Raw genomic sequence first — 56,078 nt, forward strand, 5'->3', positions numbered from 1 at the left:
TGATATTTACTTCGGGTCTGACTCTTTGTCTAGTAATTTGAATTAATCCAAATTTGCTAGGAGGCAAGATCTTATGTTTCGCCTTGTCATCGCTCATTTCCTCTTTCAGAAAATCGTATAATTTTTTACGATTGTCCGGATTCTGCATGTCTATAAAATCGACCACAATAATCCCGCCCATATCGCGAAGTCGTAATTGTCGTGCAATTTCTGCGGCGGCAATCATGTTTACTTCCAGTGCGGTGTCTTCCTGGTTGGTAGCTTTGTTAGATCGGTTACCGCTGTTAACATCGATAACGTGCAAAGCTTCGGTGTGTTCTATAATCAGATAAGCTCCTTTGCTCATAGAAACCGTTTTTCCGAAAGACGTCTTTATTTGTCGTTCTATATTGTACTTTTCAAAAAGAGGTAAATCCCTTGATTGATAATGCTTGACAATCGAGACTTTTGAAGGAGCTATTTCTTGCAAATAGTCCTTAGTTTGATAATACAAATCTTCATCATCTACATAAATTCCCGTGAAAGTATCATTAAATACATCTCGTAAAATGGATGAAGCTTTGTTTACTTCGCCCAAAATTCGGGAAGGATGATGCGCTGTTGGAATTCGTTTGCACGTTGCTGACCATTTGTCCAGCAAGTTTTGCAAGTCTTTGTCCAGTTCGGCCACTTTTTTGCCTTCTGCTACTGTACGAACAATAACACCAAATCCTTTTGGCTTGATAGATTGAACCAATCGTTTTAATCGGTCTTTTTCTTCTTTGGATTCGATTTTTTGCGAAACCGAAACCCGATCCGAAAAAGGGACTAAAACCACATATCTGCCGGCCAGTGAAAGCTCGGAGCTTATACGCGGACCTTTGGTAGATATCGGCTCTTTAACTACCTGAACGAGAATAGACTGATTAGCGCTCAGCACATCGCCGATGGCGCCATCCTTGTTTATTTCCGGCTCAAAAGGAAAGTTTTTTAGGGAGAAATCTTTTATTTTACCTGCGCTTACAAGTTTGATGAATTTCATCATGGAAGATAGGTTCGGACCTAAATCGTGATAATGCAGGAAAGCATCTTTCTCGAAGCCAACGTTCACAAACGCGGCATTAAGTCCCGGAACCGGTTTTCGGATCTTGGCGATAAAAATATCACCTACCTGAAAGCCGCTTCTTTCTTCGCCACCTTCTTCCTTGTGTAATTCAACTAGTTTTCCATCTTTTAATAAGGCAAAATCTACGGCATCTGAACTGGTTCGAATAATTAATTCTTTGTTCAAAATGTGTACATTTTTATCTGTTTTTTCAGAAAATAGAAAATAGAGAATAGAAAATAGATTGAAAAATCTAAAATCTAAAATTCAAAATCTAAAATCTTATTTACAGATGGATTAAACAATTTTTTACAGGTATTGTACCCGGAGAAAAAGAGATAAGTAGAGAATAGATTAAAGAAAATAGATTTTTTGAATCTAGGTTCTATTTTCTTTTCTCTTTCATCTTTTTTCAATTTCAATGAACTTTTTAATTCTAAAAAAAGAAAAAGTAGTTTTAAACTACTTTTTCTTTTTGTGACGGTTAGCTCTCGCTCTTTTTTTACGTTTGTGAGTAGCTACCTTATGTCTTTTTCTTTTTTTACCACTTGGCATAACTTGTAGTGTTTAGTGATTAATAAATTAGTTAATTTTTCGCTTCCGTATTTGTTTTTACTCCATCAACAAATATTTTTGCCGGTTTGAATGCCGGAATGTTGTGAGCAGGGATTTTAATTGTAGTGTTTTTAGAGATGTTTCTTCCGGTTTTCTCAGCTCTAGTTTTGATGATAAAGCTTCCGAAACCTCTTAAATATACATTGTCTCCAGTCTCCAGTGAGTTTTTAACCTCGTCCATAAAAGACTCAACTGTTGCTTGAACGTCTCCTTTTTCAAGACCCAATTTCTCAGAAATTTTCGCTACGATGTCTGCTTTCGTCATTTTCTTTCGTTTTATATTGATGTGTAATTTTTTGAGTGTGCAAATATAACAATTAAAAAAACAATTTTTCAACCTTAATCGATTAAAATTTAATTACATAAAGTTTTATTTTTGTTTTCCAATTTTTAAAGATGGATTTTACTAACTTGCTAATTCAATGGTATTTACGTGAAAAGCGTGATTTGCCGTGGCGAAAAACTCCTCATCCATACCCGGTTTGGCTTTCCGAAATCATGCTTCAGCAAACGCGAGTTGCTCAGGGATTGCCTTATTTTTTGCGTTTTACGGAAGCGTTTCCGACCGTTTTTGATCTGGCTTCCGCCGAGGAAGAACAGGTGTTGAAACTCTGGCAGGGACTAGGATATTATTCCAGGGCCAGAAATCTGCATGCCACGGCCAAACATATTGCCTTTGATCTGAATGGGGAATTCCCAAAGACTTATAAAGAGTTGCTTACCTTAAAAGGAGTTGGGGAATATACTGCTGCTGCCATTGCGTCGATTGCTTATGGAGAAGCCGTTCCTGTTGTTGATGGGAATGTATATCGTGTCCTTTCAAGATATTTTGATGTGGAAACCGATATCGCGTCGGCATCTGCAAAAAAAGAATTCTTTGATTTGGCGGGTTCTTTATTGCCTGCTGATCGGGCTTCCGAGTTCAATCAGGCGCTGATGGAATTTGGTGCCCTGCAATGCGTGCCTAAAAATCCGGATTGCGGGATTTGTGTTTTGAACGAAAGTTGTCTTGCCCTGCAGCAGGATAAAGTGGCGATGCTTCCGGTGAAGCTGAAGAAAACGAAAGTTACCGACCGTTATTTTAACTACCTTATTATAAAGGATGTTAATGGTAATTCGATGATACAAAAAAGGACGGGAAAAGGGATTTGGCATAATTTGTATGAATTTCCGTTGTTGGAGACCGTTGCCGAAGATGATTTTGACACGACCTTTCGCCTGATTGAAGATTTTTCTTTTGGTTTTAAGCCAGTGCATATTAAGCCGTTACATCATTCGCCCATAATCCATAAGCTTTCGCATCAGCATTTACAGATTCGTTTCTGGGAAGTGGAAGTGGATACCATGGTTGAAAATAGTATGCCGCCTGATAGGATTATGGCGTTTCCGTTTCCGATAGTCATTCATAATTTTCTTGAACAGCATTGGCAAAAATGAGCAGAAAAGTATTATATTTGATTAATACAGTAGAGTTATGAAAAAAATAGTGTTGTTTCTTTTTTTGGTGTGCGGTTTACAGATGTATTCTCAAAAGGCTCAGGGCAGAGATCCTTTATATAAGAGCGATATGGAAGCTTTTCTCGTGCAGCCTGCGTATTCAGTTGTGGTTTCCACTTATAAAAGCCCGAGTGAATTTGAAAAGACACTTTATTTGAAAGCTGTTCTGGGTAACTGTCAAGCATCAAAGGGAGCTAAATTGACTTTGAGTAACGGGGAAACTATTGATTTGCCAAATGCTGTCGTGAATTGTGAGCAAAAAGACGGCATTACCTATACAGTTGTAAAAATTGATCTCACCAATAATGGGCTTCTTGGGAAATTGAAATCTACTGATATTGTAAAATATCAAATTGGGAAGACTGAAATTCCTTTCATGTTCAAAGAGAAGGGTGAGGATTTAAAATTAATAATCAAATTTTCAGAAGAAAATAATTAAACATACAAGCCATGAACGGTACATTGAACAAGGTGATTTTGATCGGACATTTAGGAGATGACGTCAAGATGCACTATTTTGAAGGAGGAAATTGTATTGGACGATTTCCGCTAGCGACAAACGAAGTATATATTAATAAGACTACCGGTGAAAAAATTACCTCCACTGAATGGCATAATTTAGTAGTACGCAACAAAGCCGCCGAAATTTGCGAAAAGTACCTTTCCAAGGGAGATAAAATCTATGTGGAAGGTCGTATCAAATCCCGTCAATGGCAGGCGGAAGACGGAACCACTAAGTACACTACCGAAATACAGGTGACCGAATTCACGTTCCTGAATGTGAAAAAGGAGACCGAACAAAGGCAGGGTGGCGGTTATTCATCACAAACGAATGAGCCTCCAATCGCACCGTCCGGCGGTGATGATATGCCGTTTTAAGCGGAACATCAAATAAACTTTCCAAAACTGCGTTTCACATTGTATCTTTACGCCCTAAATTAGCGTAAGGATTTCTGTTATGATAAAAAATAAGAGTATCGTTCTGTTGGCAGGATTTTTTATTTCGCTGGCATTCGTTGGTTGTCAGGATGAAAGCGTTCCTAAACCAAAAAGCCATTTGAGCTTGGAATACCCTGTGGCAAAATACAAGACGTATGACTTTCCGGGTGGTTGCGGTTACGGATTTGAAGTGAATGAAATCTCCCAGATCAAGACCAAGAGTGATTGTTCGCTGGAGATCCAGTATCCTAAAATGAAGGCGACTGTCTACCTGAACTACAAAACGGTAAACAATAATATCGATCAACTGCTTCGCGATGCGCAGAAATTAACTTACGAGCACGTAATCAAAGCCGATGACATTGCAGAACAGCCTTTCGTGAATCCGGAGCATAAAGCCTACGGAATGTTTTATCAGGTGGGTGGAAATGCGGCAACCAATGCACAGTTTTATGTGACCGACAGTACGCGTCATTTCTTAGTGGGTTCGGTATATTTTTATGCAAAACCTAATTATGATTCCATACTTCCGGCGGCGGCGTATATCAAAAATGATATGCGAAAGATCATGGAAACGGTCAATTGGAAATAAGATGAAAATAGCAATAAGGAACTCGGAGGGGTTCCTTTTTTATTTGTCTTTAATGGACTGTTATTTTTTAAATTATTGGTTTTAAGTTTTTTAAATCCCTAAACGACTTTTGATTGCTTTGGCGTAGCTAAATTCAAAAGTAATAAAAAAATTGTGTTTAAAATTATTTTTTTACAAACTTAGCACGTATTTGGTGTTAATATTTTATTTTTATTATAAATAAACACAAGTGGCGTGTTAAATAGATATATTATTTTAATTTGACACGAATTATGTGTCAGGTTATTTAAAAATTATAAATCAACACAAATCCTTTGAGTGTAATTATCGCCAACAAAAGTCTTACTTTTACTCAGGATTTCTTACGGTGTAGTTCGAATTCTTTTGCAGGGAACACAACAGGATTCCGATGCATTCACACAGTTTTTATAATTTGTCAACATGAAAAATAAAATTGCAATCCTGATGGTATTTGCCTGCTTTCAACTATTTGGGCAGAGTTATTCGGCAAAATACTATGAGGAAAGTTTAACTTTTGAAGCAAAGAAGGACATTGATCAGTCTTTGGCTTCCATTAATAAAGCCCTGGAGATTGAAGAAGAAAAAAGGGAGTATTTGCTGCAAAAAACCAAGCTTCTTTATTTTAAATCCCAATGTAGGGAAGCGCTTGATGTTTTGGAACAGGTCGTTACAGCGGATAAAAAATTTGATGATCTTACCGTAACTTATTATGCAGAATTGGCGGATTGTTTAGGCAATAGCCAGCAAGCGATGAATGTACTCCTGGATTATATTTCAAACAATAATTCCCCGGAAATTATGACTGTGGTGGCGCAGCGCTATTTTAAGTTGCAAAAATATGATGAATCAATATCTTATTATCGCAGGGTAGTTGAGCTGAACCCTAGAGATACCGACGCAATAATTGACTTATCCCGAATTTTATTCACGGTTAAGAGTCGTGAAGAGGCTTTGAACGAATTGACGAAGGGATTAGAAGTCAATGAAGACAATTTGGACTTGTTGGGTTTCTTGGTCAGTTATTAATGAAATAAAAGAGTATGATAAAGCGATAGCCGTTGAAAATAAAATTATTGGTTTGGAATATAAACGGAAACATCTGGCCAACAGAGCCCTGTTATACGAATTGCTTGGGAACAGGAAAGAAGCGTACGAAGATTATAAACGAATCGTAGCCTTGGAAAAATGTGATTTAGAGTATTACAAAAGAATATTGCAGTATGAGTTTGACAACAGGTTGTATGACAATATTATCAGGAATAGTCAAAAACTAATCAGTTGTAATAAAGAGTATGAAAGTATAGTATTGGACGGCTTATGTATGGCATCGTTTTTTCAAAAGGATTTTTTCAACGGAAATAAGTATCTTGAAAAACGACTTAAGCAGAATCCGGACAATTTTAATCCCTACTATTTAAAAGTCCTCACGTTATTTGAGCAGAAGAATTATGGCGAAATTATAAAATATACTGAAAAAGCCCTTAGCGCAACAGATTTAGAAGAAGAGGGCCGAAATATTATTGCAGTGCTGAAGGTTGGCTATTATATCTTAAGCGAAGACTACGACGGACTAATTGCGTTTTATAAATTGCGTGAGATTAAAACATTAGGCAATAATAATGCGACGGTTACTGTTCTTACGGTCCCAAACGGGAAATCTGAGATAAAAACGAACTTTAATAAAGAAACCGGTGTAATAAATACGTCTTTGTCAATTTCAAATAAAACATTGCAATTATTAAAAGACAAATACGGGTTTCAATTTGATTTTTATTGATTTTTGCTAATGATCCATCTAGGTTTGTGGATGAGTATATAAGATGAAGTTAATCCGATTTTTATTTTTTTTAATGCTGTTCTCCTGCGGAAACCCGGCCAAGGAGTATACGCTTCCAAACCGAGTGGAAAAACTGAGCAACAAACAGATTGAGGTGCTCTCGAACAACAGCTATTATGTATTTAAGAGTTATTATTCAGACCGGACACGTTGCCCTCTGAACGATGAAAGAATCACTTTTTCTAGGAAAGGGCAGATAATATGCAAAGGGGAAATAATAGGAACGTGGGATGCAAACAGAAGTATTTATTTTTCAGGATTCGATGAGAAATACGTCATGTCTTATATTAGTGATTACCTGATAAAATTACAAACCTATTATGTTCTGGAAATGAACGGGATAAGCCCTTTACTCGGGTGGTCTATTTGGAAAGCCATAATGCTGGCCATTCGATTAAACGCGATACTTCGACCGTTGATTTTTAGAAAAGAATTACATCAGCAAGACAAAACCGATTATGAAACAAATGCCAACATCTGGGACAGTATTTCTGAAAACACTTTTTCTTTTAGTAATTGCGGTTTTCAGTCTAAACTTCATTCAAATAGAAAAAGAAGCTTTTACCGCTTTTATTAAAGAATTTGATCAAAATTCCAAGTTTCAAATGAGTCGGATTTCCTTTCCGTTGAAAGTGGCGCATACCGAAATCGGAGAAACCAAAGAGCGTTTTTACCTGGTCAGCAAAAAGGAATGGAAACATGAAAAAATGCTGGACAATAAGGACAGGAAAGTTATAACTAAGATCCTAAAGAATGCAGATGGAAGCATCGGCGTGCAAAAGGCGATCTATGATACGGGCGTGCAGGTTGTGTACATTTTCAGGATGACGAAAGGGAAATGGTATCTTGTGAAGATAATTGATGAATCTACTTAATTGTTTTAAATACGGAAGTCGCTAATAGATTATGAAAGGAAATAAGTTTTTTTGGTTATCAGTAGCAAGCCTGCTGGTTTTTGTTCCTTTATCTTTTTATTTGGATGAAGTGCTCCATTGCCTTGCGAACTTTTTTTATTCAGATGACAGTATTCCATTAGAATACAAGAAAGACGTCTATTATTTTTACGATGAGAAAAGGCGGTTTAAAATGATGGCAACGATTGCATATCTGTTTTTACTCACTTATTCGTTCCTGTATTTATGGATTAATTCAAGTCATGTATCGGCAAAGGCTATTTTGGTCTTGAAGTGTGTATTGGTTGTTATTGCATTTTTGTTATCCATTAAAATCGGAGTATTTGTTACATAATAGAAAAATTGGAAAATGGTGAGAAATAGGAGCTTGAAAAGGGATTTAAAAAACAAATTTTAGATGGTAGACGGAATTACGCTACACTTATTTAAAACATTGTTTTTAATCGGGAATTTCTGCATCGGAATTTTTGCGGATCAGCTTCCTGTGTCAAATAAAAATAAGGAAGGAATCTGTAAAACAATCGCCTTTCCCAGTGAGAAAAAACTTCAGAAAGAAAGCATTAAGCTCACGCTACAAAAAGTGCTTGTAGATGCAGAAACGGTAACCTTTTGTCTGAGATTCTCCAATCTAAGCGACGAAGCGGTGGTCTTTTATAAACCGGCAAGTGAGGATTTTTTTAATACGATTCTCAGTGTTGAAATAGCGAATGTAAAGAATAATGCTGCGAGCAATCTGGTTATCACTAAGATTCTTGATTTGGATTCGGTAACGTTATCCTGCACGAATTCGATTGTTTTGGAAGCAGGCGAATCGTTTGAGAAAAATGTGATTTTGAAAAGGTCTGAGTTAGCGCCAAAACTAAAGCATGGGAAGTATAAAATGAAGGTGATGCTGAATTATAAAGACGTGAATTTTTATCATTCGAGTTGTTCGAAGTCGATATATAAAGAGGATGTGAGCAGTCAATCCGTTTTGGTTTTGGTTCCTTAAAAAATACAAAGAATGCAAATGACCGCAAAAAAGGCAGGACCACGAGGAAGTAAACCGCTGCAATTTATAAAAGAAAACAGGAATCTGCTTTTATTCCTGACGGCATTGGTGTTTTTCATACTTTACAGAAGTTCCAAAGCCATTTGTTTAAACATAGTCGGTATCACAAAAGAAGCCGTGATTGTTGATGAGCGGAATTACTACGGTAACAGTCCGGTATCCCACGGATTTTCTTACTCCTATAGGTTTCAGATACAGGGAAAGAATTTTTATGGGGATTCCCAGGATTCGGATTACCGGATAGGGGAGAAAGTGCTCATACGGTATGTGCCCTTTTATCCGAACTTCAACGAAATTGAAGACGCTGAATCACCGGATAATTCATCCGACTAGTGTAAAAGGGGTGCCGAAATTTTCTTTGTGACTAAAGTTGTTTTCAAAATGATGGGAAATATAGCTCCATAAATACACAGGTATTCAAGATTTCCGCTTTAGAGAAGTCGCCCTTTGTAAATGGCTTTTGTTTTTTTACGGAAGAGGACGAAGTTTTTATTTATTTGTATACAACATAGATTCTGCTTTAGAAGATTCCTCCTGCGTCGGAATGACAATGTTGTGGGAAAAGATTCGATAGTATAGATTTGTACTGGGACAAATCGGCATATCTTCAGATTGGCGGCCGACCGCTGAGTTATTGTGACAAAAAACAAGTACATTACAGCGTATTCAATATAAAACCAGAAAACAGCAAATAAATGACCAAGACGGCTTTCGCTTTTTTAAAAAACAAGTGGGTTCAGAACTTCTTTTATCTGATGATCGTTGCATCGGTATGTGCTTGGATCTATATGTGTTGGAAGGAAAGAAAAGAAGCTTTGAAGGATACTGTGTTTGTACGGGTCAAAATTAAAGAAGTTATAGTTAGTCAAAAGGGCGGTCCTTACTTTATTTTCGAATATCAAATAAATGACACTACATACGAAGGTGATTATACTATTGTGAGTGGTAATGAATTGGAAGAATACAAAAAATTGAGAGCGTATAAAGACGATTTTTTTTACGTTAAAGTAGCAAGAAAAAAACCTGAATACAATCAATTATTAATCGATAAGGAGGTTGTTGATACGACTTTGAAGCAACCTGTGAGCGGATGGAAGGAACTGCCTGAAAAAGTAAAGTCAAAATATAAACATCAAGATGGGAATGATTTTTTTTCGGGGACTTAGAAATGTATACCAATTGCCTACAGTTAGTGCCTGCAAGAAAACCAAACAAAAAATCCTAACCGTGAATGTTAGGATTTTGATTTATAATATAGTCTGTTACTTATGCTTTCTTAAAGTTCGCCACTTTATAAGTCTTACCGTCCGCTACAGCTTCCACCAATTTAGTTAGTGATTCCTGGTTGTTAACGGTTTTGTCAAACGATACGGTAGCCGTTTTGGTATCGAAATCCACTTTCGCTTCTTTCACGCCTTCTGTTTCGGTTAGTTTTTTCTCAATAGTCGCAGCACAGCCCATCGCACAAGTCATACCTTCGATCTGAAAACTGGCGGTTTCTAAATTTTCAGCAGCGATTTCTTTTTTAGGTGTTGCAGCTACGGCTTCTGTTGTATTGTTTTCTGCTGTTGCCTGTTCTTTTTTGCAGCTTGCAAAACTTAAAGCGGCAAGTGTTACTACCAAGGTGGATTTTAAAAATTTCATATGGGTTAATTTTTTGATTTTGAATCGAATAAATAATCGGAAGCAAAATTACCCAAAAAAAGAACTGATTTTCATTTAAATAACAGAATTTTGACATTTCAAATGCACTTTATGGAATCGAAACAACTCAAATGGATTTTACTTGCAGCGCTTTCCCTGATTTGGGGAAGTTCTTTTATTCTGATAAAAAGAGGTTTGGTGGGGTTGACGCCGCTTCAGCTGGGTTCACTCCGCATGGTGTTTGCCGCTTCGTTCCTGATTATCGTAGGATTTAGAAAGATTACTGCAATTCCTTCAAATAAATGGAAATTCATTGCGTTGACGGCTTTAACAGGTACGTTCATTCCGGCTTTTTTGTTTGCCCTGGCGCAAAGTGAAATTGATAGTTCCATCAGTGCGGTTCTGAATTCATTAACGCCACTTAACACGTTGATTCTCGGGATACTGTTTTTCGGAATGGCGTTTCAGCGCAGCCAGTTGATGGGGGTTTTGATCGGTTTACTAGGGAGTTCGGTCCTGATTTTAAGCGGTGCCGCAGATCATCCGGAGCAGAATTATTTTTATGCGCTGTTTGTTGTGGTTGCCACATTTTGTTATGCTACCAATGTAAATCTGATAAAAAAGTACTTGGCAGACGTTCACCCGATCAGTATTACCGTTGGTAATTTTGTAGTCTTGTTGATTCCGGCGTTGATCATTTTGTATGCCACGGGATTCTTCAGCATTATTCATCAGCCGGAAGTAAAACATTCGGTTATGTTCATTGCAATTTTAGGGATTGTCGGTACTGGGATTGCCAACATACTCTTCTTTAAGCTGATTCAGATGACGTCACCGGTCTTCGCATCGTCTTCAGCGTATTTGTTTCCTATTGTGGCAATTTTTTGGGGTTTATTGGATGGGGAAACCTTATCGTTTATTCAGATAATAGGTGCAGCCGTTATTTTGTTCGGAATTTATCTTTCTTCTAAAAAATAAAAAGTGTGCTTATTCCTTTGTTTAATCGTTGAAGCCCGCAATAAAAGACCCGAAAGTTAAACTATAACTTTCGGGTCTTTTGTTTTTCGGTCAATCAGTGATTATTCTTTAATAAACTTCACCCGGTATTGCTCTTTGTCAGTGTTCTGCAAAGAAAGGACGTAAATTCCAACTTGTAGCTGCGCCAAGTGTTGGTTGATGGCAGATTCAATTTCCTTAATCGTTCCATCGGCAGTAAAGACTGACCGTCCATCAAAACCATAAATTTGTGCAGCATACTTACCTGAAGCATTGTTAATCGTTAAATGAATAGGTTTGATATCGCTGACCGGATTGGGATAAATTGTCAATTCTGAGTGCATTGAAACTTCATTTGCTGAAAGATTTGCCGGATAAACCAAAATGCGCTGTCCGTCGAAACCCACAGCATACACTGCAAGGGCATTGGCGGGGTAATAGACTTTAGTGGTTTGGTTACTTGGGTCACCCGAACCTGAAATGGAAACGTAGATTAATTGATTGCTCGTATTGTATGTTTCATAAGCCACAGCATTGTGCCATTGACTATGTTGTACCGTCAGGTAATTAGTGTTTAACGCGACACCAACTCCTGTTGTTCCGCTTAACGGTAATTGGTTTTTGAACATATTGATACTGTGAGCAGAAGCGTAATGAATAACCGGAGAGACTGGCTGCTGATAACCTTTACTTTGAATATAAGCTATCGTTGCGTTGATCTGTTGCTGGGTAATCGTCAATTGGCCGGTTCCGTAATCGTCGATTGTAATGTCTATCGGTTTCAGAAAGCCTGTTTTCTGGAAAAAAACAGTCAAGTCTTCTTTCACCGCATCACAGGTGTTTTTTACAAAATTCAGAAGCAATTCGCCATTTGTTAATCCTGCGGAATTAGATGTTCTGGCCATTTCCGAGACTATCCCATACCAATGTGCGTAATCGGTTCCTGTGTATGCTGTTGGGTAATCGAATGACAGAATTGGGGCATTTCGGGCCGCACCTGCCAATTGATAGTAGGTTTGCAATTGCCAGAAGGGTACCAGTACCTTAAATACATCAGAATTAGCATTACCCTGCAGGGCTTCACCATTAACCACCGTATTGTAAATGGATCCGTTAATGCGTCCGCCTTCGATGGAGGGTATGCCTGTTGCGGGAACAACATTTTCTTCTTCCAGACGGGTATAAGGGTGATTTGCATGATTCATATTGTAATCCACCCAGACGGTATGGATATTATTGGTCACTTCCGTTGTTCCAATCCACTTCAGATCCGGTCGCACCTGATTAATGTGACCATATTCATGTGCAATGCCCCAAAGGCCTAATTGATCGGGATTGGTTAGGTTTTCCGCTCCCCAATCGATGTCCAGATGAACGCCTAATCCTCCGGCATAATAACCGTTACCATGTTCGTTATAAGTTAGCTGGCGGTTTTTTGGAGATTTGTTGTACTTAAATAGCCCCATCATCATGCGCTCGTGTTGTACAATAGTATCGTATTGACCAATCAGGCTCAGCCCGTCAAATGGAGTTCCGTTTTTTAGCGATGCTCTTTCGTATACCAGATGTGTGTATTTTCCACGGATGTCTATGTACGGATAAGTGGTTTTTGTCATTAAGCTGGGCCATTCGTTGTTAGAAGACGTCTGTGCATCGAAGTAGCCGTTGATTTTTCCCGAGACGATATTGATGTCAACATTGCTTAACGTGCCATTGTTGTTGAAATAATTGATATAGGCCATTCCTCCATTTGTCAACTGAAATACATTCAGGCCGTTTCTCAAAATATAGTGGGAAACTGCTCCACCAAAACCTTGTTGAAAATTTTTAACCGTTAAAGAAACAGTAGTATTTATATTTCGTGCAAACAAAGCGACCTTTTCACCGTCTGCGAATACGATGCCTGTTGCATTTTCGAAGTTATCGTAGGTTCCAATCTTCAGGCTCTGACTGACAGAAGCAAGTGTTGGGTATACTTGGTAAGATTGTACACGGTACTTAGAGACGTACGTTTGGTTGAAAAGACATTGCGCAAGGTCTTTGTAAAATGGTGAGGAAATGGCATCAATGTCGCCTTGTGTGACATTGGGCAATAAAGCTGAATAGATGTTATTGGCAAAAACGTTCGTATAAGGGGTAGCAGAACTGGCGGCATTGGCTGTGTAAAACTCCATTTCGGCGCAACTTGCAAAACCACCGCTTCCGTCTGCTATACTCATTCGGATATTTAACGGTGTTATTTGAGATGGAAACTGTACAATTGAGGGTGTTCCGGACTGCGCAAAATCAAAAGTCATCAAATCTTGGAAGGTGCTGTTGCTTGTTGTGTTGTAACTGATCGTTACATTGCCGAAATTTCCATTGGAGCCACCATCGGCTCTTGGAATGTATTTAAGATAATCAATTGCTGTAGTTCCATTCAATCTGAAGTTCAATACTACCGGAAAAACAGTATTGCTCCAGGAGGAATGATAAAGTGTGTTTACATCATTGTCAAAGGAAGCATTAATGTTTTCTCCCGAATGGAAAGAAGAAGCGGTTGAACCGGAAGCTTGTATTGTGGCTTTTACGTCATTTGCCCCGTTGATACTTAAGGTTGTCGTCGGAATGGTACAATCGACTCCATTATCAGCGGCACCGATCGGACTACTGGAGTAGAATTTCATTTCAGCACAACTTGAAAAATTGCCGGTACCCTGATTGACTACAAATTTGATCGCATACGGGTTCTGAACAGCAGTTGCCAAATTAATTGTTTTGTCGGTATTATTATTTTGCCAGGCTAAATTGGCAGCGATCAAAATGAAATTGGTTGGGTTACTTTGAGTGCTGTAATAAACACTCACATTGGTCCATATTCCATTAGTTCCCGATTGACGAGGGGAGTAGACAATTTTATTGATATTGCTTACTTGTGACGTAAAATAAAAATGTAACGCATCCGGAATACCGTTCTGAGACCATTTTGAGTGATAGATGGTGTTGAGGTCATTGTCGATTGTTTTGGAGACTTCACTTCCGGATTGAGCCGGTTGCTGTGAAGTTACGGCATAAACGGGAACCGCATAGGATTGTGAAAAAGCGTAAAACCCAGTGAGCAGACTAATAAGGATAAGTAGGTTTTTTGTCATTTTTTAAGAAATTTTGGGTAGTATTTTTTATAAAGGGTGTGTAAATTTAATTTTTTTTCAAGAAAAATCTAAAAAAATGAAAAAATATTTCTTTTGGAAAAAAACTGTTCCTCCGCTACCTGCGCAATAGAAATAAAAAAAAGACTGTCCGTAAAGACAGTCTTTTTCTTTTTTAAAACTAATGTTTTTTATTTAAAATCTTCAGCAGTAATGCCTTCGTTGATTTTTACTTCAGTAGTCATCAATTTAAGTTCAACTCCAATGTTCATGTCAGTTGTGTGAGGGAATTTGATTCCTTTCACTTCTTTGTAATCACTGAAGTAAGTTGTTTGCGTCATTTTCTGACCCATTTGCTCCATTTCCTTAGACTCAGCTGTTTTTAAACCGGTCTTAACATCAAAGTAGTAAGTCGTTTTACCTTCTTTAATCGCATATACGTCGCTACCGTTCATAGTCTCGATTCCCTGCAATTTAGCATTTGGATTCGAAGCTAATGTTAATTCTTCGAAAGGAACAGCACCTTGTTTTTGTTCTTTGAATTCTTCCGGAGTCAAATCTTTTCGCTGACCCTGAGTAACTCTGTAACCCGATTTGTCACCAATTACCTGTTTCATCATCGACATACCCATTGCTTTCATTTCAACAGACATTTTGTTGTCGGATGTGGTTTTTGAAGTTAATTCAACAGGTGTTCCCTGAACCGTTCCTGAAGCAACAATTACTACGGATTTCACAGCTTTAACAGCTTTCTCTCCACCGATGGCCTTGATATAGTTGTTGAAAACCGTTGCAGAAGTCACTCCTGCAGGAATAGCGATGCTAACTTTTGGTTTTTCAGTCGGTGCGCCGAATTTGTCGAAATACTGGATCGGTAATTTTTGCTTAGCGCTCATTTTCTCAAGATTCGGAAGTACTTCAGAAGCTTTTCCAACGATTACAACTCTTGTGTTGTCTGCTAAGAAATATTTGTTTGCGGCTGCTTTGATTTCTTCCGGAGTAACTGCACTGATGTTTTTGATGAAGTTCTCATAGAAATCAGCAGGTAATTTTTCGATTTCCGTATTTAAAGCGTAACGGGCAATAGTAGCCGGTTTCTGGATCTGCATTACAAAGTTTCCGATGTATTTTGCTTTCGCGATTTTCAATTCCTCAGGCGAAACCAACTCCGTTCTGATCTTTTTCAATTCGTTCATGAATTCCACTACGGCACTGTCAGTAACTGCGTTTCTTACAGATGCACCTGAGCGGAATTTGGAAACATATCTTCCTGTTCCTAATGAAGAATAAGCTCCGTAAGTCCAACCGTGTTTTTCACGTAAGTTCATGAACAAACGGCCTTCTCCACCACCACCAAGGATTTGGTTGGCTAAGATACCAGCGAAGTATTCTTTGTCAGTCATTTTTAAGTTCATGGTATTAACCAAGCTGATTTCAGACTGAACTGCGTTTGGCATGTCCACAAAGTTAATTTGGCTGTACTGAACATTTTTAGGGTCAGCGTAAGTCAATGAAGGAGCTGATGCTTTTTCCCATGGTCCGAATTGCTTTTCAACCATTTTCTGAACGTCTGCCAGTTTCACGTCACCAACGATCACTAAATAAGCGCTACCTGGTACGAAATAAGAATGATAGTTTTTGTTAACATCATCTAAAGTAACATTCTTGATCGTTGCCTCACTTAAATACTCGCCTGCAGGATGCGTTTTTCCGAAAGCCAAAACGTCTTCCACACGGCCAGCCACTGCAGTTACACTTTTCTCTTCCGATTTAAGGTTCTCCAGCATTTTCTCTTTTTCTTTGTCTAACTCAGTCTGAGTGAAAACAGGATTTAAAAGACCATCGGCCATTAATTCCATGATTCTTCCTGAGTATTTAGACAATCCGCTTCCATAAGCACCTCTTGAGTTAAAGTCGATGTTAGCGCCCAGGAAATCTACTTCTTCGTTAAAAGCGTCTTTCGACATTTTTTTGGTACCGTTACCAATCATTGAGCTCGTTAAATCAGCAACTCCTTTTTTCTCATTTTCTGCATATGGCGGATAGTCGATAGTAAGGCTGTAGCTTACACGAGGAAGTTTGTGATTCTCAACAACTAATACTTTCAAACCATTTTTCAGAGTGAAAGTGCTGGGTTTTCCAACATTGATGATTGGAGCAGGTCCCGGTTTTGGCTGCGTTCTGTCTTGTGCTTGCATGGATATTGCTAAAAATAAACTTGCTGCTATATAAATATATTTCTTCATAGTGATTCTCAACTTAGTTTTGTGCTTTGTCTTTTGCAGGTACATAATCTAAAAGCAAACGTTGGTTTGGATTCAGGTATTTTTTTGCAACCTCTCTGATTTCCTCTCTTGTGATTGAACGGTAGATGTCAATTTCAGTATTGATCAGGTTCACATCACCGTATAATAAGTAGAAAGAAGCAAGGTTTTCGGCGATACCTTCCACGTTAGCGTTACCGTTCACGTATTGGTTTTCGAATTTGTTCTGAAGTTTTTGGAAGTCTTTCTCAGAGATCAGATCCGACTGTAACTTCACGATTTCCTCGTCTACTTCTTTAAGTAATTCCGATGTAGTGGTTTTGCCCATCGGAAGACCGTACAAAATGTACATTCCGTAATCTTCCTGGCTGTAGTTGAAAGCACCGATCTGTAAAGCCATTTTCTTGTCGTCAACTATTTTCTTGTATAATCTTGAGCTTTTTCCGTCCGATAAGATAGAAGAGATCATGTCTAAAACCCTTGCATCACGCGTTTTCATAGAAGGCGTTCTGTAAGTGGCAACCATCATCGGGATCTGGATGTTTGGATCCTGGTAAGTAGCTTTGATGGTTTGAGTGATAGGCGCTTCTTCGAATTTTTGTCTTTGGATAGCCGGTCCTTTAGGGATTGCATTGAAGTAATCTTTGATCCATGTTTTTGCCTGAGCCGGATCGAAATCACCTGCAACCACTAAAACTGCGTTGTTAGGAATGTAGAATTTCTTGTTGAAAGCCTGGAATTCCTGTAATGTTGCAGCATCCAAATGTTCCATCGAACCGATTGGTGCCCAACGGTAAGGATGCACTTTGTAGATGTTTTGTTTCACGGCAGCGATTAAACTACCGTAAGGCTGGTTGTCTACGCGAAGTCTTTTTTCTTCTTTAACTACTTCGTTTTGAGTGTCAACTCCGATCTGGTTGATTACCGGATGCATTAGTCTTTCCGATTCCATCCATAACGACAACTGTAAATTGTTTGAAGGGAAAACCTCGTAGTAGTATGTTCTGTCTTCGGTAGTGTTGGCATTATTGTTTCCACCGTTGGCAGTTACAAGTTTAAACCAGTCACCGCGACCGATGTTTTTGGTTCCTTCGAATAAAAGGTGTTCGAAAAAGTGAGCAAATCCGGTTCTTTCAGGGTTTTCGTCTTTCGATCCCACGTGATACATTACCGATGTGATTACTACCGGAGCTGATTTGTCCTGATGTAAAATTACATGCAGACCGTTGTCCAGATTGTATTCTTCAAATGCTACTTTCTGAGCGGAAGCAACGCCTCCAAGCATTAAAAGCGAACTCAAAGCCATTAAAGATTTTTTCATAAGAGTTACTAGTTATTTTATATAATAAAAGAATGAGTGTGCAATTTCAACATTTTGTTACAATTAGTGATAACTTTTTTTAATGGCGTTGGTTTTTAGTTTTTTAGCGGTAAATTTTAATAAGTAAGTTGTAAGATACAGAAATAGTTGTATATTTGCACACTTAAAAAATTAATTAAACATTATTGTTATGTACGCAATCGTAGAGATAGCAGGGCAACAATTCAAAGTAAGCAAAGACTTAAAGGTTTATGTTCACCGTTTAGCAGTAGAAGAAGGTGCAAAAGTTTCTTTTGACAAAGTTCTTTTATTAGATGACAACGGAAACGTAACTTTAGGCGCCCCAGCTGTAGAAGGTGCTTCAGTAGAAGCCAAAGTGTTACAACACTTAAAAGGTGATAAAGTAATCGTTTTCAAAAAGAAAAGAAGAAAAGGTTACAAAAAGAAAAACGGTCACAGACAATCTTTAACTCAAATCGTTATCGAGAACATCGTTGGTGGTGGAGCAAAGAAAAAAGCGACTAAAAAAGCGGAAGCTACAGAAGAATAATTAACATTTAAAACCAATACGTCATGGCTCACAAGAAAGGTGTCGGTAGTTCCAAGAATGGTAGAGAATCAGAATCGAAACGTTTAGGTGTTAAGATTTATGGTGGTCAAGCTGCAATCGCTGGAAACATTATCGTAAGACAAAGAGGTTCTAAGCACAATCCAGGTGAAAACGTTTACATGGGTAAAGATCATACTTTACATGCAAAAGTTGATGGAGTAGTGAAATTCCAGAAAAAAGGTGATAACAAATCATTTGTTTCTGTAGTTCCATTCGAAGCTTAAGAATTACTCTTAAATAATATAAAACCCCAGTTCGAAAGATCTGGGGTTTTTTGTTTTTGGGCTTCTCGCCAAATCGCCTACTTTTTTAAATGGATTTTTTAAAAGTACATAGGTTTTCGATAGGGGCGGTTCTTTATTTTAAACATTTCTTAAGACTGAAATTCCTGTTAATTTCGTAACTTGTATTGCAATCTGAAATTCCTGAGGCGATGTTTGGTTCAAATTCACAAGCCGAAGTATTTGTCATAACCATCATGTTGATTGTGGTTTATGTGGTTGGATATGAATTAATCCGAAGATTGGATTGCCCGATTGAAAAAAGATATGAGCTTTCCCTGCGTCTCATGGCCTCGCTTTCCTTCTTTCTGGTCATTTATAATATTTATGTATCCATACGGTCTAACGATAGGATAGAGCAGAATAAGGCGGCTTATAATACCGTAGAAAACATCCAGCACAATTGGCTTGATCCTCAAAACGAATTGCTTCAAAAATATCCCGAAGGCTATTTCCTGTACGCCAGTATGGTTCAGGATGCTGATTTTGGAATGGCACTGCCTGAAAAATATGATCCGGTAAAGAGAAAACAACTGGAAGTGTATTATTCGCTAAGGGTGTTTCAGTCGATGGAAGATTTTCTCACTACGGGAAAATATGATACTACAGGTAAGGGCGTCTGGGTGAATAATTACCTTATGTGGATGCAGTCGCCGATATTGCAGGAGTATTGGAGAAAACTGTCATTTAATTACTCAAAGGATACGCGAGAATTTGTCGCGAAAATCATCAGGAAAAGTGATGCATTGGTAGCCTTGCGGAAAAAGAAAGGGAAATTGACTGCCAAAGATTATGATAGCGTCTCGACGGGGTTTATCGTTAATTTTCGCTGAGGAAAGGCCGGAATAGACTAATTAATATTTCAAAACATATTTAAGTTTAAGTTCCTCACTATCTTCGTAAGCTTCATCGTCTTCACTGTGTAACGTATCCTTAATGATGTTTATTTCGTAAAGGAGCATCGCTTTGCCTTTTATTTTGAAATGAAAGAAATCCTCTTTGGTCTTGTCGGAATTCTTGAGCGTAATTATGTCTTTCGGATTTACATCAACGACAAACGCATTTTGAACGCTGTAAAATTTGTAGTGTAAAAAATTGTCGATGGTACCGTCCGGATTCAATTTGATGTTGGTTGAAATTCGCTGATTTTTTTCATTGTAGCAACTGAAGTTTTTATTTTGGAACAAAACCACGTTGGTCATATAATCCACGCCGAAAGACTCCATTTTATGGTCGGCTTTAACGAAGCTCAACTTCTTTGAATTTATGATGAATGAGATTTCATTGTTTTCAAAAACGACATCACTACTATATTGTTTATCACCCCATCGGAATTTAAGTTGCTTTTTTCCTTTGTTATTGAGTAGGATTGCTTCGGAAGCCTCGACGTTGCCTAAATTAAAACTTACCTTTTTTGAACCGTTTTCAGTTTCGGAAGAAATAATCAAAGAAGCGATTCCTTCTAAATGAATATAGGACTGAAAAGGGGAATTGTTCTTTTTTAAATTGGAAACATAGTCTTTTCTTACCCAAACGCCTTCAAGGTTGTCATCGTTTGGTTCTGCAGATTGAGTGATGATCTTAGTTGTTTCCGATGCAACAATTTCGTTTTTGTTTTCTTTACAGTATGTCAGTAGCAATAAAACAATAAATGCAAAAGCGGATCTGATTTCTTTATGGGTTTGATACATTGCAAAGGGTAAGAGTTTTGTTTTTTATATGGTTCATTGTCTAACGTAAGTAGTAACCCGCTAAATGAGGATAAAGTCCTAATAACATCAACATAAAAGCAATTGCATTTTTGTGGAACAATGTCAGCCAGATGCCAATTATTACCAAAGTTATGGCTTCAACAGAATTGCTAAACTCATTCCGCAACAAGATACAGGCCAAAAAATTATATGTTATCAAAAGTCGGGTAAGCCATTTGATAACGTCTGAATCGTTGATTTTGTTGTACATATCCTAAGTGGTAAAATGAGCATCGTAAAAAGTAAAAGTAGTGATAAACAAATAATCTCACCAATGCATGTAAAAAGTATAGAGACAAAGCAACATCGATAAGCCAGAAAGAAAATGTTTATTAAACCACGTAAGCCAAATGGAAAGTAGAACCAAAACAAAGCCTTCAACATAATAGTCGCTGATATGTGTTTTTACATATATCGAGAAAATAAGATTAAAGGTGATTAAAATTCGGGTAAGCCATTTGGTGCTATTTGAATCGTTGATTTTTTTATACATAGCCTTATTGATAAAATGATCATCGTATAAAGTAAAAGTAACAATATCTTTTGCTGTATGGAAATTGAAATGTAAAACAATGTAAGAATCGGCAATAAAAAACCCTCACATCACTGCAAGGGTTTTTAAGTTATCTGAATAAACTGCTGACAGCTATTGTCAACGGTTTACTGATTAATATCTGTAGTATTCCGGTTTGAAAGGACCTTTAACATCCACTCCGATGTAAGCAGCCTGCTCATCATTCAAAGTCTCTAATTCCACACCTAATTTCGCTAAGTGTAAAGAAGCTACTTTCTCATCCAAATGTTTCGGTAACATGTAAACTTCATTTTTGTAAGCCGCAGAATTATTCCATAACTCTAATTGCGCCAAAGTCTGATTCGTGAATGAGTTAGACATTACGAATGACGGGTGACCTGTAGCACAACCTAAGTTTACTAAACGACCTTCAGCTAAGATAAGAATGTCTTTTCCGGCGATGGTATATTTGTCAACCTGAGGTTTGATCTCGATTTTAGAAGCACCGTGGTTTTTGTTTAACCATGCCATGTCAATTTCGTTATCGAAGTGACCGATGTTACAAACAATCGTTTTATCTTTCATTGCCTCGAAATGTTTTCCGATAACGATGTCTTTGTTTCCAGTAGTAGTGATGATGATATCAGCGTTACCTACTACAGTATCTAATTTTTTCACTTCAAAACCGTCCATGGCAGCCTGTAAAGCACAGATCGGGTCGATTTCAGTAACGGTTACGATAGAACCTGCTCCACGGAAAGAAGCCGCAGTTCCTTTTCCAACGTCACCGTATCCGCAAACTACTACTCTCTTACCAGCTAACATAATGTCAGTAGCACGACGGATAGCATCCACAGCTGATTCTTTACATCCGTACTTGTTATCGAATTTTGATTTAGTAACCGAATCGTTCACGTTGATTGCCGGCATGAACAATGTTCCGTTTTTCATTCTTTCATACAAACGGTGAACTCCAGTCGTAGTTTCTTCTGATAAACCTTTGATGCCAGGGATCAATTCTGGGTAACGGTCAAAAACCATGTTGGTTAAATCACCACCGTCATCCAAGATCATGTTCAATGGTTTTCTGTCTTCACCAAAGAATAAAGTCTGCTCGATACACCAGTCGAATTCCTCTTCGTTAAGACCTTTCCAAGCGTAAACCTGGATTCCTGCAGCAGCAATAGCTGCAGCAGCCTGATCCTGAGTAGAGAAAATGTTACAAGAAGACCAAGTTACTTCAGCTCCTAAAGCAATTAGTGTTTCGATTAGAACCGCCGTTTGGATCGTCATGTGTAAACATCCTGCAATACGTGCTCCTTTTAAAGGCTGGCTTGCACCATATTCTGCACGAAGTGCCATTAATCCCGGCATTTCTGCTTCTGCCAATTCAATTTCTTTTCTTCCCCAAGCAGCAAGATTGATATCTTTTACTTTGTAAGCAACAAATGGTAATGTCGTTGTACTCATCTATTTAGTATATTTGTTTTATATTTTTTTCCTGATTCAGGAAGGCAAAATTAAGCATTTCCTTTTTATTTCCTAAAGCATTTCACTTATTTTGTGATTTGTTTATGTTTATAATCTTTTGAAAAACAGTAAAATATCCCATGCCGCTTTTTAAAGTAATCGATATTAACCCCACGTCGAAGATTTTTCTCTGGAAAATCACCGAAGATTTCACCGAACTTTTCAGAAATGTTGCGTTGAAAGACACTTCCTTGGCGCGATTGGAAGGAATGAAGTCAGAAGCGCACCAAAAAGGATTTCTCGCGGTACGGATGCTGTTTCAACACGCAGGTTATGACGATTTCGATCTGTATTATGATGAATTGGGAAAGCCACATTTAAAAGACGGTACGCATATTTCCATTTCACACTCGTTTGATTTTTCAGCCATTGTGCTGAGTACCTGTAATATCGGAATCGATATGGAGCAGATAAAGGAAAAAGTGGTACGACTTGCGCCGCGTTTTATGGATGTAACGCATCTTGAAAATTTATCGCACGCGGACACCATGCGAAAGGCCACCGTAGTTTGGGGAATAAAAGAAGCGATTTATAAACTGAAAAACGAAGCCGGAATCAGTTTTCAGGATCACATTTTTGAAAATCCGTTTCAACTGTCCGAAAGAAAATGCAGTGCCGAACTGCATTTTAATGACATAGTTCAGCACTACGATATTATTTTTGAAGAAATTGATCTGGATGACAATCAGCCCAACGGTCCCAATTACATGCTGGTTTGCGCGGTGGAATCGGAATAAGTTCGCTTACGGTTCTCGTAAATAGCCATCATCATCACCGTTCCCATTTTCGGAGCACGAAATTTCAGGGTTTTTACATTCTCACCTTCAAACAATTCATCCAACGTTTCAAACCAAAGGTTCAGCCATAAACCAAAAATTGTAGGCGTGATCACATGACCAAATTTTTTATCGACCTCCACATGGGCCTGTATTGGATTTCCATAGAATCTTCGGTTACCAAACAAATTGCTTTCCCAAAAATCGGTTAGCTTTTCCAGGTGTGTGTCCCAATCGGAAATCGTCCCATTAAAAAAATGGCTTATTTCTTCGTTGACCCTGATTTTTCCGTAAAAAGAGTGTAGCAATTTGGATAGGTCCTCCCGGTTCTGAATGTCATTTTTCATTACTGGATAATAAGCGTGTTCAGGATAATCATCACAATACTGCTGATTACGCTCGTCAAAGTCAGATTGAAGACTAATTTTGGTTTTTGCTGCGCTAAAATGGCGCCGTTGACAAAGCTACAGGCGATAACAATCAAAGCCAGTTGCATCATTTGGAAAAAAGAAGTGCCGTTCTGTAAAATATACATCGCTGCTGCACCACCCAAACAACTTTGTCCGATGATCGCTAAAGTGCTGTAGGCATAATATTCTTTTTGAAACTCGTCTAAGGTTTTTTGATATAGTGTCATAATCTTTGATTTTAATAAACCAAAATTAGGACGCCTTATACCCTGGGTTTTATGATTTGAATCATGTTTGAAAAATTATCGGTAAACTTTTCTGCTGATGATTTTGATTTCGTTTTTCCGTTCCAATGCTTTGATGGCACGAATGACGGTTTCAACGCGAAGACCTGTCAAATCAGCCATCTGTTGTCGGGTTAGGTCAATACGATAACCGGTAGCTTCTTTTTCGATTTTGAAGAATTTAATGGAATAATCGATGAGTTTCAACAAACGGTGTTCCGGTTCCTGAGAAGAAATCTCTGCTGCCATCACCGATTTGTAATGAAGCCGCTGCGCCAGATTTTCAATAATATTAAGAGAAACCGAAGCATTTTCATTCACCAGTTTCAGAAAAGAAGATTTTGGTACCATAAATAATTCGCAATCCGTAACGGCAATCGCATTGGCAGGATATACGCGATTAAGGAACAAGGGCGGCTCACCAAAACTTTGCTTCCGACTGAAAATCCCCTGAATAAACTCCCTGCCGTCATCATTGAAATTGCACATTTTTACCTCACCGCCAATAACCTGATAATAATTTAACGGTATGTCGCCTTCACGGAAAATAATATCGCCTTTCGCATATTTTTTTCGCAACGCATTGTGGGATTCCAATAATTCTTCAGGGATCATAAAGGATATTCTAAAGGTTCAGTACAAAAATACTATTAAAATTTTACGGATTTTAAAAATAAACTACATTTACCGACTCATAACGAAGAACAAACAAATGCTGTACAACCAGATTTTATCGGCTAAAAATAAGAACCAAAAACTTTTGGCTATCCTGCTCGATCCGGATAAGATCGTTTTGGATGAGGTCTTGTTGTTGGCAGATAAGATAAACGCTTCTCCGGCAACCCATATTTTTGTGGGAGGAAGTATCGTGGAAGCCAATATCATTGATGAACTGATTGTCCTGCTGAAGCAAAAAACAAGTTTGCCAATTCTGCTTTTTCCGGGAAACCCGTCACAGATTTCAAGTAAAGCGGATGCAATCTTGTTTCTGACTTTACTCTCAGGAAGAAATCCGGACTATCTGATCGAACATCAGGTGAATGCGGTTCCGATTTTGAAGAAAACCAATCTGGAAGTCATTTCAACAGGCTATATTCTGATTGAAAGCGGAACCCAAACCGCCGTGGAGCGGGTAAGTAAAACCGATCCCTTGGATAGGAAAAATTCCGATTATGTGGTTCAGACCGCGCAGGCCGGGGAATACATCGGGAATAAATTAATTTATTTAGAAGCCGGAAGCGGAGCCAAAAATGCGGTGCCGTTGGAAATGATTCGTAAAGTGTCGGATAACATCCGGATTCCTGTAATCGTCGGTGGCGGAATCCGTTCGAAAAAAGCGATTGATGAGGCTTACAATGCAGGCGCTGACCTGGTGGTTATCGGAACGGCGTTTGAAAACGATCCTAACTTTTTTAATTTCATTTCCCATGCTTGATTTTTTTCTTGACGCTTATAAAGATGCTTCGATAACGAAAATCATGCTGGAATTCATCGTGTTTATATTTGGGATTCTGAGTGTGGTTTTGGCCCGAAAAGAAAGTATACTAACATATCCCACCGGACTGATTGCGACAGTAATTACGACCTACCTGCTTTGGGTAGCGGGTTACCTGGGTGACATGATGATCAATCTCTATTTTTCTATTATGAGTATCTACGGCTGGTGGAACTGGGCAAGAAAAACCGGTCAGCAGAAACCATTGTCGATAACACGAACAAATTTTAAAGAAAAAATTATCGGTATTGTATTGTTTTTAATGACAATTATTGTAGTTTTCGCCATCTATACTTTCTTTGATTATGAAATAAAAAAAGAAAATTATGTAGATATAGTGGCTTCAGGGATTTTCTTTACGGCAATGTGGTACATGGCCCATAAAAAGATAGAAAACTGGACCCTTTGGATTATTGGAGATATTATTGTAACACCGATTTATGCATACAGAGGATTGGGGATGTTGTCGTTACAATATTTAATTTTTACGGTTTTGGCCATTTTAGCTTACAGAGAATGGAGAAAGATTTTACAACAAAAGATAGCATAATTGAAGATTTTGGTTTTTCGGAATCTGATTTTGAATACATAAAGGAATACGGAATCAAAGGCGAAAAAATCGCCCGCGAACTGGAAATGTTCCAAACCGGGATTGCCAATATTTCGTTGGAAAAAACAGCGACGGTTGGTGACGGAATACTGACGTTTTCGGAAGAAGATGCCGCAAGGTATAATGATTATTTCGAAAAGGAACGAGCCGTCTATACCATTGAAAAATTTGTTCCGGCCTCCGGAGCGGCGAGCAGAATGTTCCAGTTTCTGATCGAATTCATTAATGAGTTTCAGTTAGGGGAAGAAACAATAAATGCTTATATCAACCGACAAAAGGCAACGAACCTGTCTGTTTTCCTGGTGGGTCTGGAGAAATTCCCGTTCTATGAAATGGTTCTTGAGGAAGTCAAAACGCTTTTTGCGAATTACGAAGAACTGACGCAGGACGAAAAATACTATTACTTCATTAACACGCTTCTTTCTTCCGAAGGTTTTGATTTCAGTAATAAACCTAAGGGAGTTTTGCCGTTTCACAGAAATGGAGACGAAGTAACCACGCCGCTTTACAAACATTTAAAAGAAGCAATAGAATATTCGGGCGTTAATGGAAGACCGCAGATCCATATGACGGTTTCGGAAGAGCATCAGAACGATTTCGAATCGATCATTGCTGAATTAGCGCCCGATGTAACCGTAAATTATTCTTTTCAGCAAAAAGAAACGGATACCCTGGCGGTCGATATGGAGAACAATCCGTTCCGATTGGATGACGGTAAATTGTTTTTCCGTCCCGGCGGACACGGCGCTTTGATTGAAAACCTGAATCAGCTGGAAAGTGACATCGTTTTCATCAAAAACATCGACAATGTCGCTTTCAATCATTTTGACGAGATCGTTTTTTATAAAAAAGTGCTTGGCGGTTTGCTGTTGGAACTGCAAAAATCAATTTTCACGCATCTTGAACTGTTGGAGAATTCGGCCGAGGTAAAACTGGATGAAGTTGTTGCTTTCGTGACAGACAAGTTGAACATCGTATTACCTAAAGATTTTTCAAAATATTCATTAGAGAATCAGAAAGCCGAGTTGATCCATTTATTAAACCGTCCGATCCGTGTTTGCGGAATGGTGAAAAATGAAGGGGAACCCGGCGGCGGACCATTCTGGGTAGATGAAGACAACGGAACCGTTTCACTGCAAATCGTGGAATCCTCGCAAATAGATCAGCAAAACGAAAATCAAAAGAAAATCTTTTCGGAATCCACGCATTTCAACCCGGTAGACCTGGTGTGCGGACTGAAAAATTACAGAGGGAAGAAATTCAATTTAACCGATTTTGTAAATCATAACGCCGGTTTTATTGTTCAGAAAACCAAAAACGGTAAAGACATCAAAGCGTATGAACTCCCGGGATTGTGGAACGGAGCAATGGCAAACTGGATAACTATTTTTGCTGAAGTTCCTTTGGTGACCTTCAATCCGGTAAAAACGGTAAATGACCTGCTTAAACCGGCGCATCAGCACGAATAATAGTGGATAAGGAAAAACTTATTTCGGAATTACAGTTCAAAGCGGTTCGCAGCAGCGGCTCGGGCGGACAGAACGTCAACAAAGTGTCCTCCAAAGTAGTGCTGCAATTCGATCTGAAGAATTCAGCGGCATTTTCAGAAGAGGAAAGAGAACTGCTTTTGATGAAACTCGAAAACAAACTTACCAAAGATCAGATCCTGATCCTGAATTGTGATGAAGACCGAAGTCAGCTCCGAAACAAAGAAATCGTAATCAAACGCTTTTTGCTGATTGTCGAAGGCGCGCTGAAAGTGCAGAAACAAAGAAAAGCCACTAAAATTCCGCGTTCGGTCATCGAAAAAAGACTCAAGGAAAAGAGGGGTCAGTCGGAAATAAAACAGTCCCGGAAAAAACCAAGATATTAATTAATCGGACTTCCGTTTGATTATTGCCATTGATAGTCCTATCTTTGTGCCGTCTCAAAGGGGTGCTCTAAATGACGAGCTGAGATTATACCCAACGAACCTGGAACAGGTAATGCTGTTTAGGGAAGGCTGAGCGTTAAGAAAATGTACAGTGCGTATTTTTGGTGAAGAAGCCAGATGGGACACTACCAAGTTTTTTTGTCAGTAACGTTCAGCAGCATATCAAATTTAATTTTTTAAAAAAGAATAATTGCCCCTTTTATTCGTAGTTCATTACGAATGAAAACTTTATTCAAATCCAAAAGAGAAAAAGCAACAAACATCCATTTCGGTTTTGTATTGTTTCTTGTTTCTTGTTTCTTTTCCCTAACTGGTTTCGCTCAGGAAAAAGAGAAAGATACTACAAAAGTAAAAATGTTGGATGAAGTGCTGGTTTCGGCTGTTAGGGCCCATGAAAAACAACCGGTGACCTTTAGCAACATGGGTAAAAAGGAATTGGCCGAGCGAAATTTAGGTCAGGATATCCCGGTTTTGATGAATTACCTGCCTTCGGTAGTAACCACTACAGACGCCGGAAATGGTGTGGGTTATACAGGCATCCGTGTGCGTGGTAGTGATGCGACGCGTGTCAATGTTACGATCAACGGAATTGCTTACAATGATTCGGAATCGCACGGGACTTACTGGGTGAACATGCCGGATTTTGTTTCGTCCGTGGAAAACCTTCAGTTGCAGCGCGGAGTGGGAACTTCTACCAATGGAGCCGGTGCGTTCGGAGCGAGTCTGAACATGCTGACTGATTCCTATTCCACAAAAAGTAACGGTGAAATTTCGAATTCCTACGGAAGTTTCAATACGCACAAACATACCGTGAAATTCAGCACCGGTTTGATGAATGATAAATTTGAATTGGCCGGACGTTTGTCTAAAATCAATTCGGACGGATATATCGACAGAGCTTCTTCCGATTTGAAATCCTATTTCCTTCAGGGCACATTTGTTGGGAAAACCACTTTGATTAAAGGAATGGTTTTCGGCGGAAAAGAAAAAACGTATCAGGCCTGGAACGGAATCGATGAAGCAACATTAGAAAACAACCGTACGTTCAATCCGGCGGGGATGTTTACCGATGAGTTCGGAAACGTTCGCTTTTATGATAATGAAACCGATAATTACCAGCAGGATCACGCGCAGTTGCACTGGAATCAAAAGATTGGGTCGAAATGGAATACCAATCTGGCGTTCCATTATACAAAAGGAAGAGGGTATTACGAAAACTACATAGAAAATGCGGATTTCGCGGAATACGGAATGGAGCCTGTGATTGGACAAACTTCGACTGATCTGGTTCGGCAGAAATGGCTGGACAATGATTTCTACGGGACTACAGTTTCGGCGAACTACAAAAATGAAAACCTCGATATCATCCTTGGCGGTGCCTGGAATAAATACGACGGATTGCATTACGGAAAAGTGATTTGGTCGCGTTATGCATCCACCAGCGAGTTAGGAGATAAGTATTATAACGACCGCGGCGTGAAGACCGACGTGAACGTGTTTGCTAAAGTGGGATACAAGATCAGTAATGCTTTCAGTCTCTTTGGAGATGTGCAGTTGAGAAACGTAAATTACAAGGCGGATTCTCCGGAAACCGGTTTGGTAGATGATACCTTCAATTTCTTCAATCCGAAAGCCGGAATTACCTATACGTTGAATAAAAACAATAATTTCTATTTCTCCTATGCACGAGCAAACCGCGAACCGAACCGAACCGATTATGAAAATGGAAGTCCGAAGCCGGAGCAATTGGATGATTTCGAATTGGGATGGCGTTATGCTTCCCCAAGAACAAAATTTAACGTGAATGCTTACTACATGGCTTATAAAGATCAGTTGGTTTTAACCGGTCAGTTGGATGAGGTGGGTTCACCTATCAGGGCTAACAGCGGGGACAGTTTCCGTGTGGGATTGGAAATGGATGCGGCAATTTCTGTTTTGGAAGAATTGGTAATCCGTCCCAATGTTACCGTGAGTGTGAATAAAAACAAGGATTTCGTGTTTCAGAGAGATGGTATGCTGCAAAATTTAGGCGACACAAACATCGCTTACTCACCAAGCGTGATAGCAGGAAATATTATTACTTATATGCCTGTGAAATCGGTGCAGTTATCCTTCCTGACAAAAATCGTAGGAGATCAGTATATGGGGAACATTGATTCGGATGTGTCAAAGCTGGACGGTTATTTTGTGAATGACTTCTCTGTGAATTGGGTAATCAAAACGAAATCGGTTTTACAATCCATAGTGGTAACCGGACTGATAAATAACATTTTTGACTATGAATACGTTTCCAATGGTTATTTCTATACCTATGACGACGATTTTACTAATCCGGGAACCATCACTACCATCGAAGGTGCGGGCTATTACCCTCAGGCAGGTATTAACGGTATGCTTGGCGTAACGCTAAAATTTTAAAACTTGATTGTAATTGAGTAATGAATCCTGACGGGAAGATCCTGTCAGGATTTTTTAATTGTAAACATTGATAACGCTTCCGTTAACGGAGGTGCGGTACTGTTTCATCGGATATTGCGCGCCACCGGCCAAACCCGTGAATAAACTGTATTCTTTTTCGTCACAGGCGCAAACAGCATTGATTCCGTCAATCGTCATGGTGGAACAACTGCTCAATGCCTGATTGGGACAGGCAGCATCAAAAGCAGTGTATCCGCTTCCGGTATTGAAAACGATAATACCTCTGATTCCGTAACCGCCAACATACACCGCATTACTTGGGTATTGAAGATTACTGTAAGAAGGTAGAGTCATGTTGATTTGCATATTCACCGCATAATTAGGCAGGTAGGGGTTGTTATTGTTGCTGCCTTCGTCTTTATTGCAGCCCAGTAATAAAATGGCAGTTAATGTTGTAAGGAAGATGGAGCGTTTCATTTTTAAATAATTTTGCAAAACAATTGATAAACAAATTTAAATTAATTAACTTTGACAAATGCAGTAATGCAGCAATAAAAACGAAAATAGAGTAAAAAACAATATCTTTGAGAAAAGAAATCCCGTTCCGATGGGATTTTTTCTATTTATATAAACGATGAAGTTATGAGTACAGTATCTTATTACACGGCAGAAGGATTAAAAAAGTTAAAAGATGAATTAGATCATCTTAAAAGCATAGAAAGACCAAAAGCATCTCAGGCAATTGCCGAAGCAAGAGATAAAGGAGACTTGTCCGAAAATGCAGAATATGATGCAGCAAAAGAAGCTCAGGGGCTGTTAGAGATGAAGATTTCCAAAATGGAGGAAGTAGTTTCTAACGCGAGACTGATCGATGAATCGCAATTAGATGTGTCAAAAGTATTAGTTCTTTCTACAGTTAAGATTAAAAATCAAACCAATGGAATGGAATTGAAATACACTTTGGTGGCGGAAAGCGAGGCGGATTTGAAAACCGGAAAAATCTCTGTGACTTCTCCGATCGGAAAAGGATTGTTAGGGAAGTCGGTTGGTGAAATCGCTGAAATCAATGTGCCTAACGGAACGTTGAAATTTGAGATTCTGGAAATCTCCAGAGACTAAATCTGTTTCCAATTATAAAAATCAGAGATCATGGCTTCTATTTTTACCAAAATCATAAACGGAGAAATACCGTGTTACAAAGTAACCGAAGACGATAATTTCATTGCGTTTCTGGATGTGAATCCGAATGCCAAAGGACATACGCTTTGTGTGCCGAAGCAGGAAATCGACAAGCTTTTTGATATGGAGGAAGACCATTATCTGGCATTAATGAAATTTTCCCGAAAAGTGGCAAAGGCGTTAGAGAAAACCGTTGCTTGTAAACGTATTGGTGTTTCTGTAATCGGGTTGGAAGTGCCTCATGTACACGTACACCTTATTCCTTTGAATGAAATGGGAGAGATGACGTTCAAACAAAAGGTAAGTCTTACGCCGGAACAGTTTGAAAACCTGGCCAAAGATATTCAGTCGAATCTATAGAAAAAGATAAGAGGTTATAAAAAAAGCGAAATCATTTGGTTTCGCTTTTTTGTGTTATTAGGATAGTCCCTCCTTTACCGTTTAAATCGTCGGCATTCCTTTGAACAAAATCCCATTTATTATTATTGCCTTAATGTTGATAAGAACAATTTTTTTCAAGTTTGGAATAGGTTTTCAATGTGTAGAGCCAAGTTGTCGCCTTTTGATTTTTTTTGGGTATTTGCTAACATTTAAATAAAAATATCCAACTCATTTTTTAGTGTTTATTTGTGATTGATTAGAGGCAGTACGGAGGTTTTTTAATCTTATTTGACGTAACATTACAACAAATTCTTGACTTGTTTTTGTTGACAACTTATTTTGGGTATTCTTCTTGTACGCTTTATATTCGCTCTTTAAAACGTCCGTTTTTTAGCTTAGATACTAGTTGTAAGCTACATTACGAAATGAAAAAACAAATATGATAAAAAGAATATTTATTGTTTCAGGTTTTGCATTAGTCAGCTTAACTCTAAATTCTTGTGGGGGAATGGCTAAGTCTAATGCAAAAACAGAGTTTACAGAAGAATTTAAAGCAATTCCTCCTGCATTTGGCGATACGAACACTGTAATGCTTGTCACCTTAAGATTGCGCTCAAGTTATGATAAATACTTAAAAAAGGCAGCGGAGAAATACAAAGGTGAATATGTTTTCATTAGACCAGGGGAAGAGATTTTACCACAATACAGTGACAAAAGTAAATATCGCTTTGTTTTTGATTATAATAACGGCAGTACTTATACAAAGGTTTATAGCGATGGTTTAAGTTCCTCATCAACTGCAAAAAGATTTTTTGTAAAAGACCGTATTGAAGATAAGGTTTATGAATCAGGATATGAAACTTCATATTTTTATGCAGCACTTCAGGCATATATGGAAAACTTAGAAATTAAACGACTAACAAAACAATAAAGGAATGAAGAATTTATTATTATTAATCGCTGTTTTATTAACGACAGCTGTTTATTCACAAGAACAAGATTTCGACAGAAAAGTTTATGTCTACAAAACCTATCAGGATTATGTAAATGGCAGGGCTGAAGAGAAAGGTCTTTTAGACTCCCACTCCTGGAGTATGTTTTCAGGTACAAAGATTTTTTTGCAATCTAGCAGCGTGGACAAGCCTTTTTTTATGGTAAACGATGTTTGGGGTTTCAAAATTGACAAATTTCTTTTTAGATCAGTAAAAGGAGAATATCCTGCTTGCGTGCTGGGAGAAAAAGGGAAATATTTTTACATGAATGGTGTTCTTCCTTTGGAACGCATAAAATTTGATTCTCCAAATTTGACCATAAGCGGAATGGATGAGGATTTTTTATTCTATTCGGATGATCTTGAAAGTAAAATTTATCCTATTGACAAAATAAGATCAAAAGAAAAAAATAATGATGATTACTCTTCTCTGGTAGAATGCCTTAAAAGAGCTAAAAAGAGAAAAACTGCTCAAGGAGTTCTGAATTCTCAAACAGATTGTTTAACAGACTTACTAAAAGTGTAACAAGGGCTCATGAAGTTCTTCATCAAAAATATAATCCCCAACACAGTTGGGGATTTTTATTTTAGTGTTTGCAAAATCAATATGAACTGGAAGAACTAAAGACCTGTAAATACAGCCCGCTTAGTAATTTACCTGAATTTGAATAAGCTTTTATAAAGTACGCTGAATTTGTTGGAATATGAAATTTTTATTCTTCCTTCTTAAAAGTAATCTGCATCGTACTCCCTTTTCCGATTTCCGAACTTGCTACTTTAATTCGTCCGTCATGATACTCCTCGACGATTCTTTTGGTTAATGAAAGTCCAAGCCCCCAACCACGTCTTTTGGTGGTGAATCCGGGCTCGAAAATGCTCTTAAACTGGTTTTTCGGAATCCCACTGCCGGTATCTGAAATCTTTATTTTGACAAAACGCTCTGTTTCTTCGATCATAACCGCCAGTTTACCTCTTCCCTTCATGGCATCAATGGCATTTTTAACAAGGTTTTCTATGGTCCAACTGTGCAAAACCGGATTTAGTCGGATGTAGATTGGGTGTTGAGGTGCGACAAAAGAAAATTCCACCTGCTTGGAAGTTCGCGACTTAAGATAATCGAAGGATTGTTCGGTTTCCTGAACCAGATCGCGGCGTTCCAGCACCGGTTCGGAACCAATTTTTGAGAATCGGTCGGTGATGGTCTGCAGGCGGTTGACATCCTTTTCGATTTCGGAAACGGTGGTTTCATCCACATTATCTGCTTTCATGATTTCCACCCAACCGATTAACGAAGATAAAGGCGTCCCGATCTGATGTGCGGTTTCTTTTGCCATACCGGCCCAAAGTCGGTTTTGTGTGGCCATTTTACTGGCGCGGTAAAAGTTGAAGATCATTCCGCTGAAAAAGAGCCCGACCAGTACCAAAGCAATGGGATAGTATTTTAATTTTGTGATTAGTGATGAGTTTCCGTAATACAACAAATGCTTTTTTCCGGCATAGTCAATCGTAATCGGTACGTTTTCTGACTTAAGTCGGTTCAGGAACGCTATCGATTTGGCCTTGTCTTTTGTAATGGCTTCATCCACATTAATCATGTCGATAATACTGTCCTTATCTGAAGTTTTTACAATAGGAATGGTTGTATTATTGCTTAAAATAAGCAGCGGTAATTTCAATTCAGTGTTCTCATCGGCATTGTTGACCGTGTTTAAAGCCGAGGCCCAAACCTCCATTTTCAAACGTTCTTCACTTTTGAATGTCTGAAAGAAAGTATAGGTATTCCATAGTATCAGCACCAGAAAATTGAATGAAGCGAGAATGATGATCCAGCGTATTAAATTGCGTCGGTCTGAAGAAAAGTTCATACTTTGTTTGGAATGGCTGAGGTTATCGAATAGCTAAGTTACTAAGATTATCGCTACAGCCCAAGTTTATTTTTTATGATAAAACTTTTCTTACATTTGTTTTAGTTAAATATGAGGGAAGTTTCAGGTCAAAAAAGTATCTTTGTCAAAATTTTTCAGATTATGATTAGTGTTGATCCGAAGGAGCTGGCTCCGACAAAATTACAGGCATACCTGCAGGGTGCCGTTGGTCCTCGACCGATAGCTTTTGCAAGTACGTTGGACGGAAACGGCAATCCGAACCTGTCGCCGTTCAGTTTCTTTAATGTATTCAGTTCCAACCCGCCGATATTGATTTTTTCACCAGCAAGACGAGTGCGTGACAATACAATTAAACACACTTTGATCAATGCCGATGCAACCCGCGAAGTGGTTATTAACGTGGTGAATTATGATATTGTACAGCAGGCGTCACTTTCTAGTACGGAATATGCCGATGGGGTAAACGAATTCGACAAAGCGGGACTGACCATGGTTCCTTCTGATGTGGTAAAACCTTATCGCGTTGGGGAAAGCCCGGTACAGTTTGAATGTAAGGTTAATGAGATTATTTCGTTGGGGAACCAAGGCGGTGCCGGAAACCTGATAGTATGCGAGGTGGTGAAGATCCACATTAGCGAGGCAATTCTGGATGATAACGGAGCGATTGATCAGCACAAAATTGATTTGGTGGCCCGTATGGGAGGCAACTGGTACACGCGTGCAAATGAGGGCTTGTTCGAAGTGGAAAAACCATTGACAACCTTAGGAGTGGGAGTAGATGTGGTGCCGAATTTCGTAAAAGAAAGCCCTGTTTTCGACGGTAATGATTTAGGAAAATTAGGAAACGTCGAAGCGGTACCAACCGAAGAAGAAATTGCTATATTTGTAAAAGAGGATTTCGGGATCAAAGCCGTTCTGAGTTCAGACGATGAAGGCAAGAAGTTCCAGATGGCCAAAGAATATTTAGATAAAAACGAAGTGCTGACCGCATGGAAAGTGCTTTTAGCAAAACAATAATTTATACAGAAGATGGAAGTTACAGGTAAAGTAAAAGTGATCAATGGAGTGCAACAGGTGAGTGCTTCATTCAAAAAAAGAGAATTAGTTGTTACTACGGATGAGCAATATCCGCAAATGATCATGATTGAGTTCACTCAGGACAAATGCGATTTGTTGGACAGCTACCGAGTAGGAGAAGCCGTAAAAGTTTCCATTAATTTAAGAGGAAGAGAATGGATCAATCCGCAGGGAGAAGCAAAATATTTCAACTCAATCCAAGGATGGAGAATCGAAAGATTACAGGCAGAAGCTCCTGCTGGTGCGCCTCAAATGCCACCAATGCCGGCTGCCGAAGCTTTCGAACCGGTATCTAATTTCAAAGAAGAAGAGCACGACGATTTGCCTTTCTAGAAATTAGAAGGCCGAATTAAGAAATCAGAAGTCAGAAATTTGAATAATTTTAAATTTCTGACTTTTTTTATGAGCGAAAAGCCTGGGCATTTTCAGCATTCCTTGTTCCCGCTGTCCGTTTCAATCTGTCATTGCGAGCTTGCGCGGCAATCTCCCAATGCCAGGATTTACACTCCCATCGGGGCTATTAGAAAAAACCAATTTAATTTTTGTAAACCCATTACCAGTGCAGCAGCAAATCCATTTATTAGGCAAGGAACTTTGGTTTCCGCCGGTTTCGGAAACGCATCCTTCCGGAATTATTGCTGTGGGTGGTGATCTGTCGGTGGAGCGTCTTTTGTTGGCTTACCGAAGCGGCATATTTCCTTGGTTCGAAGATGGTGAACCCATTACTTGGTGGTCGCCCGAAGATCGTATGGTGTTGTTTCCGGATGATTTCAAACCTTCCAAAAGCATGCGGAACATCCTCAACCGCAATCTTTTTAAAGTTACATTTAATCAGGATTTCAGGTCTGTGATTTCCAATTGCCAAACCGTAAAACGGGAAGGCCAAAATGGAACCTGGATTACGGACGATATGATTGAAGCCTATTGCAAACTACACGAACTCGGCTATGCCAAATCCGTTGAGGTTTGGCAAAGTGACCAACTCGTAGGTGGTCTGTACGGTATTGATATGGGGCATGTATTCTGTGGCGAAAGCATGTTTTCAAAAGTGTCTAACGCCAGTAAAGTGGCTTTTGTTTCGCTGGTGAATCGTCTTAAAGAAAATAATTATCTTTTACTGGATTGTCAGGTGTACAATGAGCATTTAGACAGTTTGGGTTGCGGTGAAATTGATCGGGATGATTTTATGCAGATTTTGCAATACAAACCAAAATAGATTTTGTTAAGACTTCATTTTCGGAAGTGTTCTGATGTACAGTTCTTCTACTTTTTTTCGGGCCCAATCGGTTTTTCGCAGGAAGGTCAGACTCGATTTTACCGACGGATTATCCCTAAAGCATTTGATATTGATCAATTCGCCCAAGGTATCAAAACCATAGAAATTTACCAATTCTTCCACTATGGTTTTTAAGGTTATGCCGTGTAATGGATCGTTGCTCATTTTTTTCGATTGAATTGTAAAACTACAACATTACAAAGAATCGCTGGTAACAGATGCAGTTAAAATTTCAGTTTGGTGAAGTTCCAATGTAAAGTGTTGAACAGTATTAATTCATTTTCCAATGTTGGCAGATCCATGATCAGTTTTAGGGTTTCATGCGCCATCATGGTTCCTATAATTCCGGGTAACGATCCCATTACGCCGTTTATGCTGCAATTAGGCACATCTTCTGGATTGGGAGGTTGGGGAAACAAATCTCGAAGATTTTTAGATCCTTTGTTGTTGAAAATGGCGACTTGTCCTTCAAATTTCAGGATGCTGCCGTAAACTAAAGGTTTCTGCAGTTTTACACAGGTATCATTTACCAGGTAGCGCGTCGAGAAGTTATCGCAACCGTCTACAATTACATCATAACTGCTAAGGATCTGTTCTGTATTTGCCGATGTAAGTTTTTCTTCAAAGGCCTGTACTTCTATGTTTGGATTCAAAGTTTTCAAAACACTTTTTGCCGTAATAGCTTTTGAACTATCGATAGTGTCTTCAGTATACAAAATCTGACGGTGCAGGTTATGCAGTTCCACCTTGTCAAAATCAACAAGACCTAAAGTACCGATTCCTGAAGTTGCCAGATATTGCAAGATAGGGCAGCCTAAACCACCTGCGCCAATAACCAATACTTTGGCGTTTTTGAGTTTTAACTGGCCGGCTTCGCCTACTTCAGGAAGCAGCATGGGTTTGCCGTAGCGTAAGTAATCGTTTATCGTAATCATGTTAAATCATATAACTTTTATCCCAGTCTTTCCAAACGGGTTCGTACCCTTTGCTTGTTATTATTGAAGCTATTTCCTTTGCGGAACGTTCGTCACTGGTTTCAAACTGTTCCAATGATTCGACATCCACCGCATACCCGCCCGGGTTGGTTTTTGATCCGGCACTCATCGATGTCACACCAATTGGAATTACATTGTTTCTGAATTTCTCGTTTTCACGTGTCGAAATGGAAATCTCCAAATCTTCGTTCCATAGTCGGTACGCACAAATCAATTGCAGTAAATCGCTGTCCTCCATAATGAAATTTGGCTCGATAATCCCTTCCGCAGGACGCAATCTCGGAAACGAAACGGAGTACTTACTCTGCCAATAGGTTTTCTCCAGGTAATCGAGGTGTAAGGCATTGAAAAAACTATCAGTTCGCCAATCCTCCAAACCTAACAAAACGCCCAATCCTATTTTATGAATGCCGACTTTCCCGATGCGATCCGGAGTTTCCAAACGGAAATCAAAATTGGATTTTTTGCCTTTCGGATGGTATTCTTTGTACACTTCCCGATGATAGGTTTCCTGATACACCAACACGGTATGAATTCCTGCCTTGTGAAGCTGAAGGTATTCTTCTTCAGATAAGGGCTGTACTTCCACCGATATCGAAGAAAAATGCTTCTTGATTTGATCCACAGCGTTCAGAAAATAGTTGATATTCACCGTGTAATTTGCTTCTCCGGTAACCAATAACACATGATCGAATCCTGCTTTTTTCAGTTCGGCTACTTCAAGTTCAATCTCGCTGTTCGTAAGGGTTTTTCGCTTTATTTTATTGTCTAGACTGAAACCGCAATAGGTGCAGATGTTCTGGCACTCGTTACTCAGATACATGGGCGCATACATCTGAATGGTTTTTCCGAAACGCTTTTGGGTAAGGTGATGGCTTTGCTGTGCCATTTCTTCCAAAAAAGGTTTCGCTGCCGGGGAAATCAGAACCAGAAAGTCGTTCAGGTTTCTTTTGGTTTTGGCCAAGGTGTTTCGGACTTCCGTTTCCGTAGTCTGGTATATTTTATTTTGAATGGTTTCCCAGTTGTAATTCTCAAAAACCGATTTAAACGTGGTCATAGTTTTTTGTTTTTTCACGCAGTCTGCATTTTACAATTTATTTACAACTCGCTTGATGTCATTGAATATATCAACCGAATTAAAATTTACTAGCAAACCGAGTTTTTTGTCGCTTAATTTTAAATAGGTTGCAAGTTGTTTGTAGTGAATAGGTGCTAAATCTTCTACGGATTTTAGTTCAATAATGACTTTATTTTCAATAAGTAAATCTATTCTAAAAGCAACGTCCAATTTTATATTGTCATAAAAAACAGGAATCTCTACCTGTCTCTGCACCTTCATATTTGTTTTTGTTAATTCATGATATAATGCGCTTTCGTAAACCGATTCAAATAGTCCGGGGCCTAGTGTTCTGTGAACTTTTGAAATCGCTCCTCTTACGGCGTATGATATTTCGTTTTCTGTCATGGCTTTGATGATTATAAGTTGGAATAATTATGTAATAATTTGTTAGACTATTTTTCACGCAGACTTAGCAGACTTTCGCGGACATTTTTAATGTTACAAGATTCAATTTTTTCTGCGGAAGTCAGCGAAGTCAGCGTGATTTCGATTTAAAAACTTTATTGTATAAGATTATTCGTACAAAAAAGCCGTCAATGGACTAGAGGCCACAGCCTTATTCACCGATTGTGCCAATTGTGCCTCATATGCTTTTCTTCCGGCAATGACCACTTCTTTAAATGCTTCAGCCATTATTTTTGGATTTCCAGCCACGGCAATGGCGGTATTGACCAAAACGGCATCGGCACCCATTTCCATAGCTCTTGCAGCATGGGAAGGTGCACCAATTCCTGCATCCACAATCACCGGTACTTTGCTCTGTTCGATGATGATTTCCAGAAAATCTTCCGTTTTCAGCCCTTTATTACTTCCGATTGGCGAACCCAAAGGCATCACCGCCGAAGTTCCGGCGTCTTCCAGTCGTTTGCACAAAACGGGATCGGCATGGATGTAAGGTAAAATGATAAAACCGAGTTTGGCCAGTTCTTCTGTCGCTTTCAGGGTTTCAATCGGGTCGGGTAGCAGGTATTTCGGATCCGGATGAATTTCGAGTTTCAGCCAGTTCGTTTCCAACGCTTCCCTTGCCAGTTGTGCAGCGAAAATAGCTTCTTTTGCATTGCGTGCTCCTGAAGTATTAGGCAACAGATTGATGTGCGGATGGTTGATATGGCTCAAGATAGCGTCGGTTTCGGTTTCCAGATCGACGCGTTTTAAGGCAACAGTGACCAATTCACTTCCAGACGCTAAAATTGCTTCTTCCATCTGTTGGTTGGAACCGAATTTTCCCGTTCCTAAAAACAAGCGGGAAGTAAAGGTTTTGTCGGCTATATTAAATGGTGACATATAGTTTTTCGTTGAGTTGTGTTATTAACTGCGGTTTTTTGGTAATCAGACCTGAAACAGCGACGCCATGTATGCCGGAATCTAAAAGCGAATCGATGTCTTCCGTCTGAATTCCGCCTATGGCATAAATCGGAATTTCAAGGTTTTTGGATTTCATTTGATTAGTAATAGTCTGATAACCTTCTAATCCTAAAATAGGACTTAGATTGTTTTTGGTAGTAGTAAAACGGAATGGCCCTAACCCGATGTAATCACATTTTTCTTCAGCACGCTGTAAAATATGAGCAAAAGTATTGGCTGTTCCTCCTATTATTTTGTGATTGCCTAATAAATTTCGGGCTTCGTCGATGTTCATGTCGTTCAATCCAAGATGCACTCCGTCGGCATTGACCTGTAAGGCCAAATCCACTTTGTCGTTAATGATAAAAGTCGCCAGATATTCTTCGCAAAGTATTTTTACGGCTTCCGCTAATTTGAAAAGTTGTCGCTGATCTCCTTCTTTGAACCTTAGCTGAATCCAGTCACAACCGTTGTCCAGTGCCTGATGGATGTTAAAAAGCTGTTCTTCAATCGTATTTCCCTGCGAGATATAATGTAATTTGCTAAACATGGTGGTATCCTAATAAAGTTGCGTTTGAGGAAAGGTATTTTTCGGTATAGGTCTTGGCTTTCATCGAAGACAGGATAAAATCATGTCCTAAAGCAATATTGGCGGTAATGGCGGATGATAAAACACAGCCGGTACCATGTTTTTCAGAATTAATCAGACGGGAACTGACCAGCTTAGCACGTTCATTATCCACATACAGATAATCAATGCCCTTTTGTTTAGGATGATGTCCGCCTTTTAGTAAAACGGAGCAGTGAGCAGAAAGATTTTCAGCAATTTCATCGGCCGATTTCTTTGAATCGGACAATTTAAGGATTTCGTTGTAATTCGGCGTAATGAGATCGATCTGTTCTAGGGTTTTACGCAATAGCCATTGGTTTTCTATGCTGATAAACTCAAATTCCGTAGTCGATTTTAAAACGGTATCCCAAATTATTTTTGTTTGCGGCGAGCGTTTTTTAATTAGTGTGACGATTTCTTTCAGATACTCAATGGAAGGAACAATTCCGATCTTGACTGCTTTTATTTCATACGTTTTAAATAGTCTTTTTATGGAGTCCAATACGAATTCCAGATCCGTCCATCGGATGGCATGAAATTGATTTTCCGTCTGAATTGTGTTCCCGGTTGTTATGGCCAAACCATAAACCTGGTGCTGTTCGAATGTTTTGATGTCCGATAAGATACCGGCGCCGCCCGAAGGATCATGTCCGGCGATCGTCAAAACGAAAGGGCGTGTTGCTGACATATTCTAAAATTTTTTAAGGGGTTTCTGTTTGACCAGATACTTCCCAATAATGCGACATCTTCAAAACCATTTTCCAGTGTTTTTTGAATGTTCTCCGCCGAAAGACCTCCCAAGGCCACCAGTTTTGTTGAAAAATTGGTACGTTGTTTCAGACTTTCCATCAGATTCGTATCCGTGTGGTAACCGGGTTTTGAAATACTCGGATACACCGGACTTAAAAACGCATAATTGAAAGTATCCTCAAGTGTATTAAAGGAACCCATAGAGTGGACCGAAGTTGATTTTATCCATTTTCGGTCTGAAAAAAGCAGGGCAGCTGTGCGGTTGGATTCGGGGAAATGCAATCGGGTTATGCCATATTCTTCCGCTATTTGATAATGACTGTGCAAAACCAGTCGTTCTTTAAATTCTAATCCGATTTCCGACAGAAACGTCTTCATCTCCGCCTCTGAAAAATCAGGTTTGCGGACATGCAGCAGCTTCAAGCCTTCCGCAAAAAGCGAATGGATAAGGCTGATTTCATTTGCAACGGGAATCGGATTGGTAATTAGGATCATTTTTTGAAAATTTGGAGAATAGAAAATAGAGAATAGAACATAGAGTGTGTAATGTCTATTTTCTGTATTCTATATTCTTTTCTCTTTCTTCTTTTTATAAATAAATTTCTTTGCCGCTTTCAACGAACTCCTCGGACTTGGCTCTCATGCCTTTTTCGGCTTCGGCCACGTCTCGGATTTCCTGAGAGATTTTCATGGAGCAGAATTTAGGACCGCACATCGAGCAGAAATGCGCCACTTTTGCGCCGTCAGCCGGTAGTGTTTCGTCGTGGAATTCTCTTGCCGTGTCCGGATCCAACGCCAAATTAAACTGGTCTTCCCAACGGAATTCGAAACGGGCTTTGCTAAGTGCATTGTCGCGGTATTGCGCTCCTGGATGTCCTTTGGCTAAATCGGCGGCGTGTGCTGAAATTTTATAGGTGATTACCCCGTCTTTTACGTCTTTTTTGTTTGGTAAACCTAAGTGTTCTTTCGGAGTAACGTAGCATAACATCGCGCAGCCATACCAGCCGATCATTGCAGCGCCGATAGCGGATGTGATGTGGTCGTAACCCGGAGCTATGTCTGTGGTTAATGGACCTAATGTGTAAAATGGCGCTTCGAAACAATGTTCCAGTTGTTTGTCCATATTCTCTTTGATCATGTGCATCGGTACGTGACCCGGACCTTCGATGAAAACCTGAACATCATGTTTCCAGGCGATTTTAGTTAGTTCGCCTAGAGTTTCCAGTTCGGCAAATTGTGCTGCGTCATTAGCGTCTGCAATGGAACCAGGGCGTAAACCATCTCCCAAAGAGAAAGCCACATCGTATTGTTTCATGATCTCGCAGATCTCTTCGAAGTGCGTGTACAGGAAATTTTCTTTATGATGGAAGAGACACCATTTTGCCATGATCGATCCTCCTCGCGAAACGATTCCGGTTACACGATTTGCCGTTAGGTGGATGTAGCGCAGTAAAACTCCGGCATGGATTGTGAAATAGGAAACCCCTTGTTCTGCCTGTTCAATCAAAGTGTCGCGGAAAATTTCCCAGGTAAGATCTTCAGCGATACCTTTTACTTTTTCCAAAGCCTGATAGATTGGCACGGTTCCAATTGGCACCGGTGAATTTCGGATGATCCATTCGCGGGTTTCGTGGATGTTTTTTCCGGTGGATAAGTCCATGATGGTGTCGGCGCCCCAACGGCAGGCCCAAACCGCTTTTTCCACTTCTTCTTCGATGGAGGAAGTTACAGCACTGTTTCCGATGTTGGCATTGATCTTTACCAGGAAATTTCGTCCCACGATCATGGGTTCGCTTTCCGGGTGGTTGATGTTGTTCGGAATGATGGCGCGACCGGCTGCCACTTCACTTCGAACAAATTCAGGCGTGATTTTGTTTTTTGGTGTGTTGGCTCCAAAGCTGTGGCCGGCATGTTGGCATTGCATCGCTTTTTGTGCGGTTTCTAATTGCTCAATGCGTTGGTTTTCACGAATGGCGATGTATTCCATCTCCGGAGTGATGATGCCTTGTTTGGCGTAATACAATTGCGTTACGTTTTGACCGGCTTTGGCACGTTTTGGTTTGTGTTGGTATTCGAAACGAAGATGGTCCAGATTTGGATTGTTCAGGCGTTCTTTTCCGTAATCGGAAGAGATTTCGCTTAATTCTTCCACGTCATTTCGGTCCAGAATCCATTGTTCGCGAAGACGTGGCAAACCTTTTCGGACGTCGATTTCCATATTCGGATCGGTGTAAGCTCCGGATGTGTCGTAAACGGTTACGGGAGGGTTTTTTTCGATGCCTCCATTGGATAATCTGGTGTCGGATAATTGTATTTCGCGCATGGCGACTTTAATCGGGTATATTTCGCCGTCGATATATACTTTCGTAGAATTGGGAAAGGGTTGGCGGGATATTTTTTCTTCGTGATTCATATTTAGTTTAGATTTTTTTGGTTCTCGCAGATTTCGCAGATTCTGCAGATTTATGTCTATTGTCTCTATTCTATTTTCTCTGTTCTGTTTTCTTTTTTCTGAAATCTGCCTTCTTGTTTTCGAAGGTTGCGTTCTGCTGTCTGAATTCTGCCTTCTGCCGACTGATCCTGCCAGGGATAGGAGTGGAAAGCCCGTAAAGGCAAAAACTGTTAAAAACAAGTACTGAAAGGGGCGACCAGCGGAAGCCACTTGCAGGGCTATGTTTTTTTAGCTTTTGACTGCGGACTTGTAACGGACAGCCCGCCCGTGCAGCCAGATTAGCCTCCCTGTGTGGCAATAATGATTAAGATATCGTCGGTCTCGTTGAGAAGCGTGGTTTGCCAGTCGGTTTTGGGAATGACGGTGTTGTTCACGGCAAGCGCGATTCCGTTTTGTTTGTTTGGAAATTCGATGTCAAGCAAAGCTTGTGCGGAAAGACTTTCTGCTTCGAATTTTTTTTGTTGGTTGTTGATTTTTAGATCCATTCCTGTTGTTTTTTGGACTTTAGGAATGGCTGCAATGGGTACTTGGATGGTACTCTGAAGTCATCTTACTTTTCCCTACGCTAGTATTAACCAGATCAGGTTCAGAGGGTAAAATCTCAGCCTGCGTGTTGCAGACACCCCTAAAGTGAGACAAATGTATATTTTTATTTTGAACGTTGACTGTTAAATTGTGGAATTTTTTTCATTCTGGAGATTTCAGAAGGCAGAATTCAGATTGCAGAACGCAGATACATCCAGATTTTTTTCATTGCTGAAGTTAGCCATCTGCCATCTGCATTCTGATCACTGTCTATTGTTTTCTCGTCCAACAGTCTTCGACGTGATCGTTCACCATTCCGGTGGCCTGCATGTGGGCGTAAACTACAGTGGAACCAACGAATTTGAAACCGCGTTTTTTTAAGTCTTTGCTTAATTTATCTGAGATTTCGGTGGTAGCCGGGACGTCTTTTAAACTTTTACGGTTGTTATCGATTGGTTTTCCGTCCACAAAACCCCATATGTAGTTTGAAAACGAACCGAATTCCTTTTGTACTTCGATAAAAGCGATGGCGTTGGTTACTGCTGCTTTGATTTTTAAGCCGTTTCGGATGATGCCGGCGTCTTGTTTTAAATCTTCGATTTTGTCCTCGGAATACTTGGCAACTTTTTTGTAATCAAAATTGTCAAAAGCGCTGCGGAAGTTTTCTCTTTTAGCCAAGACCGTGTACCAACTCAATCCTGCCTGAAAGGTTTCAAGGGTTAAGAATTCGAAGATTTTCTGGTCTTCGTAAACGGGAACACCCCATTCGGTATCGTGATAGTTGCGGTATAAATCGTCTTTTTCGCACCAGGCGCAGCGGGTTTTATTGCTCATGTTTTTCTTTCGCTAAATAGTTTTCAATGAGGGAATGTCCGAGATATATCAGTGGGGTAAGTATAATGGCGATGGATAATTTTACAATGTAGCCGGTTAGGGCGGAGGAAACATAAGTTTCTGTGGAGATCTTTCCGGTCATCCAAAAGGCGATTCCTAGTACGATGAACGTATCGAATAATTGTGAAATTACTGTTGAGCCTGTACTGCGCAGCCAGATCATGCGTTTTCCGGTCTTGTTTTTAAAAAAATGGAAGATGGTCACGTCGATTAACTGTGACACAAGAAACGCGGTGATACTGCCGACGATAATCCACATGCTTTGCCCGAAAATGCCTTTGAACTGGTCGTCGGTAACTAATCCTTCTCCTTTTACGGCCGGGATCATCAGTCCGATGAAAAGGATAACGAAGGTATAGGCGATTAGGATTGCGGTTAACAGCGATAGTTTTTTTACGCCGCTTTGGCCGAAGTATTCGTTGATCAAGTCGGTCGTGATGAATACGATAGGCCAGGGCAGGATACCGAGACTCATTACGTAAGGGCCAACATAAATTAATTTGCTTCCGATAAGTTCGGCAACTACGGCGTTAGTGATGAAAATGCCGGCGAGGACTACGTAGACAATGTCTTTTTTGTTCTGAAACATACAAGTGAGTATAGCTTCAAAAGTACAGTATTTACTGAAATAAAAAAACCCCAATCTTTCGACTGAGGTTTTGTATTTGAGTTTATGGATTTATTATCCTAAAGCTACACGTTTGAAACCAGCAACAGTTAAACCACCGTCAACAGTTTTAACATAAGCAGCAACGCTCATAGAACCGTCTTTGATGTAGTCTTGGTTAACCAAAGTGTTGTCTTTGTAGAAACGTTGGATTTTACCTTTAGCGATATTGTCTAACATAGCTTCTGGTTTTCCTTCAGCACGCAATTGCTCTTTTGCAATTTCCACTTCTTTCTCGATGATAGAAGCGTCAACACCAGCCTCGTCTAAAGCGATCGGGTTCATTGCAGCAGCTTGCATAGCTACGTTTTTAGCAGCTTCGTCAGCACCTGCAACATTTGCAGATAAAGCAACTAAAGTAGCGATTTTTCCAGAGTGAACATAAGAGCCAACGAAAGCTCCTTCTAAACGCTCGAAAGAACCAACCTCGATTTTCTCACCGATAACTCCTGTTTGCTCGATTAATTTATCAGCTACAGTCATTCCGCTGAAATCAGATGCTAAGAAAGAATCTTTGTCAGCATAGTTTAACGCTTGGTTAGCTAAATCAGTAGCTAATTTCACGAAACCTTCATTTTTACCTACGAAGTCAGTCTCACAGTTCAAAGTCATAACAACACCAGCAGTGTTGTCAGCATTTACCACAGCGATAGCAGCACCTTCTGTAGATTCTCTGTCAGAACGGTTAGCGGCTACTTTTTGACCTTTTTTACGTAAGTTCTCGATTGCTAAATCGAAATCTCCATCAGCTTCCACTAATGCTTTTTTACAATCCATCATACCAGCTCCGGTGATGGTTCTCAATTTATTTACGTCTGCAGCAGTTATTGTTGCCATAGTTTTCTAAAAATTTAATTTGTGTTAAAAGTAAAAATTCCAAATTTCAAATTCCGAATTCCAATGTTTTCAAATCATAAACGAAACGTTATAGATTTTGATTGGAGCTTGGAATCTAAAATTTGGAATTAAAAGTTTATTTATTCTTCAGTTGAAGTTGTTGCTTCTGCTTGAGCAGCTGCTACTTCTCCAGCTGGTTGCTCTTCTTTGTCAGATTTTCTGTCAGAAAGTCCTTCAATGATAGCACCAGATACTAAAGATAAAATTTTGTCGATTGATTTTGAAGCATCATCGTTTGCCGGGATAACGAAATCAACCTGACGTGGGTCAGAGTTGGTGTCAACCATAGCGAAAACTGGAATGTTTAATTTTTGAGCTTCTTTAACAGCGATGTGTTCTGCTTTGATATCTACAACGAATAATGCTGCAGGAAGTCTTGTCATGTCTGCAATAGAACCTAAGTTCTTTTCCAATTTAGCACGTAGACGATCTACTTGTAAACGTTCTTTTTTAGATAAAGTCATGAAAGTACCGTCTTTCTTCATTTTATCGATAGAAGCCATTTTCTTAACAGCTTTACGGATAGTAACGAAGTTAGTTAACATACCACCTGGCCATCTTTCAGTGATGAAAGGCATGTTTGCAGCAGTTGCTTTTTCTGCAACGATATCTTTAGCTTGTTTTTTGGTAGCTACGAAAAGTACTTTTCTACCAGATGCAGCGATTTTTTTCAAAGCTTCGTTAGCTTCTTCGATTTTAGCTGCAGTTTTATATAGATTGATAATGTGAATACCATTACGCTCCATATAGATGTAAGGAGCCATGTTTGGATCCCATTTTCTAGTCATGTGTCCGAAGTGAACACCTGCTTCTAGTAATTCTTTAACTTCTACTTTGTTTGCCATTTTGTAATAGTTTACGTTCTGTTGAATTAGCAATGGTTCAGTAGCGATTGTCTCGGTCTTAACCATTTAGATGCTAAACTAATTCCCACCTCAATGGGAGAGCAACAAAAACTTAGTGTTTTTAAATAATAATAAATATTAACGTTTAGAGAACTGGAATCTCTTACGAGCTTTCTTCTGACCGAATTTCTTACGCTCAACCATACGAGGGTCACGAGTAAGTAAACCTTCTGGTTTCAAGATTGCTCTGTTTTCAGCTTCTACTTCACACATAGCTCTTGCGATAGCCATACGAACAGCCTCAGCTTGTCCTGTAGTACCACCACCGTATACATTAACTTTTACGTCAAAGTTAGATGCGTTCTCAGTCATAGAAAGAGGTTGCATTACTTTGTACTGTAATGTAGCTGTTGGGAAGTAAGTTGCGAAATCTTTTTTGTTTACGGTAATGTTTCCTGTACCTTCAGTAACATAAACACGTGCCACGGCACATTTTCTTCTACCGATTTTGTGAATAACTCCCATTACTTAAGATCGTTTAAGTTTACAGTTTTTGGTTTTTGAGCTTCATGTTTGTGCTCAGAACCAACATTTACATTTAAATTGCGGAATAACTCAGCACCTAATTTGTTTTTAGGAAGCATTCCTTTTACAGCTTTTTCTACTAATACAGCAGGATTTTTCTTTTGCTGTACTCTTGCAGTTAAAGTTCTTTGACCACCTGGGTAACCTGTATGACGCATGTAAATTTTGTCATCCAATTTGTTACCTGTAAGGTTGATTTTCTCTGCGTTGATAACGATTACGTTGTCTCCACAGTCCACATGCGGTGTATAACTTGGCTTGTATTTACCTCTTAAAAGCATCGCAACTTTTGAAGCAAAACGACCTAAGTTATGACCTTCAGCATCCACAACGATCCACTCTTTCTGAGCGCCCGCTTTGTTTACTGATACTGTCTTGTAGCTTAAATTGTCCACGTTTTTTTTATTTTAATTAAACATTCCATCCCCAATAAAGGGAGTGCAAAAGTACAACTATTTATTTATTATACAAATTCAAGACGTATAATTTTACAACTTGATTGTCAGGCCAGTAGTTGATTGTTAGGTTTATAAGTGAAAATTGTTATTCTTTAGTGAATAGAATTTCCATACCTCCCTGTTTTAAAAGCATCGTTTTTTGTCCAAATGTGATGTTTACGCCACCCGGATCAAAAACAAATTCAGTCTGGCTTATCGCATTTAAAGGGAAAGCGCCTTGTCCCGTGGCCTGAGCAATGATTTGGCCTTTCTCTGCTTTGATGTTGATTTTCATCGGAATCTCTTTGGAACTATAAGTACCTTCGTAGGATTTCAGGATTTTTTCATTGACTTTCACGGTTTTCAGATTCGGAAACGCATACGGCATTTTGTAGTAAATACTCAGGATGCCGATCATAATGTCATTTCTGTTGTAATTATCCCCGTTCACAATTAAGGAAATGCCGAGTTTTTCCGCCGGATAATAGCCTACTACCGATTTAAAACCTTCAATCCCTCCGTTATGTCCAAAGAATTTGCGTTCGCCAAATGGAAAAGTAACCAATCCGATGCCATAGCTTTCTTTTAATTGGGTCATTTCATCTACGGATGTCGGTTTTAATAGTTTGCCGCTAAAAATGCCGCGCAGTAACATGGTTAAATCATTTGCCGTGGAAGTAATGGATCCCGCCGAGAAAGGCAAGGACATGTCCCATTCCGGGACGGCTTCCCAACGGTCATTTTTATAATTATAGGATACTACTTCGTTCCGTTTCGGATCGGCGTGGTCTACGATATAAGTGTTTTTCAGTTTTAATTTGTCGACAATTCGGGTTTTCAGGTTGTTCTTATAGGGTGTTTTGGTGATGTCTTCGATAATACAGCCTAATAGATAGTAATTGGAATTGCTGTATTCGGCTTTGGAATTCGGAGTGAAAAGTGGTTTGTAGGCTGCAATTTTACTCAGCATCTCCTTTTTGCTGATTGGCGTCATCATGTTGGTGGTGCTGTCGGCATTGGCATAATCTACAATTCCGGAGCGGTGGCGCAACAAATCATTAATGGTAATTTTATCGGCGTTTGGAATTTGCGGATAGAACTTCGAAAGTGTTTGGTCTAACTTTAGTCTTTTTTCCTCCACTAACTGCATGATCATTACCGCAGTGAACGTTTTGGTAATAGAACCTATTTTGTATTTCGTATTCTTGTTGAGCTGCTCTTCTTTTTTTGCCGTGGGCAATCCGTAGGCTTTTTCAAAAACCACATCGTCGCCTTCTCGGATACTGATCTGTCCCAGAAACCGGTTGTTGTTGTTCAGGTAACTTAGTAAGCTGTCTATTTTTCTGAAGCGTGCATTTTCCTGTGCGGTCAGACAAAAGGAGCTGGTTACAAATAAAGCTAAAAGTATTTTTTTCATTTTGATTTTTTATTGATTGAAAGCAAACAATTATTCTTGGTTTTTGATTTTTCGGAATTCCAGATACGAATATACAACCGGGATAAGAGTTATAACGCCAGTGATGCCCAAAAAAGTATACATCTGAATTTCAGCAGGTAATACAAATGTGAGAGCCATCAGTAAGCCGCCGGCGAACCACAGTTTTCCGCCAAGAAGATGGGTTTTTTTCCAGATTTCTTCATTTTCCAATGTCCATGGTGTTCGTATGCCTATAAAATAATTGGGTTTTAGGGTTTTGAAATAATTTCCTAAAAATGCAAACAGTAAACCGATAATCGCAAATACGAACGAAGGATCGCTTTTTTCGTTTTGAACACTGTATAAAATAAAGATGGCGAGGGCCGACATGAATACCGTAAGTATCATTCGGAAGTTATTCAGTTTGTTGCCCATGTTTTGCAGCTTCTGCTTCGGGTCAATCTTAGGAATTACCAGAAAAAGGATATAAGTAAGTCCGCTTATGAGTAAAAGCATAGTTGCCAGTTCCTGCTTGTTGCCATATCGGTCAATTTCGCCTGATATGTTCCAGTGCATTGGGACTTGAGCCGGTAATTTTTTCCACAAGTAAGCTAAATAAGCAAAGGGTAATAAAGCAATGGTGATATAAGGGATTTCTTTTTTGAGTGTTTCCATGACTATTTTTTTAAACTGATAATCCAATTAATGATGTCGTCAACAATAGTGGTGTTTAGTGAATATACTATGAACTGGCCTTTTTTTTCGCTGGTAACCAGGTCAGAACGTTTTAGGATGTCCAAATGATGCGAGATGCTGGGTTTTGAAATGTGAAATTCTTCCGCTATCTCACCGGCTGTCATGTCGCGTTTTCGGAGCAATTCGAGAATGCTGCGCCGCGTTTCATCGTTTAAGGCTTTGAAAATCGTGTTCATTAGAATTAAATATTTAGACAAATATCTAAATAATATTTTAGATAAAAGAAAAACTCCTGTGAAAAACAGGAGTTTAGGTATTTTTTAATTTGAGGTAGATGGAAAAAATGACATTTATAATGAAAAACAATATACTTAGTGGTAGCGCTAAAAGTAAGAGATAGTCATCATTGTTGAAAAAACAAACACCAATTAAAAGAACAGATAATATTGTGAAAATGGTATTTGTTTTTACTTTTAAAATAAGCAATGACAGATAGACTATTATAAATATTATACTTAGTGGTATTAAAAAACTACTGAAATCCCAGGCCCATCCTACTGTTTTGTTAATACCGATAGGTCCGATAAAAATCTGTGAAATAATCACCGCTGAAAAAAACAAAACCGCTGTAAGTACTATGAATTTTAATAAAAACTTAAAATATCTCATTGATCTTTTTGCTTACGGAACTGTGAATACTGCCTGCTGATTAATGCGCTTCCAGCCAGTCTCTTCCGGTTCCCATATCCACGTCCAACGGAACGGCAAGTTTAAAAGCGTTTTCCATTTCGTGTTTGATCATCGGTTTTATTTTTTCCAATTCCGAATTGTGTACATCAAACACAAGCTCATCATGTACCTGTAACAACATTTTTGATTTCCAGTTTTCCGAAGTCAGTTTTTTATGAATGTTGATCATCGCAATTTTAATGATATCGGCCGCACTTCCCTGAATTGGAGCGTTCACGGCATTTCGTTCGGCAGCACCTCTTACTACTGCGTTAGCGGAATTAATATCTTTCAGATAACGTCTTCTGCCTGAAACGGTTTGCACATAGCCGTGATTACGGGCAAAGTCAATTTGTTCCTGAATGTATTCACGCAATCTCGGATAAGTTTTGTAATAAGCATCGATTAAAGCGGCACTTTCGCTTCGGGATAAATTAGTCTGATTGCTCAATCCAAAAGCAGAAACCCCGTAGATGATTCCGAAGTTTACGGTTTTGGCATGGCTACGCTGCTCCTTAGTTACTTCTTCCAAAGCAACACCGAAAACTTTTGCTGCGGTACTTCTGTGGATATCTTCACCATGCTGGAACGCTTTGATCATGTTTTCTTCACCGCTCATTGCGGCAATAACACGTAATTCAATCTGCGAGTAATCCGCAGATAGTAAAGTGAAGTTTTCGTCTTTGGCGATAAATGCTTTACGGATCAATCGGCCTCTTTCGGTACGGATCGGGATGTTCTGCAGGTTCGGATTGTTCGAGCTCAAACGCCCCGTCGCGGCTACTGTCTGCATATAGTCTGTGTGAACGCGGTTCGTTCCTTTGTCTACCTGCTCCGGTAAAGAGATGATGTAGGTGCTTTGCAGTTTTACCATCTGACGCCAGTCGAGAATTTGTCGGACGATTTCATGTTCGTTTGCCAAATAGCTCAATACTTCCTCGCCGGTTGCATACTGACCGGTTTTGGTTTTCTTCTGTTTGACACCGCCGATCTTCATTTTTTCAAAAAGCACTTCGCCCAATTGTTTCGGGGAAGCCAGGTTGAATTTCTCGCCCGCCGTTTCATAGATCTGTTGTTCCAGTGCTTTAATTTCGGCATCCATATCGGTTGCCATTGCTTTCAGGTAATCCACATCCAAACGGATTCCTTCCCGTTCCATGGCGGCCAAAACTTCGATAAGCGGAATTTCAATTTCCTCAAACAGTTTTTTGGTGCCGGTATTGTCCAGTTTTCCGTCAAAGACTTCTTTTAACTGTAAGGTGATATCGGCATCTTCGGCAGCATATTCCTTGATATCTTCCAAAGCCACGTCGCGCATCGATTTCTGGTTTTTACCTTTTTTACCGATCAGCGTTTCGATAGATTTTGGTGAATATTTCAGATAGGTTTCTGCTAGCACGTCCATATTATGACGCATGTCCGGATTGATCAGATAATGCGCGATCATAGTGTCGAACAGTTTTCCTTTAACGGAAACACCATAATTGGCTAATATTTTAAGGTCGTATTTTATATTCTGACCAATTTTTACAATTTCTTCGTTGTCGAAAAACGGCACTATTTTTTCCAATAAAGCTTTCGCTTCGTCCCGGTCTTCCGGAAACGGAATGTAAAACGCTTTTCCTTTTTCCCAAGAGAACGACATTCCGACCAATTCGGCGTTCAACGCATCAATTCCGGTGGTTTCGGTGTCAAAACAAACCGATTTCTGTTGCATTAAATTTTGCATGAACAATTGAAGCCCTAAATTCCCCTGTACGACTTCGTAATGGTGATTGGTATTCTCAAGTGTATTGTAATAGCTGTGATGTCCTTCCGGTGCTTCGCTGTCGCCACTGTCAAAAAGCGAAAACTGATCTTCGTTTTTAGTTGCTTTTTTTGCTGTTTTTGTCGTGTTTTCTCCGTTTGAACCGTTAATTTCATCGTATTCTTTTCCGGTGCCGAAAAGTTTGTCAAACTGGGATCGCATCTGACGGAATTCCAGTTCGATGAAAAGCGCATCGGTTTTTTCTACATCGGGTTTGGTTAGCTCGTAATCGGTTTCGTTGAAGGTTACCGGACAATCCAGTAAAATGGTAGCCAGTTTTTTAGACAGGATTCCCTGTTCTTTATTGGCTTCTATTTTTTCTTTTAAAGCGCCTTTCAGTTTGTCGGTGTTGTCCAATAGGTTTTCCATGGAACCGAATTCGGCCAATAATTTTTTGGCTGTTTTTTCACCGACACCTGGTAATCCAGGGATATTGTCGACCGCATCACCCATCATTCCTAAAAAATCAATCACTTGCAGCGGATGTTCTATTTCAAATTTTGCCTTTACTTCCTCAACACCCCAAATCTCAATGTCGTTCCCCAAACGGGCAGGTCGGTACATGAAAATGTTTTCGGAAACCAACTGACCGAAATCTTTATCCGGCGTTACCATGAAAACCTGATAGCCTTCTTTTTCGGCTTGTTTGGAAATGGTTCCGATTAAGTCATCGGCTTCGTATCCATATTGTTCTATGATTGGAATGTGCATTGCGCGCAGAAATTCCTGAATATACGGAACAGCAATTTTTATGGCTTCCGGAGTCGCGTCACGATTGGCTTTGTATGCCGGGAACATCTCATTTCTAACCGCGCTTCCTCCATTGTCAAAGGCTACGGCCAAATGATCCGGTTTCTCACGTTTGATAACATCAATCAGCGAATTCATGAATCCCAATACGGCCGAAGTGTCGAGCCCTTTGGAATTGATGCGCGGATTTTTGATAAAGGCATAATATCCGCGGAAGATCAGGGCGTACGCATCTAAGAGAAAAAGACGTTTTTGTTGTGACATGATTTTAAAATTTTTAGCAGGTAAAAATAAGCAAAGTGGAAAGATTAATCTAAAACTAAAGTTCCAAATCTGAACAAGCGTTAAAATTAATGTAAAATATACCCGCTAAGCCCTTCATTCTTCGTTACTTTGCTAATTCCAAAACCAAGAAACAATGCGTTTAGTTTATATAGGGATATTCCTGATATTAATAGAATTATATGCTTTTCAGGCCGTAAAAACCATTACCAGAGAACGATGGATTCTCATAGCATATCAGGTGGTCAGCTTTTTGGCTTTTATCTATATTTTGTATGGATTCAGTCAGTTTGACCGTAGAGTGGGGCAAAATTCCCAGTCGCTTTTTACTATCGGGTTGCTTTTGCTGATGCTGGTTCCGAAGTTATTAATCGCTGTCGTGCTTTTGGGCGAAGATATCTTCCGAATGTTTGCTACCGTCATTAATTATTTCACACAGTCGGATTCTATTAGTGATTCAATACCCGGGAGGAGGAAGTTTATCAGTCAGGTTGCGCTTGGTATTGCGGCCATTCCGTTTACTTCATTATTATATGGGATGACCAAAGGGAAGTACAATTACAAGGTGATCCATCAGACCTTGTTTTTTCCGGATCTGCCGGAAAGTTTTGATGGTATGACCATTACGCAGATATCCGACGTACATAGTGGAAGTTTTGATAATCCCGAAAAAATAGAATATGCTATTGATTTAGTGAATCAGCAAAAATCGGATCTTATTCTTTTTACAGGGGATATAGTAAATACGCATGCAGTTGAAATGCATCCGTGGATCGATACGTTCCGGAAAATTGAAACGCCGAAATTCGGGAAATATTCGGTTTTGGGAAATCACGATTATGGCGAATATGTTGAATGGCCGTCTCAAAAGGCTAAAGACCAAAATTTCGAGGAGATCAAAGATTTGTACCATCAGATCGATTTTAAATTGTTGCTGAATGAAAACGTCAGAATTCAAAATGGAGGAGAAG

At 39.3% G+C, this 56,078-nt stretch carries 63 protein-coding genes and 1 riboswitch (2 of these 64 cut by a window edge); of the genes, 29 read left to right on the forward strand and 34 right to left on the reverse strand.

Features of this window, described 5'->3' with window-relative positions:
• Both AC3E9U_RS03845 and AC3E9U_RS03850 read right to left on the reverse strand, forming a co-directional pair.
• Window positions 1-1,270, reverse strand: the 5' portion of a protein-coding gene (locus tag AC3E9U_RS03845) for an Rne/Rng family ribonuclease (RefSeq protein ID WP_488745597.1). The gene continues 281 nt to the left of window position 1, outside the view; 1,270 of the gene's 1,551 nt are visible here — the first part of the coding sequence; the start codon lies at window positions 1,268-1,270; its stop codon lies beyond the left edge, outside the window.
• Between the two features lie 400 nt (window positions 1,271-1,670).
• On the reverse strand, window positions 1,671-1,985 hold the full coding sequence (locus tag AC3E9U_RS03850; RefSeq protein ID WP_473964696.1) for an HU family DNA-binding protein: 315 nt from the start codon (window positions 1,983-1,985) through the stop codon (window positions 1,671-1,673).
• A 110-nt stretch (window positions 1,986-2,095) separates the two neighbouring features.
• Between AC3E9U_RS03850 and mutY the strand changes: the two genes are divergently transcribed.
• The 11 genes from mutY (at window position 2,096) to AC3E9U_RS03905 (ending at window position 9,716) form a co-directional block, all read left to right on the forward strand.
• On the forward strand, window positions 2,096-3,136 hold the full coding sequence (mutY, locus tag AC3E9U_RS03855; protein WP_488745598.1) for an A/G-specific adenine glycosylase: 1,041 nt from the start codon (window positions 2,096-2,098) through the stop codon (window positions 3,134-3,136).
• A 37-nt stretch (window positions 3,137-3,173) separates the two neighbouring features.
• On the forward strand, window positions 3,174-3,635 hold the full coding sequence (locus AC3E9U_RS03860; protein ID WP_488745599.1) for a hypothetical protein: 462 nt from the start codon (window positions 3,174-3,176) through the stop codon (window positions 3,633-3,635).
• Between the two features lie 11 nt (window positions 3,636-3,646).
• A complete protein-coding gene (locus AC3E9U_RS03865; RefSeq protein ID WP_488745600.1) occupies window positions 3,647-4,075 on the forward strand; it encodes a single-stranded DNA-binding protein in 429 nt (142 codons plus the stop codon).
• A gap of 79 nt (window positions 4,076-4,154) precedes the next feature.
• Entirely contained in the window at window positions 4,155-4,727 is a 573-nt protein-coding gene (gene gldD / locus AC3E9U_RS03870; RefSeq protein ID WP_488745601.1) for a gliding motility lipoprotein GldD, read from the forward strand.
• 441 nt (window positions 4,728-5,168) lie between these two features.
• On the forward strand, window positions 5,169-5,774 hold the full coding sequence (locus AC3E9U_RS03875; RefSeq protein ID WP_488745602.1) for a tetratricopeptide repeat protein: 606 nt from the start codon (window positions 5,169-5,171) through the stop codon (window positions 5,772-5,774).
• The gene (locus AC3E9U_RS03880) at window positions 5,731-6,525 is read left to right on the forward strand and encodes a tetratricopeptide repeat protein (RefSeq protein ID WP_488745603.1); all 795 of its coding nucleotides are present in this window, start codon (window positions 5,731-5,733) and stop codon (window positions 6,523-6,525) included. The genes AC3E9U_RS03875 and AC3E9U_RS03880 overlap by 44 nt, the downstream gene beginning before the upstream one ends.
• 43 nt (window positions 6,526-6,568) lie before the next feature.
• The gene (locus AC3E9U_RS03885) at window positions 6,569-7,162 is read left to right on the forward strand and encodes a hypothetical protein (RefSeq protein ID WP_488745604.1); all 594 of its coding nucleotides are present in this window, start codon (window positions 6,569-6,571) and stop codon (window positions 7,160-7,162) included.
• Window positions 7,163-7,190: 28 nt separating this feature from the next.
• Complete coding sequence (locus AC3E9U_RS03890) at window positions 7,191-7,460, forward strand: hypothetical protein (protein ID WP_488745605.1); 270 nt, start codon at window positions 7,191-7,193, stop codon at window positions 7,458-7,460.
• Window positions 7,461-7,896: 436 nt separating this feature from the next.
• On the forward strand, window positions 7,897-8,490 hold the full coding sequence (locus AC3E9U_RS03895) for a hypothetical protein (protein ID WP_488745606.1): 594 nt from the start codon (window positions 7,897-7,899) through the stop codon (window positions 8,488-8,490).
• Between the two features lie 18 nt (window positions 8,491-8,508).
• Window positions 8,509-8,883 (forward strand): hypothetical protein, encoded by a 375-nt coding sequence (locus AC3E9U_RS03900; protein ID WP_488745607.1) that lies wholly within the window; start codon window positions 8,509-8,511, stop codon window positions 8,881-8,883.
• Window positions 8,884-9,245: 362 nt separating this feature from the next.
• Window positions 9,246-9,716: a hypothetical protein gene (locus AC3E9U_RS03905; RefSeq protein WP_488745608.1), complete on the forward strand. Its 471-nt coding sequence runs from the start codon at window positions 9,246-9,248 to the stop codon at window positions 9,714-9,716.
• 100 nt (window positions 9,717-9,816) lie between these two features.
• Here AC3E9U_RS03905 and AC3E9U_RS03910 read toward each other — a convergent pair whose 3' ends face one another.
• On the reverse strand, window positions 9,817-10,194 hold the full coding sequence (locus tag AC3E9U_RS03910; protein WP_488745609.1) for a cation transporter: 378 nt from the start codon (window positions 10,192-10,194) through the stop codon (window positions 9,817-9,819).
• A 111-nt stretch (window positions 10,195-10,305) separates the two neighbouring features.
• Between AC3E9U_RS03910 and AC3E9U_RS03915 the strand changes: the two genes are divergently transcribed.
• Window positions 10,306-11,172 (forward strand): DMT family transporter, encoded by an 867-nt coding sequence (locus AC3E9U_RS03915; RefSeq protein ID WP_488745610.1) that lies wholly within the window; start codon window positions 10,306-10,308, stop codon window positions 11,170-11,172.
• Between the two features lie 101 nt (window positions 11,173-11,273).
• Here AC3E9U_RS03915 and AC3E9U_RS03920 read toward each other — a convergent pair whose 3' ends face one another.
• The 3 genes from AC3E9U_RS03920 to AC3E9U_RS03930 form a co-directional block, all read right to left on the reverse strand.
• Window positions 11,274-14,321, reverse strand: a complete 3,048-nt coding sequence (locus tag AC3E9U_RS03920) for a M60 family metallopeptidase (protein WP_488745611.1) — start codon at window positions 14,319-14,321, stop codon at window positions 11,274-11,276.
• Between the two features lie 188 nt (window positions 14,322-14,509).
• Window positions 14,510-16,564 (reverse strand): M16 family metallopeptidase, encoded by a 2,055-nt coding sequence (locus AC3E9U_RS03925; protein ID WP_488745612.1) that lies wholly within the window; start codon window positions 16,562-16,564, stop codon window positions 14,510-14,512.
• Window positions 16,565-16,577: 13 nt separating this feature from the next.
• Window positions 16,578-17,903, reverse strand: coding sequence for a M16 family metallopeptidase (locus AC3E9U_RS03930; RefSeq protein WP_488745613.1), 1,326 nt, complete (start codon window positions 17,901-17,903; stop codon window positions 16,578-16,580).
• Window positions 17,904-18,093: 190 nt separating this feature from the next.
• On the opposite strand from AC3E9U_RS03930, the gene rplU reads away from it, so the two are divergent.
• The 3 genes from rplU (at window position 18,094) to AC3E9U_RS03945 (ending at window position 19,627) form a co-directional block, all read left to right on the forward strand.
• Entirely contained in the window at window positions 18,094-18,453 is a 360-nt protein-coding gene (rplU, locus tag AC3E9U_RS03935) for a 50S ribosomal protein L21 (protein ID WP_488745614.1), read from the forward strand.
• Window positions 18,454-18,476: 23 nt separating this feature from the next.
• Window positions 18,477-18,737, forward strand: coding sequence for a 50S ribosomal protein L27 (rpmA, locus tag AC3E9U_RS03940; protein WP_023573269.1), 261 nt, complete (start codon window positions 18,477-18,479; stop codon window positions 18,735-18,737).
• A gap of 209 nt (window positions 18,738-18,946) precedes the next feature.
• Entirely contained in the window at window positions 18,947-19,627 is a 681-nt protein-coding gene (locus tag AC3E9U_RS03945) for a hypothetical protein (protein ID WP_488745615.1), read from the forward strand.
• A gap of 21 nt (window positions 19,628-19,648) precedes the next feature.
• Here AC3E9U_RS03945 and AC3E9U_RS03950 read toward each other — a convergent pair whose 3' ends face one another.
• The 3 genes from AC3E9U_RS03950 to ahcY form a co-directional block, all read right to left on the reverse strand.
• A complete protein-coding gene (locus tag AC3E9U_RS03950; RefSeq protein ID WP_488745616.1) occupies window positions 19,649-20,485 on the reverse strand; it encodes a hypothetical protein in 837 nt (278 codons plus the stop codon).
• Between the two features lie 40 nt (window positions 20,486-20,525).
• Window positions 20,526-20,756, reverse strand: coding sequence for a hypothetical protein (locus AC3E9U_RS03955; RefSeq protein WP_488745617.1), 231 nt, complete (start codon window positions 20,754-20,756; stop codon window positions 20,526-20,528).
• A gap of 456 nt (window positions 20,757-21,212) precedes the next feature.
• A complete protein-coding gene (ahcY, locus tag AC3E9U_RS03960) occupies window positions 21,213-22,529 on the reverse strand; it encodes an adenosylhomocysteinase (protein WP_488745618.1) in 1,317 nt (438 codons plus the stop codon).
• A gap of 140 nt (window positions 22,530-22,669) precedes the next feature.
• Between ahcY and AC3E9U_RS03965 the strand changes: the two genes are divergently transcribed.
• Entirely contained in the window at window positions 22,670-23,326 is a 657-nt protein-coding gene (locus AC3E9U_RS03965) for a 4'-phosphopantetheinyl transferase family protein (RefSeq protein WP_488745619.1), read from the forward strand.
• On the opposite strand, the gene AC3E9U_RS03970 is transcribed toward AC3E9U_RS03965, so the two are convergent.
• The 3 genes from AC3E9U_RS03970 to AC3E9U_RS03980 all read right to left on the reverse strand — a co-directional run bounded on the left by AC3E9U_RS03970 (window position 23,293) and on the right by AC3E9U_RS03980 (window position 24,674).
• The gene (locus AC3E9U_RS03970) at window positions 23,293-23,712 is read right to left on the reverse strand and encodes a group III truncated hemoglobin (RefSeq protein WP_488745620.1); all 420 of its coding nucleotides are present in this window, start codon (window positions 23,710-23,712) and stop codon (window positions 23,293-23,295) included. The two genes, AC3E9U_RS03965 and AC3E9U_RS03970, sit on opposite strands and share 34 nt — an antisense overlap.
• Window positions 23,712-24,002, reverse strand: a complete 291-nt coding sequence (locus AC3E9U_RS03975) for a hypothetical protein (RefSeq protein WP_488745621.1) — start codon at window positions 24,000-24,002, stop codon at window positions 23,712-23,714. Before AC3E9U_RS03975 ends, AC3E9U_RS03970 begins: the two co-directional genes overlap by 1 nt.
• Before the next feature lie 75 nt (window positions 24,003-24,077).
• Window positions 24,078-24,674 (reverse strand): Crp/Fnr family transcriptional regulator, encoded by a 597-nt coding sequence (locus tag AC3E9U_RS03980; RefSeq protein WP_488745622.1) that lies wholly within the window; start codon window positions 24,672-24,674, stop codon window positions 24,078-24,080.
• A gap of 97 nt (window positions 24,675-24,771) precedes the next feature.
• On the opposite strand from AC3E9U_RS03980, the gene AC3E9U_RS03985 reads away from it, so the two are divergent.
• From AC3E9U_RS03985 to AC3E9U_RS04005, 5 genes are all read left to right on the forward strand, one after another.
• Window positions 24,772-25,494 (forward strand): phosphoglycerol geranylgeranyltransferase, encoded by a 723-nt coding sequence (locus tag AC3E9U_RS03985; protein ID WP_488745623.1) that lies wholly within the window; start codon window positions 24,772-24,774, stop codon window positions 25,492-25,494.
• Window positions 25,487-26,104, forward strand: coding sequence for a nicotinamide riboside transporter PnuC (gene pnuC, locus AC3E9U_RS03990; protein WP_488745624.1), 618 nt, complete (start codon window positions 25,487-25,489; stop codon window positions 26,102-26,104). Before AC3E9U_RS03985 ends, pnuC begins: the two co-directional genes overlap by 8 nt.
• A complete protein-coding gene (locus AC3E9U_RS03995) occupies window positions 26,071-27,633 on the forward strand; it encodes a DUF4301 family protein (RefSeq protein ID WP_488745625.1) in 1,563 nt (520 codons plus the stop codon). Before pnuC ends, AC3E9U_RS03995 begins: the two co-directional genes overlap by 34 nt.
• Before the next feature lie 2 nt (window positions 27,634-27,635).
• A complete protein-coding gene (arfB, locus tag AC3E9U_RS04000) occupies window positions 27,636-28,037 on the forward strand; it encodes an alternative ribosome rescue aminoacyl-tRNA hydrolase ArfB (protein WP_488745626.1) in 402 nt (133 codons plus the stop codon).
• A gap of 279 nt (window positions 28,038-28,316) precedes the next feature.
• Entirely contained in the window at window positions 28,317-30,515 is a 2,199-nt protein-coding gene (locus AC3E9U_RS04005; RefSeq protein ID WP_488745627.1) for a TonB-dependent receptor, read from the forward strand.
• Window positions 30,516-30,569: 54 nt separating this feature from the next.
• Here AC3E9U_RS04005 and AC3E9U_RS04010 read toward each other — a convergent pair whose 3' ends face one another.
• Window positions 30,570-30,992: a Rieske (2Fe-2S) protein gene (locus AC3E9U_RS04010; RefSeq protein WP_488745628.1), complete on the reverse strand. Its 423-nt coding sequence runs from the start codon at window positions 30,990-30,992 to the stop codon at window positions 30,570-30,572.
• Between the two features lie 165 nt (window positions 30,993-31,157).
• Here AC3E9U_RS04010 and greA point away from each other — a divergent pair, with 165 nt between their 5' ends.
• The 4 genes from greA to AC3E9U_RS04030 all read left to right on the forward strand — a co-directional run bounded on the left by greA (window position 31,158) and on the right by AC3E9U_RS04030 (window position 33,592).
• On the forward strand, window positions 31,158-31,634 hold the full coding sequence (gene greA / locus AC3E9U_RS04015) for a transcription elongation factor GreA (RefSeq protein ID WP_488745629.1): 477 nt from the start codon (window positions 31,158-31,160) through the stop codon (window positions 31,632-31,634).
• 30 nt (window positions 31,635-31,664) lie between these two features.
• Window positions 31,665-32,054 carry an HIT family protein gene (locus tag AC3E9U_RS04020; RefSeq protein ID WP_488745630.1) on the forward strand — a complete coding sequence of 130 codons (390 nt, stop codon included), beginning with the start codon at window positions 31,665-31,667 and terminating at the stop codon, window positions 32,052-32,054.
• 460 nt (window positions 32,055-32,514) lie between these two features.
• Window positions 32,515-33,006, forward strand: coding sequence for a hypothetical protein (locus tag AC3E9U_RS04025; protein ID WP_488745631.1), 492 nt, complete (start codon window positions 32,515-32,517; stop codon window positions 33,004-33,006).
• 4 nt (window positions 33,007-33,010) lie between these two features.
• Complete coding sequence (locus tag AC3E9U_RS04030) at window positions 33,011-33,592, forward strand: hypothetical protein (protein ID WP_488745632.1); 582 nt, start codon at window positions 33,011-33,013, stop codon at window positions 33,590-33,592.
• A gap of 187 nt (window positions 33,593-33,779) precedes the next feature.
• Here the strand turns inward: AC3E9U_RS04030 and AC3E9U_RS04035 are convergent, their stop codons facing one another.
• Window positions 33,780-34,931, reverse strand: coding sequence for a sensor histidine kinase (locus AC3E9U_RS04035; RefSeq protein WP_488745633.1), 1,152 nt, complete (start codon window positions 34,929-34,931; stop codon window positions 33,780-33,782).
• A gap of 162 nt (window positions 34,932-35,093) precedes the next feature.
• On the opposite strand from AC3E9U_RS04035, the gene AC3E9U_RS04040 reads away from it, so the two are divergent.
• From AC3E9U_RS04040 to aat, 3 genes are all read left to right on the forward strand, one after another.
• The gene (locus AC3E9U_RS04040) at window positions 35,094-35,969 is read left to right on the forward strand and encodes a flavin reductase family protein (RefSeq protein ID WP_488745634.1); all 876 of its coding nucleotides are present in this window, start codon (window positions 35,094-35,096) and stop codon (window positions 35,967-35,969) included.
• Window positions 35,970-35,981: 12 nt separating this feature from the next.
• A complete protein-coding gene (locus AC3E9U_RS04045; protein ID WP_488745635.1) occupies window positions 35,982-36,362 on the forward strand; it encodes a DUF3127 domain-containing protein in 381 nt (126 codons plus the stop codon).
• 238 nt (window positions 36,363-36,600) lie between these two features.
• Complete coding sequence (gene aat / locus AC3E9U_RS04050; protein WP_488746131.1) at window positions 36,601-37,245, forward strand: leucyl/phenylalanyl-tRNA--protein transferase; 645 nt, start codon at window positions 36,601-36,603, stop codon at window positions 37,243-37,245.
• Between the two features lie 6 nt (window positions 37,246-37,251).
• Here aat and AC3E9U_RS04055 read toward each other — a convergent pair whose 3' ends face one another.
• The 20 genes from AC3E9U_RS04055 to polA all read right to left on the reverse strand — a co-directional run bounded on the left by AC3E9U_RS04055 (window position 37,252) and on the right by polA (window position 55,089).
• Window positions 37,252-37,470, reverse strand: coding sequence for a VF530 family protein (locus AC3E9U_RS04055; RefSeq protein WP_488745636.1), 219 nt, complete (start codon window positions 37,468-37,470; stop codon window positions 37,252-37,254).
• A gap of 59 nt (window positions 37,471-37,529) precedes the next feature.
• Complete coding sequence (locus tag AC3E9U_RS04060; RefSeq protein ID WP_488745637.1) at window positions 37,530-38,240, reverse strand: HesA/MoeB/ThiF family protein; 711 nt, start codon at window positions 38,238-38,240, stop codon at window positions 37,530-37,532.
• Between the two features lies 1 nt (window position 38,241).
• The gene (gene thiH / locus AC3E9U_RS04065; protein ID WP_488745638.1) at window positions 38,242-39,357 is read right to left on the reverse strand and encodes a 2-iminoacetate synthase ThiH; all 1,116 of its coding nucleotides are present in this window, start codon (window positions 39,355-39,357) and stop codon (window positions 38,242-38,244) included.
• Between the two features lie 30 nt (window positions 39,358-39,387).
• Window positions 39,388-39,765, reverse strand: a complete 378-nt coding sequence (locus tag AC3E9U_RS04070; protein ID WP_488745639.1) for a GxxExxY protein — start codon at window positions 39,763-39,765, stop codon at window positions 39,388-39,390.
• Window positions 39,766-39,933: 168 nt separating this feature from the next.
• On the reverse strand, window positions 39,934-40,704 hold the full coding sequence (locus AC3E9U_RS04075; protein WP_488745640.1) for a thiazole synthase: 771 nt from the start codon (window positions 40,702-40,704) through the stop codon (window positions 39,934-39,936).
• On the reverse strand, window positions 40,691-41,314 hold the full coding sequence (locus AC3E9U_RS04080; RefSeq protein WP_488745641.1) for a thiamine phosphate synthase: 624 nt from the start codon (window positions 41,312-41,314) through the stop codon (window positions 40,691-40,693). Before AC3E9U_RS04080 ends, AC3E9U_RS04075 begins: the two co-directional genes overlap by 14 nt.
• On the reverse strand, window positions 41,307-42,062 hold the full coding sequence (locus AC3E9U_RS04085) for a hydroxymethylpyrimidine/phosphomethylpyrimidine kinase (protein WP_488745642.1): 756 nt from the start codon (window positions 42,060-42,062) through the stop codon (window positions 41,307-41,309). Before AC3E9U_RS04085 ends, AC3E9U_RS04080 begins: the two co-directional genes overlap by 8 nt.
• Window positions 42,035-42,619, reverse strand: coding sequence for a thiamine phosphate synthase (locus tag AC3E9U_RS04090; protein ID WP_488745643.1), 585 nt, complete (start codon window positions 42,617-42,619; stop codon window positions 42,035-42,037). The genes AC3E9U_RS04085 and AC3E9U_RS04090 overlap by 28 nt, the downstream gene beginning before the upstream one ends.
• 94 nt (window positions 42,620-42,713) lie before the next feature.
• On the reverse strand, window positions 42,714-44,537 hold the full coding sequence (gene thiC, locus AC3E9U_RS04095; protein WP_488745644.1) for a phosphomethylpyrimidine synthase ThiC: 1,824 nt from the start codon (window positions 44,535-44,537) through the stop codon (window positions 42,714-42,716).
• Window positions 44,538-44,854: 317 nt separating this feature from the next.
• The gene (gene thiS / locus AC3E9U_RS04100; RefSeq protein ID WP_488745645.1) at window positions 44,855-45,061 is read right to left on the reverse strand and encodes a sulfur carrier protein ThiS; all 207 of its coding nucleotides are present in this window, start codon (window positions 45,059-45,061) and stop codon (window positions 44,855-44,857) included.
• A 55-nt stretch (window positions 45,062-45,116) separates the two neighbouring features.
• Window positions 45,117-45,213, reverse strand: a riboswitch (TPP riboswitch).
• Between the two features lie 158 nt (window positions 45,214-45,371).
• A complete protein-coding gene (locus tag AC3E9U_RS04105) occupies window positions 45,372-45,935 on the reverse strand; it encodes a DNA-3-methyladenine glycosylase I (RefSeq protein ID WP_488745646.1) in 564 nt (187 codons plus the stop codon).
• Entirely contained in the window at window positions 45,925-46,584 is a 660-nt protein-coding gene (locus tag AC3E9U_RS04110) for a queuosine precursor transporter (protein WP_488745647.1), read from the reverse strand. The genes AC3E9U_RS04105 and AC3E9U_RS04110 overlap by 11 nt, the downstream gene beginning before the upstream one ends.
• 93 nt (window positions 46,585-46,677) lie before the next feature.
• Entirely contained in the window at window positions 46,678-47,499 is an 822-nt protein-coding gene (gene tsf, locus AC3E9U_RS04115) for a translation elongation factor Ts (protein WP_488745648.1), read from the reverse strand.
• A gap of 140 nt (window positions 47,500-47,639) precedes the next feature.
• Complete coding sequence (gene rpsB / locus AC3E9U_RS04120; protein ID WP_488745649.1) at window positions 47,640-48,404, reverse strand: 30S ribosomal protein S2; 765 nt, start codon at window positions 48,402-48,404, stop codon at window positions 47,640-47,642.
• Between the two features lie 138 nt (window positions 48,405-48,542).
• Complete coding sequence (gene rpsI, locus AC3E9U_RS04125; protein WP_488745650.1) at window positions 48,543-48,929, reverse strand: 30S ribosomal protein S9; 387 nt, start codon at window positions 48,927-48,929, stop codon at window positions 48,543-48,545.
• Complete coding sequence (gene rplM, locus AC3E9U_RS04130; RefSeq protein WP_325202266.1) at window positions 48,929-49,384, reverse strand: 50S ribosomal protein L13; 456 nt, start codon at window positions 49,382-49,384, stop codon at window positions 48,929-48,931. The genes rpsI and rplM overlap by 1 nt, the downstream gene beginning before the upstream one ends.
• A gap of 148 nt (window positions 49,385-49,532) precedes the next feature.
• The gene (locus AC3E9U_RS04135) at window positions 49,533-50,843 is read right to left on the reverse strand and encodes a serine hydrolase domain-containing protein (protein ID WP_488745651.1); all 1,311 of its coding nucleotides are present in this window, start codon (window positions 50,841-50,843) and stop codon (window positions 49,533-49,535) included.
• A gap of 30 nt (window positions 50,844-50,873) precedes the next feature.
• On the reverse strand, window positions 50,874-51,518 hold the full coding sequence (locus tag AC3E9U_RS04140; RefSeq protein ID WP_488745652.1) for an SdpI family protein: 645 nt from the start codon (window positions 51,516-51,518) through the stop codon (window positions 50,874-50,876).
• Window positions 51,519-51,520: 2 nt separating this feature from the next.
• Window positions 51,521-51,775 carry an autorepressor SdpR family transcription factor gene (locus AC3E9U_RS04145; protein ID WP_488745653.1) on the reverse strand — a complete coding sequence of 85 codons (255 nt, stop codon included), beginning with the start codon at window positions 51,773-51,775 and terminating at the stop codon, window positions 51,521-51,523.
• 473 nt (window positions 51,776-52,248) lie between these two features.
• Window positions 52,249-55,089, reverse strand: a complete 2,841-nt coding sequence (gene polA, locus AC3E9U_RS04150) for a DNA polymerase I (protein ID WP_488745654.1) — start codon at window positions 55,087-55,089, stop codon at window positions 52,249-52,251.
• 154 nt (window positions 55,090-55,243) lie between these two features.
• Between polA and AC3E9U_RS04155 the strand changes: the two genes are divergently transcribed.
• Window positions 55,244-56,078 carry the 5' portion of a metallophosphoesterase gene (locus AC3E9U_RS04155; protein WP_488745655.1) on the forward strand. 395 nt of this gene lie beyond the right edge of the window, so the window shows 835 of its 1,230 coding nt (coding positions 1-835); its start codon is at window positions 55,244-55,246; the stop codon falls past the right edge of the window.

It is taken from the genome of Flavobacterium sp. 21.1 (assembly GCF_057801535.1).

Excerpts from the sequence above, each read along its gene's own strand:
- AC3E9U_RS03885 (WP_488745604.1), top strand. The coding sequence starts at position 6,569 with ATGAAGTTAATCCGATTTTTATTTTTTTTAATGCTGTTCTCCTGCGGA.
- AC3E9U_RS03910 (WP_488745609.1), bottom strand. The coding sequence starts at position 10,194 with ATGAAATTTTTAAAATCCACCTTGGTAGTAACACTTGCCGCTTTAAGT.
- AC3E9U_RS04030 (WP_488745632.1), top strand. The coding sequence starts at position 33,011 with ATGAAGAATTTATTATTATTAATCGCTGTTTTATTAACGACAGCTGTT.
- AC3E9U_RS03970 (WP_488745620.1), bottom strand. The coding sequence starts at position 23,712 with ATGAAAAATGACATTCAGAACCGGGAGGACCTATCCAAATTGCTACAC.
- ahcY (WP_488745618.1), bottom strand. The coding sequence starts at position 22,529 with ATGAGTACAACGACATTACCATTTGTTGCTTACAAAGTAAAAGATATC.
- AC3E9U_RS03890 (WP_488745605.1), top strand. The coding sequence starts at position 7,191 with ATGAGTCGGATTTCCTTTCCGTTGAAAGTGGCGCATACCGAAATCGGA.
- thiC (WP_488745644.1), bottom strand. The coding sequence starts at position 44,537 with ATGAATCACGAAGAAAAAATATCCCGCCAACCCTTTCCCAATTCTACG.
- greA (WP_488745629.1), top strand. The coding sequence starts at position 31,158 with ATGAGTACAGTATCTTATTACACGGCAGAAGGATTAAAAAAGTTAAAA.
- gldD (WP_488745601.1), top strand. The coding sequence starts at position 4,155 with ATGATAAAAAATAAGAGTATCGTTCTGTTGGCAGGATTTTTTATTTCG.
- AC3E9U_RS04075 (WP_488745640.1), bottom strand. The coding sequence starts at position 40,704 with ATGTCACCATTTAATATAGCCGACAAAACCTTTACTTCCCGCTTGTTT.
- AC3E9U_RS03875 (WP_488745602.1), top strand. The coding sequence starts at position 5,169 with ATGAAAAATAAAATTGCAATCCTGATGGTATTTGCCTGCTTTCAACTA.
- AC3E9U_RS03880 (WP_488745603.1), top strand. The coding sequence starts at position 5,731 with ATGAAGACAATTTGGACTTGTTGGGTTTCTTGGTCAGTTATTAATGAA.
- AC3E9U_RS04105 (WP_488745646.1), bottom strand. The coding sequence starts at position 45,935 with ATGAGCAATAAAACCCGCTGCGCCTGGTGCGAAAAAGACGATTTATAC.
- rpsB (WP_488745649.1), bottom strand. The coding sequence starts at position 48,404 with ATGGCAAACAAAGTAGAAGTTAAAGAATTACTAGAAGCAGGTGTTCAC.
- AC3E9U_RS03865 (WP_488745600.1), top strand. The coding sequence starts at position 3,647 with ATGAACGGTACATTGAACAAGGTGATTTTGATCGGACATTTAGGAGAT.
- AC3E9U_RS04025 (WP_488745631.1), top strand. The coding sequence starts at position 32,515 with ATGATAAAAAGAATATTTATTGTTTCAGGTTTTGCATTAGTCAGCTTA.
- AC3E9U_RS04040 (WP_488745634.1), top strand. The coding sequence starts at position 35,094 with ATGATTAGTGTTGATCCGAAGGAGCTGGCTCCGACAAAATTACAGGCA.
- AC3E9U_RS04060 (WP_488745637.1), bottom strand. The coding sequence starts at position 38,240 with ATGATTACGATAAACGATTACTTACGCTACGGCAAACCCATGCTGCTT.
- tsf (WP_488745648.1), bottom strand. The coding sequence starts at position 47,499 with ATGGCAACAATAACTGCTGCAGACGTAAATAAATTGAGAACCATCACC.
- AC3E9U_RS03955 (WP_488745617.1), bottom strand. The coding sequence starts at position 20,756 with ATGTACAACAAAATCAACGATTCAGACGTTATCAAATGGCTTACCCGA.
- AC3E9U_RS03895 (WP_488745606.1), top strand. The coding sequence starts at position 7,897 with ATGGTAGACGGAATTACGCTACACTTATTTAAAACATTGTTTTTAATC.
- AC3E9U_RS04020 (WP_488745630.1), top strand. The coding sequence starts at position 31,665 with ATGGCTTCTATTTTTACCAAAATCATAAACGGAGAAATACCGTGTTAC.
- AC3E9U_RS04005 (WP_488745627.1), top strand. The coding sequence starts at position 28,317 with ATGAAAACTTTATTCAAATCCAAAAGAGAAAAAGCAACAAACATCCAT.
- AC3E9U_RS03920 (WP_488745611.1), bottom strand. The coding sequence starts at position 14,321 with ATGACAAAAAACCTACTTATCCTTATTAGTCTGCTCACTGGGTTTTAC.
- AC3E9U_RS04045 (WP_488745635.1), top strand. The coding sequence starts at position 35,982 with ATGGAAGTTACAGGTAAAGTAAAAGTGATCAATGGAGTGCAACAGGTG.
- pnuC (WP_488745624.1), top strand. The coding sequence starts at position 25,487 with ATGCTTGATTTTTTTCTTGACGCTTATAAAGATGCTTCGATAACGAAA.
- AC3E9U_RS03975 (WP_488745621.1), bottom strand. The coding sequence starts at position 24,002 with ATGACACTATATCAAAAAACCTTAGACGAGTTTCAAAAAGAATATTAT.
- thiH (WP_488745638.1), bottom strand. The coding sequence starts at position 39,357 with ATGACCACGTTTAAATCGGTTTTTGAGAATTACAACTGGGAAACCATT.
- polA (WP_488745654.1), bottom strand. The coding sequence starts at position 55,089 with ATGTCACAACAAAAACGTCTTTTTCTCTTAGATGCGTACGCCCTGATC.
- AC3E9U_RS04080 (WP_488745641.1), bottom strand. The coding sequence starts at position 41,314 with ATGTTTAGCAAATTACATTATATCTCGCAGGGAAATACGATTGAAGAA.
- AC3E9U_RS03925 (WP_488745612.1), bottom strand. The coding sequence starts at position 16,564 with ATGAAGAAATATATTTATATAGCAGCAAGTTTATTTTTAGCAATATCC.
- AC3E9U_RS03860 (WP_488745599.1), top strand. The coding sequence starts at position 3,174 with ATGAAAAAAATAGTGTTGTTTCTTTTTTTGGTGTGCGGTTTACAGATG.
- AC3E9U_RS03905 (WP_488745608.1), top strand. The coding sequence starts at position 9,246 with ATGACCAAGACGGCTTTCGCTTTTTTAAAAAACAAGTGGGTTCAGAAC.
- rplU (WP_488745614.1), top strand. The coding sequence starts at position 18,094 with ATGTACGCAATCGTAGAGATAGCAGGGCAACAATTCAAAGTAAGCAAA.
- AC3E9U_RS04090 (WP_488745643.1), bottom strand. The coding sequence starts at position 42,619 with ATGATCCTAATTACCAATCCGATTCCCGTTGCAAATGAAATCAGCCTT.
- rpsI (WP_488745650.1), bottom strand. The coding sequence starts at position 48,929 with ATGGGAGTTATTCACAAAATCGGTAGAAGAAAATGTGCCGTGGCACGT.
- AC3E9U_RS03985 (WP_488745623.1), top strand. The coding sequence starts at position 24,772 with ATGCTGTACAACCAGATTTTATCGGCTAAAAATAAGAACCAAAAACTT.
- AC3E9U_RS04110 (WP_488745647.1), bottom strand. The coding sequence starts at position 46,584 with ATGTTTCAGAACAAAAAAGACATTGTCTACGTAGTCCTCGCCGGCATT.
- AC3E9U_RS04135 (WP_488745651.1), bottom strand. The coding sequence starts at position 50,843 with ATGAAAAAAATACTTTTAGCTTTATTTGTAACCAGCTCCTTTTGTCTG.
- AC3E9U_RS03995 (WP_488745625.1), top strand. The coding sequence starts at position 26,071 with ATGGAGAAAGATTTTACAACAAAAGATAGCATAATTGAAGATTTTGGT.
- AC3E9U_RS03950 (WP_488745616.1), bottom strand. The coding sequence starts at position 20,485 with ATGTATCAAACCCATAAAGAAATCAGATCCGCTTTTGCATTTATTGTT.
- AC3E9U_RS04145 (WP_488745653.1), bottom strand. The coding sequence starts at position 51,775 with ATGAACACGATTTTCAAAGCCTTAAACGATGAAACGCGGCGCAGCATT.
- mutY (WP_488745598.1), top strand. The coding sequence starts at position 2,096 with ATGGATTTTACTAACTTGCTAATTCAATGGTATTTACGTGAAAAGCGT.
- rpmA (WP_023573269.1), top strand. The coding sequence starts at position 18,477 with ATGGCTCACAAGAAAGGTGTCGGTAGTTCCAAGAATGGTAGAGAATCA.
- AC3E9U_RS03930 (WP_488745613.1), bottom strand. The coding sequence starts at position 17,903 with ATGAAAAAATCTTTAATGGCTTTGAGTTCGCTTTTAATGCTTGGAGGC.
- AC3E9U_RS03900 (WP_488745607.1), top strand. The coding sequence starts at position 8,509 with ATGACCGCAAAAAAGGCAGGACCACGAGGAAGTAAACCGCTGCAATTT.
- AC3E9U_RS03965 (WP_488745619.1), top strand. The coding sequence starts at position 22,670 with ATGCCGCTTTTTAAAGTAATCGATATTAACCCCACGTCGAAGATTTTT.
- AC3E9U_RS04035 (WP_488745633.1), bottom strand. The coding sequence starts at position 34,931 with ATGAACTTTTCTTCAGACCGACGCAATTTAATACGCTGGATCATCATT.
- AC3E9U_RS04140 (WP_488745652.1), bottom strand. The coding sequence starts at position 51,518 with ATGGAAACACTCAAAAAAGAAATCCCTTATATCACCATTGCTTTATTA.
- AC3E9U_RS04010 (WP_488745628.1), bottom strand. The coding sequence starts at position 30,992 with ATGAAACGCTCCATCTTCCTTACAACATTAACTGCCATTTTATTACTG.
- AC3E9U_RS03945 (WP_488745615.1), top strand. The coding sequence starts at position 18,947 with ATGTTTGGTTCAAATTCACAAGCCGAAGTATTTGTCATAACCATCATG.
- thiS (WP_488745645.1), bottom strand. The coding sequence starts at position 45,061 with ATGGATCTAAAAATCAACAACCAACAAAAAAAATTCGAAGCAGAAAGT.
- AC3E9U_RS04085 (WP_488745642.1), bottom strand. The coding sequence starts at position 42,062 with ATGTCAGCAACACGCCCTTTCGTTTTGACGATCGCCGGACATGATCCT.
- AC3E9U_RS04055 (WP_488745636.1), bottom strand. The coding sequence starts at position 37,470 with ATGAGCAACGATCCATTACACGGCATAACCTTAAAAACCATAGTGGAA.
- AC3E9U_RS03915 (WP_488745610.1), top strand. The coding sequence starts at position 10,306 with ATGGAATCGAAACAACTCAAATGGATTTTACTTGCAGCGCTTTCCCTG.
- AC3E9U_RS04070 (WP_488745639.1), bottom strand. The coding sequence starts at position 39,765 with ATGACAGAAAACGAAATATCATACGCCGTAAGAGGAGCGATTTCAAAA.
- AC3E9U_RS03980 (WP_488745622.1), bottom strand. The coding sequence starts at position 24,674 with ATGATCCCTGAAGAATTATTGGAATCCCACAATGCGTTGCGAAAAAAA.